This is a genomic window from Orlajensenia flava, from assembly GCF_004801905.1.
GTDB lineage: Bacteria > Actinomycetota > Actinomycetes > Actinomycetales > Microbacteriaceae > Orlajensenia > Orlajensenia flava.
The window spans coordinates 393398-451068 of record NZ_SSSN01000005.1; the positions used below are offsets into that span (position 1 = coordinate 393398).

Here is a 57671-nt window from a genome sequence, read left to right on the forward strand (position 1 = left end):
GAACTCGCTGGGCGGTGACTGGTTTTGTCGCTGCAGTGCTGGCTTTCTCCGCGGCCGGTGGGGCCGTTGCGACCGGGATGCTCAACAGTGGCGCTGTCATCAGCGAGTCGACAACACTCGCGGTGCCGGTGCCGGCGTTCACGCCTACAGACCTCATCGTCACCTTCACTTGTCTCACGCCCGGTAGCTTCACGATGATCGTCTCGGACCATCCCAACGACCCGACACACGTGGCGTGCGACCACCCGGGCCACCCGTCGACCCTGACTTCTGAATTCCACGTCACCGGCCCTGCCCGCGCTCGAACAGTCTCGATAGCGGCCTCACCTGGTGGAACGTACTCGATAGACGCAGAATATGTCGTACGCGCCCGGTTCGACTACCCGACCAACGCAGCCGGGGAAACCTTCGGCATGCCCGAGTCGAACGCCACCAACCTCCCCGACCTTCGCTTCGTCGTTGGAGAAGACGATCACGGCAAACCGGTTCAGGGTTACATCCGATCTGCAGAGATACTCGCGCCAGCGCCGTCGGGTCTCGGCAGCAACTTGAACTGGCTAGCCCACCAACACGAGATCTACCCGCACGGTCAGCCGTTGCCCATGTACGCCAGTGACGGAACCAGCTACGTGGGCACGTACTGGCTCTACCGATGAAAAGGGACCCACTTCGCCAGATGCGTAAGATCAGCTTGCTCACCGTCACCGCAGTACTCGCCGTAGCACTTTCCGCCTGTGCCGGGCCGCACCTGAGCCAAGACAAGCCGGATTCAAACGGCACGGCCTCGTCGATTCCACACCCGAAAGTCCCGCCGCTCACAGACGAGCAAGCGGCGAAGCAGGCGGCATCAGATCAGCAGAATCGAGATGATCTGTTCCACACCCAATTTCCCGCCCAGCCGCTTCCGGCATACCAGTTCGAGAAGTTCGTCTCGCCCGATCAGTGGGCAGCCGCCGTTGCGTCTTGCCTCACCCGCGCGGGCTACCAAGCTGTCGTCTCAGCGGACCAGGGGATTGAAACTTCCGGCGTGGCATCCGATGACCTGGCGCGGGAAACCGCTCAATACGTCTGCCAATCGGCCACACCGCTCGGACCTCGCTACAACACCCCGTTGAACAGATCTCAACTCGAATACCTCTACCGGTACGACACCGAAGTCCTCACTCTCTGCCTCGAGCAGGCGGGATACAAGGTAACCACCCCTCCGCCCCTCAAGAAATTCGTAGCCGACTACCGGACCAACGGCGGCGGATGGTCACCCTACGACAACGTCCACGCCGGCGCGCTGACCACGAGCATCAACGTGCAATGCCCCCAGAGGCCAGACCACCTCTACGGCTGAGCGCTCAAGAAGTAAAGCCCCGTCGGCGAGGACAGCCCCGTCGCACCGCCCGTGACTGCTCGCGGATGCACAACATCACCATTCGCGTCAAGCAACACGACCAGGAGATCATCGCAGCCGTGGGAGCGGCCGGCACAGGCAACTGCCTCCTCGCCGTCCGCACACCACCCCGGGAGATCATCCGGCCGTATTACGACCCCATCGCAGCACGGCCAGGCGAAACCGGCTGCGACCCAGATCTTTACCTCAATCCGCCGACCTGAGTCCGCCGGGCCCCGTCCCTTGAATCGTCATCAACACCCCTCGTGGCTCGACACGTAGTCCACTAATGGACAACCCAGCGCGCGACGTTAGTGCCCGATAGCGGACCCCTTAGCGGTACGCCATCAGGTAGCCGGTCGTAGTCCCTGGATGGGGAGTTCGCGCGTGTTGCCGTCGGATGTGGTGATCGTGATTGACCCGGTGAGGAGTGCTGTCTCGTCGTCGCTGGGCCACCATGCCGACCACCAACCGTTGTTCACGGTCGCGATGACATCTCGTCCGTCTTCGTGCATCGCAACGCCGGTGACGTTCCCCGACAGTGCTCATTACCTCACGGTATAAGAGCCGAGTCTCACGCCCCGAAGCCCGACCTCATCGCGCCCGCTGGAGGATCGGCTTACGGGCGTCGGGAGTTCCTGTAAGTGGAACTGGGTCATACGCTCAGGGCATGGATGGGGTCACCGGTGGAGCCGCGACGGTCGCTGCGATGTTGCTTGGGCTCGCCCTGGCAGTGGGCGCGCCGGTGCTGCTGTGGGCGCGCCTGAGTAACCCCGAGCGTGCTCGAGAGCACTGGCTGATCGCTAATGCTCACCCGGGTTGGACTGTAGCCGGGTACTCGTTCTCCGCTCTGGTTGCGATAGGCACAGGCGTGACGGCGACGCTGATCGCTGTGTACAAGTTCCCCTTCATGTGGACCGTGACGGCACTGGCGATAAGCGCCCTCGCCAGCCTCGCGATCTCGATACATGGGTCGATCGGTCCGATTCCGCCGGGAGAAGACGTAAACGAGTGATGACCATCGAGGCACGGGTCTCTACCCGATCCCGTAGCGTTCCAGATTTCGCTCAGTCCTCTTCGGGTCGAGCCTTCGCGTGAAATGCCGGGTGGTCAGAATGCACCCACATTCTTCTGAACGTGTAGATATTCGCGCCGAAAACAATCAAAAGCGCGACGAGCATCAGCCACTTCAGCTGCCAATCGAAGATCAGGTTGGCGATCATGACAACAATCGACGCGATCAGGGCTGCGAGCAGGATCCAGAACAAGGGAGGGTGCCTCAGCAGCTTCATTGCCACAGTCTGCTCTGCGTCATGCCCGTGGCGCGAGGGGTATATAGACACGCTGTTCAGCCGACGGGAGGCCTACTCCGGTATTTCCGAATCAGGAGCGCCGTCACGCCGATCAGCGCGCCGGTCGTGCCGCCCACGGCGCCCGGCCAGTTTCTGGAGATGACTCCGAGTATTACTGCGAATAAGACGCCGCTTGGAATCACGATCGCCAAATCACGCGGCCGGTTCATATTGTCATATTGCCACTCAGACGGCCTCGCTCTCTCAGTCGAGCCCCGCGACCGAGTGGGCAAATTCGACTGCTTCGCGGCGGTGTTCTGTCATCGCGCGATGGCCGCCTCAGCTATACGTAGAGGGATCCCTTATCGCTTCCTAGTTGGCAAGGGGGAACGGCCCATCGATCATCTGAAGGCCGACGAACGGATAGCGCGGAAGCTCCCCGCATGCGACCATCACGCTGTGCGTCTCGGAAAGGATTAGCGTGCTCAATCCCTCGATCTATGCGCTCATCGTCTGCGGCGTCATCGCCGGAGGACTCATTGTGGCCGCCGCGCGAAACAAGGACCCCAAGGGCCAGCGCGTGATGCGTCTCGTTGGCACCGGGCTGGCTCTGCTCGTGGCGTTCGCTGCCCTGGCACTCGCTCTGACAGGCAGCTTCACGAAATGAGTCCAACGGGCGCTGAGACAGTAGGACGCGTCATCCGGCCCATCGCTCCCTCGGGTTTCATTCGGATGGCGCCCGCGAGCCAATCCCTTCACGGGCCGCCTTATGGCTCTGGCCGGATGGCATCTGTGAGACTCGGAGCATGGCGGAAAAGTGCGATCAGTGTTTGCGTGAGATCCGTCGCTCAAGCCACCCCACTGCAACGCGCACGCTCTGTGACAGCTGCTACTCGTCCTTCATGGGGCTTGCGGCCGGATACATGGCCGGGGGAACGATGGAGAATGCCATAAGCACCCAAGGTTGGTTCACGCGCCTCCGGAGCCGCCCTCGACCAAACAAATAGCGAAGCCCGGTGAAGCACGCTCTCACGATGAGCGGTCGCTTGGGTGCTTCGGTTTCCGGATGCGGTAGCCGTCTCACATGCAACGAGGACATCAGGGGCATGTCGGACGAGAAGACTTTAGCGATAGAGCAACGCGGGAGGTTCACTGTGCACGGCGCCCGTCAGCGAAGATGGCGCCTCCGAACGAGCTGAACGTTAGCCTCTGAGCGGGATCACTGACAGGGAGCGACACTATGAAGGCCATCAGAAGCATCCGCATCGTGCGGTGGTACTTCAAGACTCTGTTCGTCGTCGTCGCGTGGGCGCTCGGAGTCGTATTCACGGCAGGTTTGACAGCAGTCGGTACACCGGTCGCTGTCCGCAGTTGTCTGAGCGAAGTGTTCCTAATCGCAAGCGTCTTGGTCGGGGCGCGAGTATTCAGAGGATCGCGAGAAGTGCCCGTCGATCCCCCTCGCCCGTGGTGGAGGATGACGTCTCGACCTCGCCTGAGTCGCGCTCTCGGAATCTGTCTCGTTGTGCTCACGCTGACTTACCCAATTATCGGTATAGGCGCGACCGTTGGCCACGCAACATCGGTTCGCTTTGTTGAACACGAGACCATCGTCGGGATGATCGCTCGCTGCGCCAGCGCGGCGATCCTGGCGTTTCTGTACCTGAACTCCGCAGCGCGCCTGCGCAACGAGCCCAATTCCCCGGAGCAGGAAGTCAGACCCCTAAGCCACGTGAATTAGCTGCAGGGACGTGTATCAGCTGTTGGCCTCAAGCCGGTCCCTGCGACAGGCCGTGTGAGCGCGCGACCGGTAAGGGGTCGGCTTGCGGGCGGTTCTCATTTTCATTCCGGCAGTTACGGTTGCTCTTTGAGCTGTCTAGGTAGCACAATTTTGTGCTACCTTCGCAGGACAAACCGCGGAGTGGACCGCGGGCCCCGCAGGCTATTTTCAGGAGGCCAGAGCTGATGCTCCTACCCCGCGCATTCTATTCCTTGATGTCGCCGCTGCTGGCACCGGCGGTGTTCGGCCTATTCTTCTTCGTGTTGTCCTGGATGTATCCGAGAAGGATTGTTTCGCTTCCGGACTCGGGCCCGCGGGTCTCCTTTCTCGTCCGGGTGGGCATAGCTGGCTCGTTGGTCGTCGCCTTCATCGGGTGCGCGGTCAACGCGACCACGCCTGCCGATATGACCGGGTTCGAGGGGTGGTGGCGGCGCCCCGCGGCTCTCTTCACTGCTGCCCTCGTCGTGGCCGTGTCCGCGATCATTCTTCGCTTCGAGCTCCGCCCCACGGCGGCCCCTGCGGTCATCGCCCCCCGACGGCCCTGGAACACGTTTACCTCCCGTCCGTTGGTCTGGGTAAGCGGGATCATCGCATCCCTGCTAGCGCTGACCGCGGTCTGGCAGACGGTTATTGCTACGACGGCTCCCGAGGACGGGCAGTTCCTCGGCAATGTGCCGGCGTATTCGCCGCTGCCGATCTACATGATGTTCAACGGCCAGTTCGGGTACATCGCCGGGGTCGGCTGGCCCAACAACCTCGCCACCCTCGCCGCCCTCGGCTTCGCGGTCCTCGTGCTGGTCATGACACTCCGGGCAGATGCGAACCGGCCGCTGCCGGATCGCGGGTTTTCCACAGCGGCAAGGTCAGCCCGCGAAATGACTGCCCGCCTCTTCGCGCTGCTGATCCTGGGCGGCCTGATCGTCACGTTGGGCGCTGTTTGGATGCACGCCGGAGAGATCGGCCAGATGAAGATCGCGATCAATGACGACTACGTCTCCAAAGACCACCTCGTCACCTTCGGCGGCAGCTACGACATGATCGCCTTCCCGCTGAACTATGGAGGCCGCCTGGTCCAGGGCCTCGGCGTCGCACTTCTACTCCGCATCGCAGTAGACACCGGGCGCGCCGCCGCCCGGCGCCGCCAGCAGCCCACAACACCGCCGACCGCCACCGACGACCTCTTCGCCGGACTGGAACGATGACAACCCCCGTCATCCGCTCCGCTGAGGAGATCACCCAGCTTTTCCGCGGCGCCATCCGAGCCGGCCAGCTCGGCGACGGCGAACGGCTACCCACCGTGCGCCAAACCGCACGCGACTTCCACATCGCCCAAGCCACCGCCGCGAAAGCCTACAAAACCCTCGAGCAAGAAGGCCTCGTCGTCACCCGAACCGCAGCAGGCACCCGAGTCGCACCAGGAGCATCCCGCGCACCACAAGCAGTCGTGCAACTCGCCCGTGCCCTAGCCGAGTCCGCCGACGCCGCCCAGATCACCGTCGACGACACCATCGCCATCATCAGAGCGGTCTGGGGCGCCGACGAGACCGCAAACCTACCCGGTTAAGTGTGCGGTAATGGCTCCTTTCGTGCGCGTAGCAGATCGGGCGGGTGGGTGATGCGTCATGAGTACTACGGTCGGCAGCGTGGACAGAGTTGGCATTCAAGCGCGTTTTTCGCCTGGTCCCTGGTGGGGCTTTAACGGAGTGGATCGCCTAGAACTGACGGCCGATCGGCTGACTGTGCACCACGTCCGGTTTACGCACCGAGTGCCCACCGTGTACGAGGTGAGTTCCATCGCGTTGGTCTCGGGCAGGATTCGAGCCGATAGACGAACCGGGCGCGACAAGTGGGTACACATGACGCTGAGACTCAACGCGTCAACCCGAACGTTCACTGGCCACGCCGTAGACGGTGAGCCCTTCCTCGCCGCGCTGATGCGCGAGATCGGCGAGCCGGCCGACGGCTAAACAACGGCGCCGAACGCACCTTGACGAATGACCTGCGGCTGAACGGGCACTGCTGGGTAGGGCGCGCCTATGCAGGATGGACGTGCTTGGCCGTGGTGGGCCATCTCACGACTTCATGGCGCGGTGACCCTCATGTCGTTCGGACCCATGGGCCTGCTGGTTTCGTTCGGCGTGCGGCATCACGGGCCGTCGTTGGTGAGCACCGTGATGCTCGCGATAATCGGAATCGGTATTGCCGCGGTGATTGTCGTGATCGTCTTGTCGGGTAGATGGGCGAGGCGCTACGGCGTGAAGGGTCTAATTCACCGCTAACGTACGCACCGGACGATACCGCGACGAGCATTCACGAGCGTTCAGGGATCCCCGACCGTACCAAGACGTCGCATGCGCCTCGCCGATAGGCTCAACGCCATGAGAGCGGTTTCGTCGAGGTGGGTTAGTGCCGTGCTGTTTGCCGCAGCGGTCGTGCTTGCGGGTGTCGGCGTCGTTCTCTTGGTGTGGCCTTCGCCGAGCTCTTTCGGCTGGTTCGCTGTCGAGCCCGACACCTCTTTTGGCTTCGTAGGCGGAGTGCAACTGGTAGGTCCCATGACGGTGTGGGGGTGGGCGCTCATCGGTGTATCGGCAATTGTCATTGCGGGCGTCAGCGGCTGGTTGCTCGGTCGGCGCTACCAGAGGCGGCAGTCGATCAACTTCGGCTTCGTCGGCGGCGCCCGGCCCTGAGCTCATACCCACCGAAACCACCCGGCGAAGTAGTTGCTGCGCAACTTGGCGTCCAAGGCGCACGGTTTCCAGCGCTGAGGTGGATCCTCACCGGTGGAAGTTGGTCGTCGGCTACTCTCTGAGTTGGCAGCAGGCGGCGGATTGGTTTGCTTTGAAAAATGCGGCGTGGGGACTGTACGGGCTTGGGGTGGTGGCGGTTCTATTGGCCATCACAAGTGGCGAGATCGGCTTCATACCGAAGCTGCTGCTCTCGGCTGTGACTTTTCTTGTCGGTGCTCTCGTCGCAGCGATACAAAGCCGGCCGCATGGTTCGGGCCGAGTGGAAGATACCGCGCAGAGCCGACAGTGATCATTCCGCGGCGACCACTCGCGGTTGAGGGTGCTGCGTGTCGGTAAGCGGTGCGAGGGATCGACGGCGGGCGATATGGGTCGTCGCGGTAGTTGCTGGTTTGTTGCTGTTGTACGGAGCTGCGGGTGTCTTGTTCTCCGTCGGATCAGCGGTCAAGGGCTCGTGTTACAACGAGGGGCCGCCGGTGCCATCGATTGCTTTTCTCCCGGACGAGCACCCGCTCGTCTCCGACACGCTCAGCTGGTGGCCGCTTGGACGCCGCTGCGAGTACGACCGTCGCGACGGCCGTGGAACGGTCACGACTCAGAGTGGGGATTGGTGGTCAACGGCAGCGATTTACGGGAGCATCGCGCTGGGGGCAGCCGGCCTCATTCTCGTTGCGCGCAAGCGCTCGCGCGCCTCATCTGCTGACGTCGCCCGGTGAGGGATCCCTTATCGAATCCGACTGATCTAGAGCGCCTGGCCTTGGGCCGCGCGGACGTGTGTAAGCCGAGCACTTGACGTAAGGGAAGGTAATCACTGCGACCAATACGGTCGAGTCAGCCGGCGCAGGGTGATTGTGAGGGCGAGGCAAGCACCCGTCAGCAGCGGCGAAACCATAGCCATCAACCAAGTCAGATCATCGAATGGGGGGAAAACTGTCGAGTCGAATCCGCCCGAAGCTTCGGACCGAGTTCCGAAGTAGTCGCTTTGGACTTCGGAAAGGATGGCGAGCACGACCGAACCCGCAAAGAGCAGCGCTGCAACTACCACGGCGAACCCCGACACGTGGCGCAGGGCGCCGCGATGCCGGCTGGGCAGCATTACCATCCCATCGACTCGCGTCATGACCGCCCCGTCGCTCGCGTTCTCAACCACGATGGGAGCATAGCGATCTAAGTCAGGCACCAAAGCGACGCGCCGCATCTCCCTAAGCAGACCGACACTTGTATGGGTCGGTTGTTAGCGCTTGGAAGTCGCGTTACGAAGTCTCTGTCACTTCATCATCGATGGACTGGAGTTGACGAAAGAGTTCGTCCTTCTCAGCGACAACCTTCTCCAGTTTCGCGTCCAGCTTGTTCAATATCAGGCTCGACAACCCACTCGACATCGGGCCAGGCGACCTCATTGCACTGAGGAGCAGATCATCCCTACGCGCGGAAAGCGAATTCCATTCCGCCGCATTCTCCCGGATCGCTCGCACCACATCCTCACGCGAGAGACGAAAGTCCGGGCCAACCGACATGGACCCACCATAAGACCGGGAGCCGCGCTCCGCACAGTGTCGCTGACGCCCCTTCAGCACTGCCCGAAACGTTGTCGACGCACTGGGACCCTGTGCGTGCGTCGCCGTGCAATATCTCGACTTACGCCCCGTCTGCTCGGTGTTGTCTCAACACCCGGAAAAGGGCTCGACCGGTCACAAAAGCCGAGACGCACGCATAGAGGAGAAATCAGACGAGGATCGTGAGAGCAACGTGATGCCCCCGGTTGTGATCTCCGGCGATGGGGAGTGCGGGGTCTACCCAACCATTTTGGCCGCCTGTCAGGCCGTGGAGGCGACGGACGTCAACGATGACCTGTACGAGGCATTTGACTCAGAAGCGCATCGACTTCAGCTCGTGACTTCGGGTGACCGCGTTTCTATCGAGCAGCCGCCAAAGTCATCTCCACAACCAGCCATGCTAGAGCTCCGACTAAGGGACCGTATTCGCGAGCTTGGCGCTGACCGCGTCGGAATGGCGTCGGAATGGCCGATCTGGAAGGCGCCTCCCTCCCCGCAATGCTTGAGGCGTTAGGCACGTTTCAGCGAGGTCCCGCGCGGAATCAGGGTGGGCGCCAGACCTGCTCTTCGTGGCGCCCGTTCTGGCAGGGTGGAATCGACGTACGAGGAAGAAGATGATCGGAGAGATGGCAACTTAGGAAGGGGCAGCGAAACTCATGTCTTCGAACGAGGTAATTGTCCTCTTCTCACAGGATGAAGCACTCGTGCTCCTCGAGTGGCTGGCGCAGCTCAACGAAACGCGGGATTAATTCACGGCGGAAAACAGGGTCTTGTGGGATTTGGAGCAACGCTTGAATCGCACGTGGATGTTCTCATGTCGTGCTCGTATGCGGCCGAACTCGAGACAGCGCGCAAAAGGATCATGGCTCACCACACCGAGGGCCCTTCAGCTGACAGTTAGACGATGCCTTCGCTTTTGCCGCGGCAAAGCTAGTGGAGATTCCGTTGAACATCCCACCACCATGGTCCGCAAATTCTGCACACTTCGCTGAACGTGGCAACGGCGGTGATTTGCGGGAGCATAGCGATACGACCGCCGGCCTCATTCCCATCGGGCGCAATCGACCGCACGTCTCATCTGCGCAAGAAGCCCGTTGACCGATCCCTGAGCGGACGCTGTCTGCGGTTGCCGTGGCCGTGCTCTCGGTCACTCTGCTGACCGCTGTGCAGCTGGCGGGTAGTACGCCGGTCGGAGTACGAGACCCGCAGCCCGGTTTCCAGGGTGTCCCATTCCCGCGCTCAGGTGCCGAAGCACTGGCCGTCGGTCTTGGGCTCCCCGTTTGGGGTCTCCTGCCAGCTGATCTGAGCCCAATACTCTCGTGCCAACAACCACACGAGGGGGCCACGTGAATCTGAAGAAATCTGCCATCATCGCCTTGGCGGTGCTGCTGTTGGGGTCAACCGCAACTCCAGCATTCGCTGACGACGACCCGTCGGCTCCACCGTCAACCACATCCGACGCACCGGATGTCTCCACAATGGCGGTACCGGCTGACTCGCAAGGACTCGCAACCGAATCGCAAGCGTCGGATGCGTCATCTCCGACCGTCATCACATCGACACCGTCGCTGGGTGCGCCGTGCGGGTCGGCGCCACTGAGCGCAGGTGTCAACATCTGTATCCCCGCCCAGGACTCCGCCAGCGCGCAAGCTTCGGCTCGAGCAGCAATCAACGCCGGCGCATCGGCGGCGCCGGAGGGCACTGAAGGAGCCCTCCGGCGGGTCTCCCAGGCCAAGGTGGCGGCCCAGCCGACCGCATTGAAAACTGCGGCGGCTCCCGCCGATTTCGTCGAAAGCCCGCTCAAACCGGCGAAGTTCAAGTCGGCGCCGTACTTCTGCTTCCAGAACTGGGGAGAAGTCCAGAAACGCCGCTTCGAACAGTGCGAAGGCTGGGAAGCCAACGTCAGCCTCGTCCGATACGTCGACGACGTACCGGAGATCACCGGAACCGCGCGACTTGAAATCATCAACTACGCGTACACGTTCAAGAGTCTCGGCCAGTACAACGAGCAGATCGAGGTTGACTTCATCAGCGGGACCGGCGACGCCGCGAACGGCCTACATGTTACCGGGATCGTCTTCGGCGGCCGGGTGTACAACGAAGATGAAGTCGTTAGCGAGGACATGACCGTGAGCCATCCGATCAAAGCCCAGAAAGCGCTGCAGCCTGACGACGTGCTCGCCCCCGGGGTGATCAGCACCGGATTCGGACTCTGGTCGTTGCATCTGCAATCGCCCGGGTACAACGAGGGCTACCTGAACAGCCCGCAGTTTACCTTCCGATGCGACAACACGTTGAAGAAGCAGAGCGCAGGCTGCGTCACCCCGGACTACGTCCCGGGCATGTTCGTACCGGACGTGAACACCTGGACCCACCACCTGGCGTTGGCGTCAGCGTCGGGCCTCCGCGGGTTCAGCGAAGCGTTACCGATCCACTTCCTCCAAGACCAGGCAGCGCAGAGTCGCAACAGGAAACAGGCATGCAAGGGCAACAACCTGCCCGCACCGGCCGGCTACACCTGCGACGAGTATCCGTTCGCGTCGGTCTATGAGGGGGCTAACTCCACCGCAGCCAAGGCGGCAGGTCCACGTTCATTCGCCGGTTGCTACTTCGCGGACTCCGAAAGCTTCGGACTGGACGGGTTCAGCCACTGCATGATCAACGGCGTGGAGAACACCGCCGGTGGTCACTCCACTGCGACCTTCTACCTCAAGCAGCGGATTATCGACGGAGACGGCTTCTACGTCATCCTCGGCGAGTAATGCGGTTCAGGCGCTCCCCGCTGACCGAAAATTCGGGTCGGCTGGGGGCGCCTCCCATGTCTGGATCAGGTAGCTGCTGGGCTTCCGGTTGCGTTCGTCTGCCGGCCAGTAAGACACCCGCACCCGGTAGGAACCAGCCCCACCGGCGGCCAGGTTGATGTCGTCCAACTCTTCGGGGTATGGGTCCTCGCATGTTTCGTCGCTGTCATGGTCGATGCCATGCACGTAGAGGTTTCCGCCCTTGGCTTGGACGCTCGCTTCTGCGACCCATGAAGCGTTTGAGACCAGCTGCGGGGCTTCTCCGTTCGATTCGACGGTGACATCCGCGAGCATCTCCACGTCCCCTGCACCGAAGACTGCGCCGGTTGCCGTCCTGGCGACATTCCCAAACCACGGGTCTGTCTGGCCTACCCCGCCAGGTTCTCTCCCGGGGGCTATGCCGTCCACTGAGAAGGATTTGTAAGGGATGTAAACCCGTCTTCTGACACTGATCGTTCCGCTCATGTTCCCCTGCCTTCTTGACGATCGAAGAGTATCGGCACTTCCGAAACGGTGACCAGGCTGCCACACGGAACGTCGCTAGGGGTGATTTGTGCGTCCGGCTCGAATCGGCACCTGGTACGGCATCCGCCGGGCGTGTTCTGCGCATGAAGCTGTCGTGAATGAGACAACAACACTGATTTCGTGACTCACGCGGCGATGGCCGGTACTCCGCCCCTCAGGTCTCTGACTGCCGTGGGGGATCCTGGCGCGTGCGGTGAGGGATCGGTCCGCGGATGGGCGGATTTGGCGGAGGGGGCGGCATCCGTTAGCCTGTACGGAGCCAAAGACCGTCGGTCATCGGTGTGCGCAGTAATGCGGATGTCGATCGAAGGCTTGCGAGAGCAAGCGCCTACGCAGGTGTACTGAACTTCTCGGGTCTCCCGAATCCAAGCTCCGTGCCTCTGCGCCGGAGCTTTTCTCATGAGCCGGCCGGTGTTCTGCGGCGCTCTCATCGCTCCCGCGCTGAGAGACGTAGACAAGAGGAGTACGCCATGGCGAACAAGGAAGCATCGGTCGCCGAGCTCACGGAGGCATTCCAGAGCTCGACCGCCGTCCTGCTGACCGAGTACCGCGGCCTCACCGTTGCCAAGCTCAAGCAGCTGCGCACCGAACTCCGTGAGGACGCCACCTACGCCGTGGTGAAGAACACGCTCACCAAGATCGCGGCGAACAACGCCGGCATCTCGTCGTTCGACGACGAGCTCGCCGGACCCTCCGCGATCGCCTTCGTGCACGGGGACCCCGTCGCCGTCGCGAAGACCCTGCGTGACTTCACCAAGGCAAACCCTCTCCTCGTGATCAAGGGCGGCTATTTCGATGGCAAGCCCCTGACCGCGGAAGAGGTGGGCAAGCTCGCCGACCTCGAGTCCCGTGAGGTGCTGCTGGCCAAGCTGGCCGGCGCCTTCAAGGCCTCGCTGTTCGGAGCCGCATATCTGTTCAACGCACCGCTGTCGAAGGCCGTTCGCACGGTCGACGCGTTGCGTGAGAAGCAGGAGTCCGCTGCGTAATCGCCCCGGCGATTCCCAAGCGGTGAGTACATCTAGAAATCAAGGAGAAAATCATGGCAAAGCTGTCAACTGAAGAGCTGCTCGAGCAGTTCAAGGGCCTGACCCTCATCGAGCTCTCCGAGTTCGTTAAGGCATTCGAGGAGACCTTCGAGGTCACCGCTGCTGCTCCGGTCGCCGTCGCGGCTGCCGGTGGCGCTGCTGCCGCCCCCGCCGAAGAGGTCGAGGAGAAGGATTCCTTCGACGTCGTCCTCGAGACGGTCGGCGACAAGAAGATCCAGGTCATCAAGGTCGTCCGCGAGCTCACCTCGCTCGGCCTCGGTGAGGCCAAGGCTGTCGTCGATGGAGCCCCCAAGGCCGTCATCGAAGGCGCCAACAAGGAGACCGCCGACAAGGCGAAGGCCGCGCTCGAAGAGGCCGGCGCCACCGTCACCCTCAAGTAGTCGATGCCCCGAAAGGGGTTCGATCACGCAGAGTGATTCAGCGCTGAAAGGGCGTCACCCCTCGGGGTGGCGCCCTTTCGTCATCTCGGGATCTAGCCCCCTCCGGCCAATCCCCGATTCAGGTATATAGCCAAGCTATGTAATAATGGATCAATGCCCGAACAGATCACCGAACTCAGCGTGCGCGACGCTTTGATCGCGCAGTCCCTCGTCGAGGTCGTCAGCGCCTCGAACCGCCTCACGCGCTATGCCGCCCGTGCCACGGGTGAGACCGAATCTCCGGCCGTCTGGCGGACCCTCGCCGTGCTCCGCACCTCCGGACCTCTCCGCATCGGAGAGCTCGCGGCCGAGTCGCGAGTGGCTCAGCCCACCATGACCAAGATCGTTCGCGGCCTCGCGGAGAGCGAGTGGGTGCTCCGCATCGCGGACCAAGAAGATGCCCGCGCGTGGCAGATCGCCATCACCGCGAAGGGCGAGAGGGCCTTTCAGACCTGGCGAGCCCGGCTCGGCGAGGCCATGCTCCCGCTGTTCTCCGACCTGACGGATGAGGAGATCGAGGTTCTCGCATCCGCTTCCGCCCTCGTTCACGCGCGGATCGCCGGGCAGCTCCTCACGGCCGGCGACTGATCGCCGACCCCGCGTCCCGCATCCGAATCCCCAGGAAAGCAGCACCATGAGTCACGGAAACACCAGCGGAGCATCGCTCCTCAAGCAGCCCAAGGCGGTGTGGGCGGTCGCCTTCGCGTGCGTCGTCGCCTTCATGGGCATCGGCCTGGTCGACCCCATCCTCCCCGCCATCGCCGCGGAGCTGAAGGCCAGCCCCACCGAGACCGAGTTCCTGTTCACCAGCTACCTGGTCATCACGGGCCTGGCCATGTTCTTCACCAGCTGGGTCTCGAGCCGGATCGGCGCCAAGAAGACCCTGCTCATCGGTCTCGCGGTCATCGTGGTGTTCGCCGCCGCCGCTGGCCTGTCGGGCGACGTCGGCACCATCATCGGCTTCCGCGCCGGCTGGGGCCTCGGCAACGCGCTGTTCATCTCCACGGCACTCGCGACCATCGTGGGCGCCGCGTCGGGCGGAACGAGCTCGGCAATCATCCTCTACGAGGCGGCCCTCGGCCTCGGCCTGGCCATCGGCCCGCTCGCGGGAGGCCTGCTGGGCAGCGTGAGCTGGCGCGGTCCGTTCTTCGGCACCGCGGTGCTCATGGCCATCGGCTTCGTCGCGATCGTCACGTTGCTGAAGACGTCGCCGGATGACGAGAAGCCCGCCCGCACCCCGCTGTCGGCGCCGTTCCGTGCTTTGGCGCGGCCGGCGCTGGCCATCCTCGCCGCCACCGCGGTGTTCTACAACTTCGGCTTCTTCGTGCTGCTCGCGTACACCCCCTTCGCCCTGGTGCCGCTCGGCATCTCGAGCGCCATCTCGCTCGGTCTGGTGTTCTTCGGCTGGGGAGTCGCAGTGGCGGTCTCGTCGGTGTGGCTCGCACCGCTTCTCACGGCACGGATGCGGCGCACGCGCGTCATCTGGACGATCCTCCCGATCCTCGCGGTCGACATGGTGGTGATCGCCCTCCTCATCCACTCCGCCGTCGGCATCATCATCGGCGTCGTCGTGGGCGGCCTCCTCCTCGGCATCATGAACACCGTCCTCACCGAGAGCGTCATGGAGGCCACCGACCTGCCGCGTTCGGTCGCCTCGAGTGCGTACTCGGGCGTCCGGTTCCTCGGCGGAGCGGTCGCGCCCCCCGTCGCCTCGCTGCTGGCCGCGAACATCGCCGAGCCCGCGCCGTTCATCGCCGGTGCCATCGCGTTCGTCGTCGCCGTCGTGATCGTCGTGCTCGGGCAGCGCAAGCTCGGGGCGATCGACGTCGAGGAGGCTCCCGTTGCTCAAGCGCAGGCCATCGGCCTCGGGGACGCGGCGTAGGGCGGTCCGGCCGCAGCGACCGAGGGCCGTCGGAGCCGCCGGCTGTTGGCGTCGCTGCCCGCTCTTCGGCTCGCTGCCCGTGATGCAGCACGGGCAGCGATCGCGAAGGTGGGCGGCGAGCGAGTATGCGCCTGCGATCGGCGGCCCCGTGCAGCAGCGGCGGACAGCCGGAAGCAGGCCGGCGGATGCGTCGGCGGGCGCGCCTAGGCTGATGGCATGAGCATGGGCGGTGGTCGCGGAGCGCAACTGAGGGCGTCGTCCGGCGCGCCGCAACGGGGCGGGGGCGGCCTCAACCGCGGCCCCATCGACATCGGAGCGCAGAAGGCGGCCAACGCCGAGGCACCGAAGATCGCCCACCTCGGGCGCCGCATCGCCGAGCTGTTCGCTCCGCACCGGGTGGCTCTCACCATCACGGTCGTGCTCGTGATCGCCTCGGCGGCGCTCGCCGTCATCCCGCCGCTGCTCACCCAGCGCGCGTTCGACGACGGCCTGTTCCCGCCCGCCGGACATCCCAACCTCCCCGTGCTCGGCTGGATCGTCACGGCGATGATCGTGGTCTTCGTCGTGAGCTCACTGTTGGGGGTGTGGCAGGCCTACCTCACCGCGACGGTCGGCAACAAGGTCATGGGGGCGCTGCGCGTGCGCCTGTTCAGCCACCTGCAGGCGATGGAGCTCGGCTTCTTCACGCGCACCAAGACCGGCATCATCCAGTCCCGCCTGCAGAACGACGTCGGCGGCGTGGCCGGCGTGCTGACCAACACCGTCTCGAGCGTGCTCGGCAACACCGTCACCGTCATCTCGGCCTTCGTCGCCATGATCATCCTCGACTGGCGCCTCACGATCGTCGCGATCGTCCTCATGCCGTTCATGGTCATCGCGCAACGGCGGGTGGGACAGGTGCGCGCCCGCATCGCCGGTCAGACGCAGGAGTCGCTCTCCGAGATGACCGCCATCACACAGGAGACGCTGAGCGTCAGCGGCATCCTGCTCTCCAAGTCCTTCGCCAGGCAGCAGACCGAGATCGGCCGCTACACCGACGAGAACCGCAACCAGATCACCCTGCAGGTACGCCAGGCGATGAGCGGCCAGTGGTTCTTCGCGCTCGTCAGCATCTTCCTCTCGAGCGTCCCCGCCATCGTCTACCTGCTCGCCGGCTACCTCGCCGTCGGGGGAGCGGAGACCATCACAGCGGGAACGATCGTCGCGTTCACCACCGTGCAGTCGCGCCTGCTGTTCCCGCTCATCGGCCTCATGCGCGTCGCGCTCGACCTGCAGACCTCGAGCGCCCTGTTCGCGCGCATCTTCGAGTACCTCGATCTCAAGCCCGCCATCACCGACCGGGCGGATGCCGTTCCCGTGCCGACCGATGCCGCTCTCGGTCGCGTCGAGTTCGACCACGTCTCGTTCTCCTACCCCGACGCCGACGGCGAGAAGCACCCCACCCTCGACGACGTGAGCTTCGCCATCGAGCCCGGCCAGTTCGCGGCCTTCGTCGGCCCGAGCGGCGCGGGCAAGACGACCGTGTCCTATCTCGTGCCGCGGCTCTACGACGCCACCTCCGGATCCGTGCGGTTCGCCGGCGTCGACGTGCGCGACATCGCCGCGCACGACCTCGTCGACCACATCGGCATCGTCAGCCAGGAGACCTACCTCTTCCACGCGACCATCGCCGAGAACCTGCGCTACGCCCGACCCGACGCGACGGATGCCGAGCTCGAGGCTGCGGCACGCGCGGCGAACATCCACGCGACCATCGCGAGCTTTCCCGAGGGGTACGACACCGTCGTGGGCGAGCGCGGCTATCGCCTCTCCGGCGGCGAGAAGCAGCGCATCGCGATCGCGCGCGTGCTGCTCAAGGACCCCGAGGTGCTCGTGCTCGACGAGGCGACGAGCGCCCTCGACACCATCTCCGAGCGCGTCGTGCAGACCGCCATCGACGACGCCGCACGAGGGCGAACGACGATCGCGATCGCGCACCGCCTCTCGACCATCATCGCGGCCGACGTCATCTTCGTCGTCGAGGCCGGTCGCATCGTCGAACAGGGCACGCACGCCGAGCTGCTCGTCTCGGGCGGCGTCTACGCCCAGCTCTACTCCGAGCAGGTCGGGCCGCACGCGGGCGCCCACGCCGAGAGTGCCTGACCTTTCGGCGAAGCCTGCCGAACCACCGGGTCTTCGGTCGGTGCCAGAATGATCTCTCGAGACTGCAAGGGGGGTCGAAGGTGCCAATACCCGATGAACGCAATCACATCGGCGCCTCGCCCGGCACGACTTTGGGCGAGGAAGTTTTCCGGCGCTTGTACGGAGCAATCCTCGACGGCACGCTGATCGGCGGTGAACGCGTGAGGGATGCCGACATCGCAGCCTGGCTGGGAGTCTCGCGCACGCCGGTGAGGGATGCGTTCGCCTCGCTCGAGCGCCTCGGTCTCATTGAGGTGGTGGCCAGCCGGTACACCGTTGTCACAGAGGTGACGGAGGACCTCATTGCGGCCACCCTGGAGTACACGGGCTACAGCGCTGGAATCGGCATGCACATGGCCGTCACGCGCATGACGGAGGCCGAGGCCAGGACCGCCGTACACATCCTCAGACGGATGCTCTCAGCCAGCGACGCGGATGATCGGCTCACGCTCTACGACGAGGCGCGTGCTCTGTATGGACACATCGCCGTCTTCGCACGCAACGATGTCTATCGGCGGGTTCTGAGCGAAGCGGGACTGGCCATGGAGCGCAACCTGCGCGAGCGCCGTCCGCTCATCGGCGGCGTCGAGTCGAGGGGACACGAGTATCGAGAGCTGATCGCTGCCATCGAGCGACGGGACGCCGCGGCAGCGGAAAGGTCCGTGAGACACCAGCACGAGATCCGCGATTGACGTGATCCTATGCTCGCATGCGCACAGATGTGACACGATGTACCGGTATATCGATGGCTGGGGATCGGCGTGGTTGATGTGAAACAACGCAGCGAGACGGGTGAGCAGGCGCGTCTCAGGGTGAGTCGACGCCGCTTCGGGGTGAGTATCCAATCGAAGCTGCTCATCATGTTGCTCGCGGTGAGCCTGGTGTCGGCGATCGTCGTCGGGGTCATCGGCTTCATCAACGGGCGCGACTCACTCCGAGCCTCGGCGTTCCACCAGCTCACCACGATCCGTGAGCTGCGTGGTGAGGAGATTCAGCGCGAGTTCTCCTCCCTTCAACTCGGTGTGCAGCTCGACTCACGCAATGCGAGCGCGGTAGATGCGACCACCGCGCTCGTCGATGGCTTCGCACAACTTCAATCGAGCACGCTGTCTGCAGATGATGAGTCGAAACTGAACGACTTCTACGCCGAGCAGTTCGTGCCTGCACTGGAGAAGCGGTCGGGCAACAGCTACTCGCCCGACGCATTCGTTCCCGCGACGCCGGCCGGCCGCTACCTTCAGGCGCACTACACCGATGGTCGGGCCTACGACGACTACGACGCCGGTCTCGCGCTGGACGACGCCGGCGACGGCAGCGCTTGGTCGGCGGCGAGCGCTCAGTACAATCCTTACTTCAAGGGCCTGGTGGACGATCTGGGCTACGAGGACGTGCTCGTGATGAACCGCGAAGGAGATGTCGTTTACAGCGCGTACAAGAGCGTCGACCTCGGAGTCTCCATGAAGGAGGAGCCGTACACGAACTCGGCGCTGACGCAGGCCTTCGATCAGGTGATGCGCAACGGCTCACTCGACGAGGTCGTCACCACCGATTTCGAACGCTACCTGCCCTCGCTGAACGTGCCGACGGCCTGGGTGGTCTCGCCGGTGGGATCGGCGACCAACATCGTCGGAGCCATGGCAGTGCAGATCCCCATCACCCAGATCAATTCGGTCATGACGGGTAACGAGAAGTGGTCGGCTCAGGGCCTCGGCACGACCGGCGAGGTCTACCTCGCGGGTCCTGACAAGACGATGCGGAGTGTATCGCGCCTGCTGACGGAGCACCCGAAGCGATATGCCGCTACGGTCGTCGACAACGGCACCTCCCCCGCAGTCGCCAAGCGCATCGTCGCCGTCAAGGGAACGGTCGAGCTGCAGCCGGTCGATTTCGAAGGCACTCGGCGTGCGCTGCAGGGGAAGTCCGGCACGGCGATCACCGCCGACTACACCAGTAGCGACAGTTTGGTCGCGTACGCGCCACTCCAGATCGATGGATTGAATTGGGTGATCGTGGCTCACATGGACGCTGCCGAGGCGTTCGCCCCCGTCGACGAGTTCACCCGCAACCTCGTCATCTCGACGCTCGCGCTGCTCCTGATCGTCAGTATGCTCTCCCTCCTGCTCGCGCAGGTGTTCACGAGACCGGTCCGCCGCTTGGTGGACGCCGTGCGCGCGGTGGCGGCTGGCGATCTCACCGTGCGTGTTCCGGCCGTTGCCCACGATGAGTTCGGGGATCTCGGCCGGGCATTCAACGACATGAGCGCCAGCCTGCGAACCAAGCAGGACCTGATCGACGAGCAGCGCACCGAGAATGAGAAACTTCTGCTCACGCTCATGCCGGAGTCGATGGCGAAACGCTATCGAGAAGGTGAGGAGGTCATTTCCGAGCAGCACGACGACGTCGCCGTGGTGTTCGCCGAACTCGTCGGGTTCGACGAGTATGTGGCGGCGCTTTCCAGCACGGAGGAGATGGCGGCGTTGAACACGCTCGTCCGCGGCTTCGACGAAGCGGCGGACCGCACTGGGGTCGAGAAGGTCCGCACCCTCCGCGGCGGTTACCTCGCCAGCTCGGGTCTGATCGTTCCCCGGGTTGACAACGCCCGCCGGGCGGTCGAGTTCGCTTTGGAGATGCGCCGGGTCGTCGAGCGCTTCAATGCCGCTCACGACACTCGACTGGATCTCCGCGCCGGCGTGGACATGGGTCCCGTGACGAGCGGGCTGGTGGGTCGAACAAGTCTGGCCTACGACCTGTGGGGTGATGCCGTGAGTCTGGCCTACGCCGTGCGCGGCGCCACGACCGAGCCCGGCGTCTACGTGAGCCAGGCCGTCCGTGATCGGTTGGCCGACTCGATTGAGATCGTCGCTGCCGGCGCAATCGACACCACCGCGGGTCAGCAGCAGGTGTGGCGGGTCACGGGGACGTCGCGATGATCGACGTCCTGAAGAGCGGGTGGATCGGTTGGGCGATCGGGATCGGTATCGGAGTCCCCCTGCTGCTGGTCGTGCTGACGGAGGTCCTCGGCGCTCTGACGCGAAGGGGCAGCGCGGCAGCCAAGCCGGTTCGTCTGCTTCGCAACTGGGTCGTCCCCACCGCCGGCCTGTTCGCCCTGCTCGCCTTCGCGCTCCAATCTCCCTCCGACCAGGTGTGGGTCAAGATCGTCGCGACGCTGCTCGGATTCCTCCTCATCCTGCTGGTCCTCGGCGCTTTCAACGTGGCTCTGTTCGCCAACGCCGAGGAGGGCAGCTGGCGGGAGCGGATCCCGTCGATCTTCGTGGACATCGCGCGGCTCGCCCTTATCGTCGTCGGCCTCGCCATCCTGTTCTCCTGGGTCTGGAGCGCAGACGTCGGGGGACTGATCGCCGCGCTGGGCGTGACCTCCATCGTGATCGGCTTGGCGTTGCAGAACGCCGTGGGCAGCGTCATCTCAGGTCTGCTTCTGTTGTTCGAGCAGCCGTTCAAACTGGGCGACTGGCTCAACACCGGTAGCGTTCAAGGCCAAGTCATCGAGGTCAATTGGCGTGCAGTCCACATCGACACCGGGGCCGGCATCCAGATCGTGCCGAACGCGTCGCTCGCCGGGGCTTCTTTCACCAACCTCAGCCTGCCGACCGGGGCCTTTCATGCGGGGTTGACCGTGAGCTTCACTACCGACGACCCCCCGCATATCGTCATCGAGACGTTGCTGGACGTCGCCAGAAGCCTGCCGATGCTCGCGGACGGCGCGACGCCACACGCTGCATACCTCGGATCGGCGAAGTACAGCGTCGACCTCCCTGTGCGCGGCCCCTCCGCTGTTGACTCGGCCAGCAGTCTCTATTTGGCTTGGCTGTGGTACGCAGCCCGAAGGCGCGGGCTCGCATTGGATGGCGACTCCACCGATCCGATCGCCGAGCCCGGACGGCTCGAGGCTGCCGTCGGCCACCTCTCGTCCAGCTATGGACTCTCGGAGGACGACGTTGCGATGATCACCGCGGCCAGCCGGCTCGAGCGGTTCGGCACGGGAGAGATCGTGCAAACCCCCGGAACCATTCCCGACGCGATGCGATTCATCGTCGACGGACACCTGCACTTGTGGGCTCCGGTTCACGGCGGCCGGGTGGATGTGCTGACGATCGACGCGGACGACTACGTCGGCCAGAGCGTGCTGACGAGGGAGGGGTCTCTTGTCGGTGCGAGCGCCGCAACGGTGACCACTCTGCTCGTGATTCCGCTCGAAGCCATCGATGCATTGGTGCGACGGCACCCACGACTCGCCCGGCGAATCGGGCAGAGCATGGAGAACCGCCAGAGGGCGACCCACGAGGCGCTCGCGGCTGCCGGCATCGCTCGCACGAATCTGCCAGAAGGATAGGCTGGCCGGATGGTCACTCTCCGCTGTTGTCGTCGCTAGACCCCCGCGACCATTCATCAGCCCGCCGTGCGACGAAGCCGGCGAAACACACGTAAGGACACCATCCGTGCACTACGCCGAGTCCATCACCGATCTCATCGGCAACACCCCGCTCGTCAAGCTCACTCACGTCACCGACGGCATCGCCGCGACAGTGCTCGTGAAGCTCGAGTACTTCAACCCGGGCGGCTCGGCGAAGGACCGCATCGCCGAGCGCATCATCGACGCGGCCGAGCGCGAGGGCAAGCTGAAGCCCGGCGGCACCATCGTGGAGCCGACCTCGGGCAACACCGGTGTGGGCCTTGCGCTCGTCGCCCAGCAGCGCGGCTACCGCTGCGTGTTCGTCTGCCCCGACAAGGTCGGCGAGGACAAGCGCAACGTGCTGACGGCGTACGGCGCCGAGGTCGTCGTGACGCCCACATCCGTCGCCCCCGACAGCCCCGAGTCGTACTACAGCGTCTCCGACCGGCTCGCGCGCGAGATTCCGGGTGCGTTCAAGCCCGACCAGTACTCCAACCCGAACGGCCCGCTGAGCCACTACGAGACGACGGGACCCGAGATCTGGCGCGACACGGATGGCCGCATCACCCACTTCGTCGCTGGCGTGGGCACGGGAGGAACCATCACGGGAACGGGCCGCTTCCTGCGCGAGCAGTCCGACACCGTGCGCATCATCGGCGCCGACCCCGAGGGCTCGGTCTACTCGGGCGGCACCGGTCGTCCCTACCTCGTCGAGGGCGTGGGCGAGGACTTCTGGCCGAGCGCGTACGACCCATCCGTCCCGCACGAGATCATCGCGGTGACGGATGCCGACTCGTTCGCCATGACGCGGCGCCTCGCCCAGGAGGAGGGCATCCTCGTCGGCGGCTCGAGCGGCATGGCCGTGGTCGCCGCGCTCGAGGCGGCCCGCGACCTGCCCGCGGATGCCGTCGTCGTCGTGCTGCTGCCCGACGGGGGCCGCGGCTACCTCGCCAAGATCTTCAACGACAAGTGGCTGCGCAGCTACGGCTTCAGCAACGCGCCGAGCGGGCACACCGTGGCGAACCTCCTCGGCGCCAAGGCCGACCGCACGCCCGCCCTCGTCTACGCCCACCCCGATGACACGGTGCGCGACGCCATCGACCGCATGACGGATACGGGCGTGTCCCAGCTGCTGGTGCTCTCCGCCGAGCCGCCCGTCGTGCTCGGCGAGGTGAGCGGCGCGATCCACGACGAGGAACTCATGGAGCTGGTGTTCTCCGGGCAGGTGAACCTCGCCGACAAGGTGGGCGCCCTGGCCGGGCGGCCCCTTCCGCTCATCGGCGTCAACGAGCCGGTCGCGACCGCTCGCGCGGCCTTCGCGACGGATGCGGCGATGCTCGTGACCGACGGCGGCAAGGTGCTGGGCGTCATCACGCGCTCCGACCTGCTCAGCTACCTCGGCGCCTGACCGCCACCCCTCCGTTCCACCCGTTCCGATCCTCTTGGAGTCGACGTCATGACCACCTCCGACCGTTTCGCCACCCGCGCCATCCACGCCGGGCAGAGCTTCGACCCGACCACTGGCGCGGTCATCCCGCCCATCTACCAGTCGTCCACCTTCGTACAGGACGGCATCGGAGGCCTGCGCGGCGGCTACGAGTACGCGCGCGCCGGCAACCCGACTCGCACGGCGCTCGAGACCCAGCTCGCCGCCCTCGAGGGAGGAGCCCACGGGCTCTCGTTCTCGTCCGGACTCGCTGCCGAGGACTCGCTCCTGCGGGCGGTTCTGAAACCGGGCGATCACGTCGTCATGGGCAACGACGTCTACGGGGGCACCTACCGGCTGATCAACCGCATCCATGGAGCGTGGGGCATCCGCAACACCCCCGTCGACACTACGGACCTCGCGGCGGTGCGGGACGCGGTGAAGGCCGAGGCCACCCGCATCCTATGGATCGAGACGCCGTCCAACCCCCTCATGACCGTGAGCGACATCACCGCGCTCGCGGAGATCGGCCACGATGCGCGCCTCATCGTCGTGGTCGACAACACCTTCGCCTCCCCGGCTCTGCAGCAGCCGCTGAGCCTCGGGGCGGATGTCGTGGTCCACTCGACCACCAAGTACATCGGGGGTCATTCCGACGTCATCGGCGGCGCGCTCGTCATCAACGACGACGAGCTGCACGAGAAGGCCAAGTTCATCCAGTTCGCCGCCGGTCCCGTCTCGGCGCCGATGGACGCCTTCCTCACCACGCGAGGCATCAAGACGTTGGCCGTGCGGATGGAGCGTCATTCGCAGAATGCCCTCGCGATCGCCGAGCACCTCGTCGGCCACGCCGCACTCGACACCGTGCTCTACCCCGGCCTGCCGGATCACCCGGGCCACGAGCTCGCTGCGCGCCAGATGGTCGGAGGCTTCGGCGGAATGATCTCGCTCTCGCTCTCGGGCGGGGGAGCGGCAGCGCGACGGTTCGCCGAGTCGCTCGAGGTGTTCTCGCTCGCGGAGTCGCTCGGCGGAGTGGAATCGCTCGTCAACTACCCGTCGGAGATGACGCACGCCTCCGTGCGCGGCACCGAGCTCGAGGTGTCGGAGAGCATCGTGCGTCTCTCGGTGGGTATCGAGGACGTCGCGGACCTCATCGACGACGTCGATCGGGCGCTGGCTCGCGCCTGACCATGCGGGCCGCTGCGGTCGACCCGGCGGCGGCGCAACTCTGACGGCGCGGCGGCCGATCAGGCGCGGACGAGCCTGACGACGGGGATCTCGCGCTCGATCTTGGCCTGGTGTTCGGCGAAGAATCCTGCGCGGTCGACCACGGATGACCACACCTGGTCGTGTTCCTCCCCATCGATGATCTCGGCGGTCGCCTCGTAGGTCTCCTCCGGCGCCTCGACACGAACATGCGGCTCGGCTTCGATGTTCAGGTACCAGTCGGGGTCGTCGGGCGCGGCGTTCGCCGACGCCACCACCAGGATGCCGCCGCTCTCCTCGTCGGGGAGGAAGAAGACGGGTGTGGTGCGCGGTTCCCCCGTGACCCGCCCGGTCGTCGTCAGCAGGACGAGTCGGTCGCGGTGCATGCCGGTGACCTCTCCGCCCGCGCGGTACTGCTCGATGACCCGCTGGTTGATCTCTGCCATGTCCATGGCTCCATCGTGGCCCGGGCACGCCGCGTGCGACAGGGGGTGGCGTGCGCGTTGTCCCGTGTGGGCGGGTGGCTGTACAACTGGAGACATGAGCGACATCAACGACTGGATGGAGCGCTACCTGCGCGCATGGGATTCCAACGATCCCGCCGACATCCGTGCCCTGTTCACCGAAGACGCCGAGTACTACACGTTGCCGGGGCGCCGGCCCAAGCGCGGGGCGGATGCGATCGCGGAGTGGTGGGAGGAGGCGCGCGATGAGCCGGGCGACTACACCTTCCGGTGGGAGACCATCGCCTCGACGCCCGCGCGTGCCGTCATCCAGGGCTACACGGGCTATCACGAGCGCAGCAGCTTCCACAACCTGTGGGTGATCGACCTCGAACCCGACGGTCGCGCCAGCCGGTTCACCGAGTGGTGGGTCGAGGTGCCGGAGGGTGCGGATGCGACGCCGGAGCCGGGCGAGGATCAGTAGCGCCCAGCGATGGCAGGAAAGCGATGAACAATGTCGTTCCTGCCAGTCGGCGGCGGCGATCGCCTCGGCCATAGTGGACGAGTGACCAACCCCGCCCGCACGTCCGCCTCGGCCCCGACGCCTTCATCGACATCGGCCTCGACGCCTCCATCGACACCGACGTCGATGCCAGCGGTCGGCCTGCCCGCGTCGGCGGAATCGACGCCCGCGGCGCCGCCCGCGCCGCTTCGGTCGGGATCGTTGGGGCTGGCGCGCGGCACGGCGCTCTATATCGCCGCCGTGCTGGGCACGGGCATCCTCGTGCTTCCCGGACTCGCCGCCTCCGTGGCCGGACCGGCCTCGATCATCGCCGTGGTCGCCGTCTTCCTGCTGTCGATCCCGCTTGCGGGCACGTTCGCGGCGCTGGCGTCCCGTTACCCCGACCCCGGCGGTGTCGCCAGCTACGTCCGTAAGGCCCTCGGGGGCACCGCCGCCCGCATGACGGGGTACTGGTTTTACTTCGGCGTCTGCGTCGGCGCCCCCGTCGTCGGGGTTCTCGGCGCGGAGTACGTCGTGGCGGTGCTCGGTGTCGACCACGCCGCCGTGGCGTGGGTGGGGCTGGCCATCCTCATCCCTCCCTTCATCACCAACATGTTCGGAGTGCGCATCTCGGGTGCCGCCCAGCTCGTCCTGACCGGGCTGCTGCTGGTGGTCGTCGTCATCGTGGTCGCCTTGAGCGTGCCCCAGGCGCAGTCGTCCAACTTCCAGCCCTTCCTCCCTCACGGGTGGGCGGGGGTCGGTACGGCCATCAGCCTGTTCCTCTGGGCGTTCGCGGGCTGGGAGGTCGGAACCCACATCGCGGGGGAGTTCCGCAACCCGCGTCGCGTCATTCCGCTCGCCACGGCCATCGCCGTGGTGGTCGTCGGTGCCGCCTACCTGGCCCTCCAGCTCGTGACGGTCGCGGTGCTCGGCGACCGCGCCTCCTCGAGCGCCGTCCCCCTGCTCGACCTCGTCGCCGGAACCGCGCCGGTGTACGGACGCATCATCATCGCGGTCATCGCGGCCATCGTCGTGCTCGGCGTGGTGAACGCCTACCTCGGCGCATTCGCGAAGCTCGGCGCATCCCTCGGGCGCGACGGCGACCTGCCGCACTGGTTCGCACGCGGCGTCGATGATGGCGCGATCGCCCGCCGCAGCCTCGCCCTCACCGCAGCGCTCTTCGCCGTGTACTACGCGCTGATGGTGGCGGCCCGCTTCGACCTCGAGGCGTTCATCCTCGTGCACACGTCGTGCATGGCGGCCATCTACGCCTTCGGCATGTTCGCGGCCGTGCGCATCCTCCGCACCTTCAGCCCGGGCTGGTGGATGGCGGTGGTGTCGAGCGTTCTCACGGTGGGCCTGCTCGTCCTCGCGGGCTGGCATCTCGTCATTCCGGCCGGCCTCGCGCTGGCAGCACTCGTCGTCACCCTCGTCAAGCGACTCCGAAAGGCGCCCACCCCGTGAGCACTCCCGTCCGCCGCATCGTCGACCTCAGCCACACCATCCGCGCCGGGCTCGTCACCTACCCCGGCCTTCCGGCCCCCACGATCACGCCGCACCTCACCCGAGAAGCCTCGCGGGCGGTCTATGCGTCGGGCACGGAGTTCGCCATGGACATCATCACGATGATCGGAAACACCGGTACCTATCTCGACAGCCCCTTTCACCGCTACGACGGCGGCGGCGACCTCGCGAGCCTCTCGCTCGACACGCTCGTCGACCTGCCGGCGCACGTCTTCCACCTCGACGAGGCGGCCGGGCGCGGCATCCCGGCATCCGTGTTCGACGGCCTCGACCTTGCCGACGCGGCCGCACTCCTGCACACCGGCTGGAGCAGGCATTTCGGTTCGGAGGACTACGCACACGGCGCTCCCTATCTCACCGAGGAGGGAGCGCAGCGTCTCGCCGAGGCGGGTGTCGCGCTGGTGGGCATCGATTCGCTCAACATCGACGACGTCGAGAGCGGCGGTCGCCGGCCGGCGCACTCGCTGCTGCTCGCAGCCGGCATCCACGTGGTCGAACACCTCACCGGCCTTGACGCCCTCCCGGTCACCGGTGCGCGCTTCACCGCCGTACCGCCCAAGGTGGAGGACTTCGGAACCTTCCCCGTGCGCGCCTTCGCTGTCATCTCCTAGACGGGTCAAGGGGGTGCCGCTGCATCGCTCGCCGCGTCAGGATGGAGGGCATGACCGACATCCCCACCTACACCCTCAATGACGGCGAGAACCTCCCGGCCATCGGCCTCGGAACCTACGGATTGCGCGGCGACGCGGGCATCGCCTCGGTCGAGGCGGCCATCGCGTCGGGGTACCGCCTTCTCGACACCGCGCTCAACTACGAGAACGAGCGCGAGGTGGGGGAGGGGATGCGCCGGGCCGAGGTCGATCGCGGCGAGCTGCTGGTCACCACCAAGATCCCCGGCCGGCACCACGGCTACGACGAGACCATGGCCAGTTTCGCGGAGTCCCGCCAGAACCTCGGCGTCGATGTGGTGAACCTCTACCTCATCCATTGGCCGCTGCCCCGTGTGGACAAGTACGTCGACACGTGGAGGGCGATGATCGACCTGCGCGAGCAGGGACTCGTCCGGTCGATCGGCGTCAGCAACTTCACCATCGAGCACCTTCGGCGCCTCGACGACGAGACCGGCGTGCTCCCCTCCGTCAACCAGGTCGAGCTGCACCCGTACTTCCCGCAGACGCAACTCCGCGAGTTCCACGCTTCCAGCGGCATCCGCACCGAGAGCTGGAGTCCGCTCGGCAAGAGCAGCGAGCTACTCAGCGAGCCGGTCATCGTCGACCTGGCGGGCGCGTACGGGGTGACTCCCGTTCAGCTCGTGCTGCGCTGGCACACCCAGCTCGGCAGCATCCCCATCCCGAAGTCCGCGGATGCCGAGCGGCAGCGCGAGAATCTCGACATCTTCGGATTCACGATGACGGATGACGAGCTCGACGTCCTCTCCGATCTCGAGCGCGGCCGTCTCTGGGGCGGCGACCCCGAGACGAACGAGGAGTTCTAGGCTCCGAGCGTCCTAGGCTCGATCGGGTGAGCGCATCGACGGCGGACATCCGACCCGGGCTGCTGAGGCCGCCCCACCTGTGGGTGACCCTGGGCATGTGCGCGCTCATCGTGCTCGGTGCGTTCGAGGCGCTCGCCATCACGACGGCGATGCCCTTGATCGTCGTGGACCTCCACGGCAAGGACGCCTACGCGCTCGCGTTCGCGGCGCCTCTGGCCGCACAGGTCGTGGGGATGGTCATCGCGGGCGACTGGACCGATCGTCGCGGTCCGCGTGCTCCCCTCATCGCCGCCGCCGTCTCACTCGCGGCCGGCTTGGCCATAGCGGGGGCGTCATCGAACATGCCCGTCTTCATCGTGGGGCGCCTCGTGCAGGGACTCGGCAGTGGCGCCGTCACCATCCCCATCTACGTGCTGGTCGCGCGGCTCTACCCGCCGGAGCTCCGTCCGCGCATCTTCGCCGTGTTCGCCGCGTGCTGGGTGGTTCCGTCCCTCGTCGGACCATTCATCGCGGGAGCCGTAGCGCAGTCCGTCGGCTGGCGGTGGGTGTTCCTCGGCGTCATCGTGTTCGTCGCCGGCGCCCTCTGGGCGATCCTGGCCGCCCTCCGCGGTCGGGACACCGGTGAGACCGGTACGTCTACGCCATGGCATCCACTGCGTCTGGTCGTCTCGCTCGTCGCCGCGGCAGCTGTTCTCGGTCTCACCCTCTCGGCCGGCCTCGCGGATCCGTGGCGCGTGGTCGGGGCAGTCGCATCCGTCGTGGTGGCGTTGGCCGCGTTCCGCATGCTCGTGCCGCCGGGGACGATCAGGGCGGCACGCGGGCTGCCGACGGTCATCCTGGAGCGCGGGCTGTTCGCCGCAGCCTTCTTCGGCGCCGAGACCTACATCCCCTACCTCCTCGTCGATCGGCACGGCTTCTCCGTCGCCCTGGCCGGCCTCGCGCTGACCGTGTCGGGAGTCGCGTGGGCGAGCGGCTCCTACCTGCAGGGTCGGGTCGGAATGTCGAGCGTAGCGATCATCGGGTGGGGCAGCGCGGCGCTCACCTCGGGCATCGCCGTGGTGCTGGTCGCCGTCATCACGGCTGCACCGTGGCCGATCCTCTTCGTCGGCTGGGTCGTCGCGGCGACCGGAATGGGGTTCGGCTACCCCCGGCTGTCCGTCCTCACCCTCGAGTACTCCCCGGTGGCGGAGCAGGGCGCCAACACCTCGGCACTCTCGGTGGCGGATGCCTTGGGCGCGGCCGTGGCCCTCGCCCTCACGGCGATCTCGTCCGCCGCGGCGGGCGGCCTCGGCGCGGTGGGCAACGGATTCGCCGGAGCATTCATCGTGCCGACACTGTTCGGGGTGGCAGCGGTCGCCGTCGCCGGACGCGTCGGCCGACCGGTACGAACCGCTTGAGCTGGCGAGGCGTCGCCACATCGAGGCACGCCGGACGCCGGGCGGCGGATGTCGGCCGCGCCCGGAAATCACCGCGATCAATCCGAGGAAAACTCTTGTACCCCCGTGCGGGGTACAGCTAGCATCGGACCGCTTGCTGCAAAAGGCAAGTGGCTAGTCGCAATAAATCGCAGTATTCACTCAAGAAGCTGGGCCGCTGTGGCGTCGGGGGACGTCTGGCCGCGATCGTGCCCTCGATCCCGTCGACGACGACGGGGAAGGACGAACCATGCCAACATCACGTAGGCGGCGATCCCTCGCCGTGCTCACGTCGGTGGCGACTCTCGGCATCATCGGGGCACTGCTCCCGGTTACTGCTGCGTTCGCCGACTCCAACCTCTCCCAGGGCAAGAGCGCCTCCGAGAGCTCTCACAACGACGTCTACCCGGCGTCCAACCTGTTCGACGGCAACCAGGCCACCTATTGGGAGAGCGCCAACAACGCCTTCCCGCAGTGGGCGCAGGTCGATCTCGGCTCCTCGGCATCCGTCGAGCGCCTGGTCCTCGAGATTCCGAACGGATGGGGAGCCCGCAACGAGACGATCGCCGTGTCGACGAGCAGCGACGGATCGTCGTTCTCGACGATCAAGGCGGCGACGTCGTACGCCTTCCCCGGCGGCGCGAACACCCTCAATGTCGACGTTCCCGACACCACGGCGCGGTACGTGCGCCTCACCTTCACGGCGAACTCCGGATGGCCGGCCGGTCAGCTCTCCGAGCTCCAGGTGTTCGGCACGCCCGGCGGCGGGTCGAACCCCGGAGACCCGGGCAACCCCGGCAATCCCAACCCGCCCGGAGGCACCAAGCTCTCGCAGGGTCGCCCCATCACCGCATCCTCGACGGTGTTCACCTACGCAGCGGCCAACGCCAACGACGGTGACACCGGCACGTACTGGGAGAGCGGCGGAGGTGCGTATCCGGCGAACCTGACGGTGTCGCTGGCAACGTCGGCTTCTCTCAGCGGCGTGGTCGTGAAGCTGAATCCGTCCGCAGCCTGGGGCGCCCGTACCGAGAACGTCGCGGTGCAGGGCCGGGCATCCGGTGCCAGCGGATTCACCACGCTGGTCGCAGCGGCGAACTACACCTTCGACCCGGCGACCGGCAACACGGTCAACATCCCGGTCTCCGGCAGCGCGCAGGACGTGCGGCTGGTCGTCACCTCGAACACGCAGGCGCCCGGTGCGCAGGCAGCCGAATTCGAGGTGTGGGGCACCCCTGCCGCAACGCCCGACCTCACCGTCACGGGCGTCACGGCGAGCCCGAGCGCTCCCAACGAGTCCCAAGCGATCGACCTGGCCGTCGCGGTGAAGAACGTCGGAACGGCGGCTTCTCCGGCCACATCGGTGCAGGCGAGCCTCGGTGGAAACGCGGTGGGCACGGCATCCGTCGGTGCTCTCGCGGTCGGTGCCAGCACCACGGTCCACGTCTCGGCCCCCGCTCAGGCGCAGGGCTCGTACGCGATCATTGCCAAGGTCGACCCTGCTGGCTCGATCACGGAGCTGGACGAGACGAACAACACCTTCACCTCCTCGTCCAACCTCGTGGTCTCGGCCGTTCCGTCGGCCGACCTCGTCACAACGGTCACCTGGAACCCCAGCGCCCCGCAGGCCGGTCAGGCGACCGCGTTCTCGGTGGTCGTCAAGAACCAGGGCACCCTGCCGTCGAGCGCCTCGGCGCACGCGATCACGGTGACCGTCAAGGACGGAACCGGTGCGCCGGTCAAGACGCTCACCGGTTCGGTGAGCGGCGTGATCGCGGCGGGAGCGAGCAGCTCCGCGGTGAACGTCGGCTCGTGGACGGCGGCCAACGGCGGATACACCGTCACGGCATCCGTTGCGGCCGACTCCGCCGAGGTGGCGGCCAAGCAGTCCAACAACTCGACGACGGCCTCGCTGTTCGTCGGTCGCGGGGCGAACATGCCGTACACCTCGATCGAGGCCGAGACGGGCACGACAGGTGGCGGCGCAAGCGTTGTCGGCCCCAACCGCACCATCGGCGATCTCGCGGGTGAGGCATCCGGTCGTAAGGCCGTCGTGCTCGACAACACCGGGGAGTACGTGCAGTTCACCACTCCGGTGGCGACCAACACGCTGGTGACGAGGTTCGCGATGCCGGATGCCGCAGGCGGGGGCGGGCAGACCAACACTCTCGCCCTCTACGTCGACGGCGTCTTCAAGCAGAACCTGTCGCTGACGAGTGCGTACGCGTGGCTCTACGGCAACGAGACCAACCCCGGCAACGACCCGGGTCAGGGCTCGCCGCGGCACATCTACGACGAGGCGAGCTTCCTGCTCACGTCGACGATTCCCGCCGGATCGACGATCAAGCTGCAGAAGGACTCGGGCAACACCGCCGCGTACTACTCCATCGACTTCGTCGACCTGGAGGTGGCCACGCCCATCGCCAACCCCGATCCGTCCCGCTACATCGTGCCAGCCGGCTTCAACCAGCAGGCGGTGCAGAACGCCATCAACGCCGTCATCGCCGACCCGAGCAAGCTCGGCGTCTACCTGCCGGCCGGCACCTACACCAACGACTACAAGTTCCAGGTGTACGGGCGTGCGATGAACATCATCGGCGCGGGGCCGTGGTTCACGAAGTTCACCGCACCCGGTGGAGCGACCAACACAGACATCGGCTTCAACGGGCAGAGTTCGTCGAGCGGTTCGACCTTCAGCGGGTTCAGCTACTTCGGCAACTACACGTCGCGCATCGACGGGCCGGGCAAGGTGTTCGACTTCACCAACGTGTCGAACATGACGGTAGACAACATCTGGGCCGAGCACATGATCTGCTTGTTCTGGGCGTCGAACATGGACAATTCCACGGTGCAGAACTCGCGCATCCGCGACACCTTCGCCGACGGAATCAACATGACGAACGGATCCTCCGGCAACCACGTCGTCAACAATTCGGCGCGCTCGACCGGTGACGACTCGTTCGCGCTGTTCGCGGCGACGGATGGCGGGGGAACCGGCCAGCAGGGCAACGTGTTCGAGAACCTGACCTCGCTGCTCACGTGGCGCGCGGCCGGGCTCGCGGTGTACGGCGGACAGGACAACACCTTCCGCAACATCTACATCGCCGACACGCTGGTCTACTCCGGGGTGACGATCTCGTCGCTCGACTTCGGCATCCCGATGGAGGGCTTTGGACCGAAGACCACCACCTTCGACGGGATCACCGTCGTCAGGGGCGGCGGTCACTTCTGGGGCTCCCAGACGTTCCCGGCGGTATGGATGTTCTCCGCGTCGAAGACCTTCACCGCCATCTCGGTGAAGAACCTCGACATCATCGATCCGACTTACTCGGGCATCATGTTCCAGACGAACTACTCCGGCAGCCAGCCGCAGAATCCGTTCCAGAACACGACGTTCCAGAACGTCAGCATCACGGGCGCCAAGAAGAGCGGCGACGCCTTCGACGCGAAGTCGGGATTCGGCATCTGGGTGAACGAGCTGCCCGAGCCCGGTCAGGGTCCGGCGGTCGGATCGGCCACCTTCACGGGAAGCCTGGTCTTCTCGGGCAACGCGCAGAACGTCAAGAACACCACGTCGACGTTCACGCTCAACCTCCCGCAGTAGCACTCATCACCATCGGCGGCCGTCGGGAGCGATCCCGGCGGCCGTCGTCGTGTCAGGGACCGTGGAACGCAGGACCACAGCGCCGATGACCGCTATATGCGTCTATCGGCGACCAGATCCTGCATCTCTCTGCTGGCACTCACCGGCTGGCGGCGGCCTCCACGAGCTGAAGGGTTAGCGGCATCGCGAGTGCGGAGCCCGCCGCGACTCCACCCAGGATGAAGAGTCGTCGTCGCGGAAAGCGCCGCCGGTCCGCCAAACCCAGCGCCACGGCGGTCAGCCCGAACGTTGCGATTCCGCAGAGAGCGGCGAGCCCGAAGAAGAGGCTCGAATAGTGCTTGATGGGTTCTCCGTGAGCGAGCTCTCCGGCGAACAGCGGCGAGGCCACCAGGATGAACACGATCTCCGCCGCGAAAAGCACGCACACAACTTTCCAGACGCTGCGCGTCCGACCAAGCTGCCATTCGTCGCCGTCATTCCACTCGGCCTCATCCTCGGAGTCCACAGTCCAACGCTATCTGTTCGAGGTTGCATGTCGTTGGCGGAATATGACGCTGGCGCTCTGCGGGCGGCTCCGCCGTACGCTGCCCGCATCGATCGCAACGGCATGTGACAGTCACATCGTGATTTTCGACTCGACGCGACGTGTGCATAATTGAACCGAGTTTGTCCATGTGAACGTGAACATCGATCGGTCAGCCAATGTCGCCAGAGCCGCAGAAGGGTCGTGCGCCCAGCATTCGGGACGTCGCACGCCTCGCCGGTGTCTCGCACCAGACCGTGTCGCGCGTGCTCAACGGGCACGAGAGCATCCGCGATGAGACTCGCCAGCGTGTGCGCGAGGCGATGGAGGCGCTCAAGTATCGCCCCAATCGTGCAGCGCGAGCACTGGTCACGAGTCGATCGCGAACGATCGGCGTGCTCTCGGCCACGCATGGAGAGTACGGCCCATCCTCAAGCATCGCGGCCATCGAGGACGCGGCACGCGATCAGGGCTATTACGTCAACACCGCCAACCTCGCCTCATCCTCTCCCGGTGCGATCATCGAGGCGCTCAAGCATCTGCTGCTTCAGGACATCGAGGGCCTCATCGTGATGGCGCCGCAGGTGCGGGTGTTCGACGTGCTGGCCGGCATGGCGATCGACGTGCCCTATGTGAGCCTGCAGTCCACCGGCCACGGCGACCATCGTGCACTCGCGATCGACCAGATCGCCGGGGCGCGAGCAGCTACGCAGCACCTCATCGACCTCGGCCACGAGGAGATCGTGCATGTCGCCGGTCCCCAGGACTGGATCGAGGCCGAAGCGCGGATGCGCGGCTTCCTCGACGCGGTGATCGACGCCGACTTGCGCACGCACCCGCCGATCCTGGGGGATTGGAGTGCGGACTTCGGTTACTTCGCCGGCAAGGAGTTGCTGCGCTACCGGGACTTCACCGCCGTGTTCGCCGGCAACGACCTCATGGCTGTCGGGCTGATGCACGCCTTCCGCGATGCAGGAGTCGACGTTCCCGGAGAGATCAGCGTCGTCGGCTTCGACGACATCCCGCTCGCGCAGCATGTCTGGCCGCCGCTGACCACCGTGCACCAGGAGTTCGGCGAGGTCGGCCGTCGCGCCGTCGCACTGCTCCTGGGTGAGGTGCGCGGAACGCCCGTCGACGGCGACGAGGAGATCGTCCCGAGCCTCGTCACCCGGGCGTCCAGCGGGCCCGCGCACGCCGTCGTCGGCCGTTACTGAAGCGTGACGCGAGTCAACTTGACATCGACATCACCGAGAGCCACGATTAGACCCGATGTGAACGGTCACACGAACGTCACATCCGCAATCCGACCCATCCTTGACATCGGAGTCAGACCGTGAGCGACCTGTCGCAGATTCGGAGCAGCACTGCTGCTCGTCTGCGCTCCGCTGTGACGGGCACCGATGAGGGTGCGCCGGAATCCACGATCAGCCACGGTTCGGAAGGAAGATAGCGATGCCGTCTGGGCAGCATCCGATTCTCGAGATGAGGTCGATCACCAAGGAGTTCCCCGGCGTCAAGGCGCTGTCGGATGTCTCTCTCACGGTCAACACCGCCGAGGTCCACGCCATCTGCGGCGAGAACGGAGCGGGCAAGTCCACGCTCATGAAGGTCCTCTCCGGCGTGTACCCCTATGGCACCTACGACGGCCAGATCATCTTCCGCGGCGAGCCGGTGCAGTTCCGCGACATTCGTGCGAGCGAGGCCGCCGGGATCGCCATCATCCACCAAGAACTCGCGCTTATCCCCGAGCTCTCGATCACCGAGAACATCTTCCTCGGCAACGAGATGACCGGGCGCTTCGGTCGCATCGACTGGGTGCACGCTAAGTTCCGCGCATCTGAGCTGCTCGCCCGCGTCGGGCTCACCACCGACCCCGACGAGCTCATCAAGAACATCGGCGTCGGCAAGCAGCAGCTGGTCGAGATCGCCAAGGCGCTCAACAAGGACGTCAAGCTCCTCATCCTCGACGAGCCGACCGCGGCACTCAACGAGAACGACTCTCAGCACCTGCTCGACCTCATTCGGGGCCTCAAGGGCAAGGGCATCGCGTCCATCATGATCAGCCACAAGCTCAACGAGATCGAGCAGGTCGCCGATGCGATCACGATCATCCGCGACGGCAAAACGGTCGAGACCCTCGACATCTCGCGCGGTGAGATCAACGAGGACCGCATCATCCGCGGCATGGTCGGCCGCAGCCTCGAGAGCCGCTTCCCCGACCGCACGCCCAAGATCGGCGACGTCTTCTTCGAGGTCAAGGACTGGACCGTCCAGCACCCTCAGGTGCCGGAGCGACTGGTGGCCAAGGGGTCGAACCTCTATGTGCGTCGCGGCGAGATCGTCGGCATCGCCGGCCTCATGGGCGCCGGCCGCACCGAGCTCGCCATGAGCCTGTTCGGCCGCTCGTACGGCAACTACCTCTCGGGCACGATCGTCAAGGATGGCGAGGAGATCGAGCTGCGCGACGTCTCCGACGCCATCGACGCTGGCCTCGCCTACGTGAGCGAGGACCGCAAGGTGCTTGGACTCAACCTGCTCGATGACATCAAGGCGTCGATCGTCTCGGCGAAGCTCAAGAAGATCTCCCGCGGCCTCGTCGTCGACGACCGCAAGGAGTTCGCGGTCGCCGAGGAGTACCGCAAGTCGCTGCGCATCAAGGCGCCCTCGGTAGACATGGGTGTCGGCAAGCTCTCCGGCGGCAACCAGCAGAAGGTCGTCCTGGCGAAGTGGATGTTCACCGACCCCGACCTGCTCATCCTCGACGAGCCGACCCGAGGCATCGACGTCGGCGCGAAGTACGAGATCTACACCATCATCCAGGCGCTCGCCGCCCAGGGCAAGGGCGTCATCCTCATCTCGAGCGAGCTGCCCGAACTCCTCGGCATCGCCGACCGCATCTACACGGTCTTCGAGGGCCAGATAACGGATGACCTGCCGGTCACGGATGCCAACCCCGAGACACTGATGAGAAGCATGACCTCCGCGAGGAAGAGAGTTCAGAACTGATGAGCACCAACACGAGTTCGACCAGCTCGACGACCAGCGCTCCTGAGAAGGACGGCAGTCGTCGCAAGCTGTTCGGCGGAGCCAACCTCCGTCAGTTCGGCATCCTGGGCAGCCTGGTGGTCATCATCCTGCTGTTCCAGTTGCTCACGTTCCTGAAGACGGGGCGAGGCCTGACGCTCGACCCCAACAACCTCATCAACGTCATCAACCAGTACTCCTACATCCTGATCCTCGCGATCGGCATGGTGATGGTCATCATCGCCGGCCACATCGACCTGTCGGTCGGCTCGGTCGCCGCGTTCACCGGCATCGTGGTGGCGAAGTCGATGGCCGACTGGAACCTCCCTTGGCCGCTCGCGATCGTGCTCGGCCTCGTCGTCGGTGCCCTGATCGGAGCGTGGCAGGGCTTCTGGGTCGCCTATATAGGTGTACCGGCGTTCATCGTGACGTTGGCGGGCATGCTCATCTTCCGAGGTGGCAACCAGTTCATCGGGCAGTCGACCTCCGTGCCGGTCCCCGAGGGCTTCACCTTCATCGGTGCCGGTTACATCCCCGACTTCGGACCGTTCCCATTCAGCGCCGGCACGATGATCCTCGGCATCCTGGGGGCGGGCTGGATCGTCTACCACGAGTGGAACGCCCGTCGCGTCCAGAAGAAGATGGGCTCGGAGATGGCGCCGCTGTGGACCAGCGTCGTCAAGGCCGCGTTCCTCGCCATCGTGATCCTCACGGCAGCCTGGCTGTTCGCCAACGGTCGCGCCGGCACGAGCTTCCCGATCTCGGGCATCATCCTCGTCATCCTCGTCATCCTGTACTCCTTCATCACGCGCAACACCATCGGCGGCCGCCACATCTACGCCGTCGGCGGCAACCGACTCGCCGCGACGCTCTCGGGCGTCAAGGACCGCCGTGTCGACTTCTTCGTGATGATGAACATGTCGATCCTGGCCGCCGTCGCAGGCATGATCTACGTGGCCCGCGCCACGGCGTCCGGCCCTCAGGACGGCAACGGCTGGGAGCTCGACGCGATCGCCGCCGTGTTCATCGGTGGAGCGGCTGTCTCCGGTGGCATCGGAACGGTCATCGGCTCCATCGTCGGTGGTCTCGTCATGGCCTTCCTGAACAACGGCCTGCAGCTCATGGGCGCCAGCGCCGACATCGTCCAGATCATCAAGGGCCTCGTGCTGCTGATCGCTGTCGGCGTCGATGTCTGGAGCAAGTCGCAGGGTCGGCCGTCGATCATCGGCCTCTGGGGCGGCAAGCGCAAGGGCCGGTTCGAATCGGCCCAGGCGCAGGAGGCTCCGACCGTCGTTCCCGACACCGACAACGCGACGTCGCAGCCCGCTGACCTCACCCGCAACTGACTTTTCCCTCTCGTTTCATCCCTGCACCACCCCCACCACAACAGAAAGTGAAATCAATGAAGAAGATCGCTTTGGTCTCAGTCGCGGTCGCGGCTGCGGCTGCGCTCGCCCTCGCGGGTTGCTCGTCAGACCGCGGCGGCAGCGGAGGATCGACCTCCGCCGCAGGCTTCGCGGCTGACTCGACCATCGGCATCGCCCTTCCGGACAAGACCTCGGAGAACTGGGTTCTCGCCGGTGGCCTGTTCACCGACGGTCTCAAGAAGGCCGGCTTCAAGGGCGACGTGCAATACGCCCCGGCCAGCAACACGGTCGCCGAGCAGCAGAACCAGATCTCCTCGATGGTCACCAACGGTGCCAAGGTCATCGTCATCGGCGCGAAGGACGGCAAGCAGCTGGGCACCCAGCTCCAGCAGGCCGCCGACGCCGGCGTCAAGGTCATCGCCTACGACCGTCTGATCGAGAACACGAAGAACGTCGACTACTACGTCGCGTTCGACAACTTCAAGGTCGGCCAGCTGCAGGGCCAGGCTCTGCTCGACGGACTCAAGAAGCGCTCGGGCCACGACGCTCCGTGGAACATCGAGCTGTTCTCGGGCTCGCCCGACGACGCCAACGCCGCCGTGTTCTTCAACGGTGCGATGGACGTGCTCAAGCCGAAGATCGACGACGGCACCCTGAAGGTGCTTTCGGGCCAGACCGCGGTTGCCCAGACGGCGACCCAGGGCTGGGAGGCCGAGAACGCTCAGAGCCGCATGGACACGCTGCTCACGGGTAACTACACCAGCGCGACCCTCGACGGCGTCCTGTCGCCGAACGACACGCTCGCCCGTGCGATCATCACCTCGATCACGCAGGCCGGTAAGGACATCTCGAAGATCACCGTCACCGGTCAGGACTCCGAGGTCGAGTCGGTCAAGTCGATCATGGCTGGCCAGCAGTACTCCACCATCAACAAGGACACCACCCTCCTGGTTGCTCAGACGATCAAGATGATCGGCCAGCTCCAGAAGGGCGAGAAGGTCGACGTCAACGACACCAAGCAGTACGACAACGGTGTCAAGGTCGTTCCCGCTTACCTGCTTGCTCCGGTCATCGTGACCAAAGAGAACGCAGCGGAGGCGTACAAGAACAACCCGAACCTCCTCGCGATCGTGAAGGCTGCTTCCTGAGCCGTCGCATCAACCCGGTCGACCCTCGCTCTCTCGGGAGCGGGGGTCGACCTCGTTAACCCGAACGGTCGACCGTGAATGGGATCCGGCCCGTTCGGCCCGAACTCAGTCGCGCTTCGGAAGCTCCTGCAAGGTCCAGCGATTGCCGTCGGGGTCGGCGAAGGTGACGAATCGTCCCCAGGACTGCTCATCGACCGGGGTGGCGTCCACGCCGTTGTCGACGAGATGGCGGTAGGCCTCGTCGGCATCCGGAATGACCACCTGGATGCCGCTCTGCTCGCCCGGCTTCATGGTGATGCCGAGGTTGGTGCCGAACGCGATGGAGCACGCCGAACCGGGAGGCGTGAGCTGCACGAACCGTAGCCCGTCGAAAGGCACCTGGTCGAAGTCGGCGTGGAAGCCGACCTGGTCGACGTAGAACGCCTTCGCTCGGTCCACGTCGGTGACCGGTATGAAGATGAGTTCGATCTTCCAGTCCATGCGTATCCTCCTCGATCCGGGCGGATGAGTCGCCGCCTCAACACCGTCACGCTACGCCCGACCACCGACATCCGCCGTGGCTCGCAGCCCACCCTCGGGCTCGCTGCCCAGGTTCTAACACGGGCGGCGAGCGCTTCGCCTGGCGGCGAGGTGGAGGGAAGCCGCAGATGGGCGAGCCGCCGTGCATAACGGTTCGGCAACGGCTTGCGCAATCCGGGATCGTTAGCGCTAACATCAACGCGTACCGTTAGCGCTAACACCAGCAGCGCGACACCGGCAGACAAAGGAGTTCACCAGGTGAGCAGCGCGCCCCGCGAGACGTACACGATCGGTGTCGACTACGGCACACTGTCGGGTCGAGCGGTCGTCGTGCGCGTCTCGGACGGGGCAGAGCTCGGCGCCGGCGTCTTCGAGTACCCGCACGCCGTCATGGACACCACCCTGACCGCGGGACCCGCAGCGGATGCCGGCCACCCCATCCGCCTCGCGCCCGATTGGGCTCTGCAGGTGCCCCAGGACTACGTCGACGTGCTCAAGAACGCCGTACCGGAGGCGCTCGCCCAGGCGGGCATCGACCCGGCCGACGTCATCGGCATCGCCACCGACTTCACCGCCTGCACGATGGTTCCCACCCTCGCGGATGGCACCCCCCTCAACGAACTCCCCGAGTACGCCGACAGCCCGCACGCCTACGTCAAGCTCTGGAAGCACCACAGCGCGCAGCCGCACGCCGACCGCATCAACGAGCTCGCGCACGAGCGGCGGGAGTCGTGGATCACCCGCTACGGCGGCCTCATCTCGAGCGAGTGGGAGTTCGCCAAGGGGCTGCAGCTGCTCGAGGAGGACGCCGAGCTCTACCAGCGCATGGATCACTGGGTCGAGGCGGCCGACTGGATCGTCTGGCAGCTCGCCGGACGCTACGTGCGCAACGCCTGCACCGCCGGCTACAAGGGCATCCGCCAGGACGGCGCCTACCCGAGCGGCGAGTTCCTGGCCGGTCTGAATCCCGACTTCGCGGCCTTCGCCGACACCAAGCTCGCGGCCGAGATCGGCGAGCTGGGTGACGCGGCCGGCACCCTCACCCCTGAGGCGGCCACGTGGACGGGTCTACCGGTCGGCATCGCCGTCGCGGTCGGCAACGTCGACGCGCACGTCACCGCCCCGGCGTCGCAGGCGGTCGAACCCGGCCAGATGGTCGCCATCATGGGCACCAGCACCTGCCACGTCATGAACCACGATCACCTCGCCGAGGTTCCGGGCATGTGCGGCGTCGTCGACGGCGGCATCGTCTCGGGGCTGTTCGGCTACGAGGCGGGCCAGTCGGGCGTCGGCGACATCTTCGCCTGGTACGTCGCGAACCAGGTTCCCGCCTCGGTGACGGATGCCGCGCGGGAGGCAGGCGCATCCGTTCACCAGTACCTGACCGACCTCGCCTATCAGCAGCCCGTCGGCGCGCACGGGCTCGTCGCCCTCGACTGGCACTCCGGCAACCGCTCCGTCCTCGTCGACCACGAACTCTCGGGCGTCGTGCTCGGAACCACGCTCACCACGCGGCCGGAGGAGGTCTACCGCGCGCTGCTCGAGTCGACGGCGTTCGGCACCCGCGTGATCGTCGAGACCTTCGCGGCGGCGGGCGTGCCCGTCACCGAGTTCATCGTCGCCGGCGGCCTGCTCAAGAACGCGCACCTCATGCAGACCTACTCCGACGTGCTGCGCCTGCCCATCTCGACTATTGCGAGCGAGCAGGGCCCGGCACTGGGGTCTGCCATCCACGCCGCCGTCGCAGCGGGCGCCTACCCCGACATCCACGCGGCCGCCACCGCGATGGGCAAGTTAGACCGTTCCGTCTACACCCCGAACGAGACGGATGCCGCCGCCTACGACCGCCTGTACGCCGAGTACGTGCTGCTGCACGACCACTTCGGCCGCGGCGGCAACGACGTCATGCGCCGGCTGCGCGCCCTCAAGCGCGAGGCCCTCGGCGAGGCGACGGATGCCGCATCCGACACAGAGCACGACGCGCTCGAGGCGGTGAGCGCATGAGCGAGCTGACCCCCGAACTCGACATCGCCATCGATCGCGTGCGCTCTGAGGTCGCCGAGCTGCACGCCGAGCTGGTGCGCTACGGCCTCGTCGTGTGGACGGGCGGGAACATCAGCGGCCGCGTGCCGGGATCCGACCTGTTCGTCATCAAGCCGAGCGGTGTGCTGTACGACGAGCTCGACGCCACGAGCATGATCCTCTGCACCCTCGACGGCACGGTCGTGGAAGGCACGCCCGGCAGCCACCGCTCTCCGTCGAGCGACACGGCCGCCCACGCGTTCGTCTACCGCAACATGCCCGAGGTCGGGGGTGTCGTGCACACGCACTCGACCTACGCGACGGCCTGGGCGGCACGGGGCGAGGAGATCCCCTGCGTCATCACGGCGATGGCGGATGAGTTCGGCGGGCCCATCCCGGTCGGCCCCTTCGCCATCATCGGCGACGACTCCATCGGCCGCGGCATCGTCGAGACGCTCACCGGCCACCGCAGTCGCGCGGTGCTGATGGCGAACCACGGCCCTTTCACCATCGGGCGCGACGCTCGCGATGCGGTCAAGGCCGCCGTCATGCTCGAGGATGTCGCCCGCACCGTCGACATCGCACGTGTGGGCGGCGACCTCGTGCCGATGCCGCAGGAGGCGATCGACGCCCTGTTCGCCCGGTACCAGAACGTCTACGGCCAGTCCGCCGGGGCGGCGCCCGCCCAGCCCACGTCGAGTCAGCAGCCCACTGCGGCTCAGGACGCCGCTGAGCAGCCCACGCACCAGACCCCATCGCAGCCCGCCCAGCAAGGAGCCACCGCGTAATGCCCGCACTCTCGACGACTCTCGACCAGTACGAGGTCTGGTTCCTCACCGGCAGCCAGGGCCTCTACGGCGAGGAGACGCTGCGCCAGGTCGCCGACCAGTCGCGCGCCATCGCCGACGAGCTCGGGGCATCCGTTCCCGTCACCGTCGTGTGGAAGCCGGTGCTGACCGATTCGGATGCCATCCGCCGCCTCGCCCTCGAGGTCAACGCGTCCGACAACGTCATCGGTGTCATCGCGTGGATGCACACCTTCAGTCCCGCCAAGATGTGGATCGCCGGCCTCGACGCGCTGACGAAGCCGCTGTTGCACCTGCACACGCAGGCCAACGTCGAGCTGCCGTGGGGCGAGATCGACTTCGACTTCATGAACCTCAACCAGGCCGCCCACGGCGACCGGGAGTTCGGTTACATCCAGACCCGCCTCGGCGTCGCCCGTAAGACCGTCGTCGGGCACGTGTCGAACCCGGCGGTGCAGCAGCAGGTGGAGACCTGGCAGCGGGCAGCTGCCGGATGGGCTGCAGCTCGCACCCTCAAGCTCGCCCGCTTCGGCGACAACATGCGCTACGTCGCCGTGACCGAAGGCGACAAGACCGAGGCCGAGCTGCGCTTCGGCGTGCAGGTCAACACGTGGGGCGTGAACGAGCTCGCGGATGCCGTCGCGCTCGTCTCCGAGGCGGACATCGACACGCTCGTGGCCGAGTACGAGGAGTCCTACGACGTCGTGCCCGAGCTGCAGAACGGAGGAGAGCGTCACCAGAGCCTTCGCGACGGCGCCGCGATCGAGCTGGGCCTGCGCGCTTTCCTCGAGCAGGGCGACTTCGGCGCATTCACGACGAGTTTCGAAGACCTCGGGGCGCTCACGCAGCTGCCCGGCCTCGCGGTGCAGCGGCTGATGGCCGACGGCTACGGTTTCGGCGCCGAGGGCGACTGGAAGACGGCCATCCTCGTGCGCGTCGCCAACGTCATGGGCGCCGGCCTTCCCGGCGGGGCGAGCCTCATGGAGGACTACACCTACGACCTCGTGCCCGGTGATGAGAAGATCCTGGGCGCGCACATGCTCGAGGTCAGCCCGTCCCTGACCACTGCGAAGCCCACGTTGGAGATCCATCCGCTCGGCATCGGCGGCAAGGACGACCCGGTGCGCCTCGTCTTCACGGCCGACCCGGGCCCCGCCGTCGTCGTGGCGATGAGCGATATGCGCGACCGCTTCCGCCTCGTCGCGAACGTCGTCGAGAACGTCGAGGCGCCCGACCTTCCGAACCTCCCCGTCGGTCGTGCCGTCTGGAAGCCCGAGCCCGACTTCGCCACGAGCGCCGCCTGCTGGCTCACCGCCGGCGCCGCGCACCACACCGTCATGTCGACCGCTGTCGGCGTCGACGTGTTCAGAGACTTCGCCGAGATCGCTCGCACCGAGCTTCTCGTGATCGATGAGACCACCACCCAGCGCGACTTCGCGCGAGAGGTGCGCTGGAACCAGGCCTACTACCGATTGGCGGCCGGCCTGTAGCCCCCCACGTACCGTCCGTTCCCTCGGACGGCACCGGGCCGACGTTCATGGACGCCGTCGGCTCGTCACCAGGAATGACAACGAAGTCCAGACCACGAAAGGGAAACACAGTGAAGATCAAGAAGATCCTCATCGCGACGGTCGCGCTCGGCGCGATGGTCGCCTTGTCGGCCTGTTCCGGCGCAGGAGCCGGCGGCGGTTCCACCGATGGTGGAAAGGGCGGCCTCATCGGCGTCGCCATGCCGACGAAGAGCTCGGAGCGTTGGATCAACGACGGCAACTCCGTCAAGGCGGGCCTCGAGAAGGCCGGCTACAAGGTCGACCTGCAGTACGCGGAGGACGACATCCCCACGCAGGTCTCGCAGCTCGAGAACATGATCACCAAGGGCGCCGAGGCGCTCATCATCGCCTCGATCGACGGCACCACGCTCACCCAGGTGCTGCAGGATGCCAAGGACGCCGACATCCCCGTCATCGCCTACGACCGCCTCATCCGCGACAGCAAGAACGTGGACTACTACGCGTCGTTCGACAACTACAAGGTCGGCGTGCAGCAGGCCAACTCGGTGCTCAACGGACTGGGACTCGTCGACCTCGACGGCAAGAAGAAGAGCGACGCGCCCAAGGGTCCGTTCAACATCGAGATGTTCGCCGGTTCGCCCGATGACAACAACGCCACGTTCTTCTGGAACGGCGCTCAGGACACCCTGAAGCCCTACATCGACGACAAGACGCTCGTCGTGAAGAGCGGCCAGACCGACTTCCAGCAGGCGGCGACGCTGCGCTGGGACGGCGAGGTGGCGCAGAGCCGCATGGAGGACATCCTCACCAAGAGCTACTCCGACGGCTCGAAGGTCAACGCGGTGCTCTCGCCCTACGACGGCCTGTCGCGTGGAATCATCTCCGCGCTGACGGATGCCGGCTACTCGACGGGTGAGGGATGGCCGGTCATCTCCGGCCAGGACGCCGAGCTCGACTCGGTCAAGGCCATCAACAACGGCGAGCAGTACGCGACCATCTTCAAGGACACCCGCAAGCTCGCGGATGTCGCGATCAGCATGGCCGAGGCGCTGCTCAAGGGTGACAAGCCCGAGGTGAACAACACCAAGGACTACGACAACGGCAAGAAGGTCGTGCCCTCGTACCTGCTGGAGTCGCAGATCGTCGTCAAGGACAACATCAACGACGTCCTGGTGAAGAGCGGCTACTGGACCGAAGCCGAGATCAACGGCTAGCACACGCACGGGATGACACCGGCCGGGGCCCGCAGAACAGTAGTCTGCGAGCGGGCCCCGGCCTGTGACATCCGTCGATCCGGCAAGGAAGCAGGGTGAGATGACGACGAACATTCTCGAGATGCGCGGCATCACGAAGACATTCCCCGGCGTGAAGGCGCTCTCCGACGTGACCCTCGAGGTCGCGCGCGGCGAGGTGCACGCCATCTGCGGGGAGAACGGGGCAGGCAAGTCCACGCTCATGAAGGTGCTGAGCGGGGTCTATCCCTCGGGCAGCTACGAGGGCGACATCGTCTTCGAGGACGAGGTGGTGCAGTTCTCCAGCATCACCGACAGCGAGGCCAAGGGCATCGTGATCATCCACCAGGAGCTGGCCCTCAGCCCCTACCTCTCGATCGCGGAGAACATCTTCCTCAACAACGAGGTCAAGGCCCGCGGCCTCATCGACTGGAACAAGACCAACCACGAGGCGGCCAAGCTGCTCGCCCGGGTCGGTCTCAGCGACAACCCCACCACCAAGATCATGAACATCGGCGTCGGCAAGCAGCAGCTCGTCGAGATCGCCAAGGCGCTGTCCAAGCAGGTCAAGCTGCTCATCCTCGACGAGCCGACCGCCGCGTTGAACGACGAGGACTCCGACCACCTGCTGGACCTCATCCTGCACCTCAAGGAGCAGGGCATCACGTCGATCATCATCAGCCACAAGCTCAACGAGATCAAGAAGGTCGCCGACTCCGTCACGGTCATTCGCGACGGCAAGACCATCGAGACCATCGCCAAGGCGGATGTCACCGAAGACCGCATCATCAAGGACATGGTCGGCCGCGACCTCGAGCACCGCTACCCCGAGCACACGCCCGACATCGGCGAGGAGCTGCTCCGCGTCGAGGACTGGACGGCCCACCACCCCCAGGACCCGACCCGCGTGATGGTCGACAACGTCAACATCACGGTGAACGCGGGCGAGATCGTCGGCATCGCCGGGCTCATGGGCGCCGGCCGCACCGAGTTCGCGATGAGCCTGTTCGGCCAGTCGTACGGCTCGCGCATCTCAGGCCGTGTCTTCAAGCGCGGCAAGGAGATCCGGATGCGCTCCGTCTCCGAGGCCATCGACAATGGCGTGGCCTACGCGACCGAGGATCGCAAGACCTACGGGCTCAACCTCATCGAGGACATCAAGCGCAACATCTCGATGGCGTCGCTGAAGAAGCTCGAGAAGTTCGGACTCGTGCACGACAACGAGGAGTACAAAGTCGCCAACGAGTACCGGAAGTCGATGAACATCAAGGCTCCCAACGTGCTCGTGAAGACCGGCAAGCTCTCGGGCGGCAACCAGCAGAAGGTCGTGCTCTCGAAGTGGATCTACTCCGACCCCGACGTGCTCATCCTCGATGAGCCCACCCGAGGCATCGACGTCGGCGCGAAGTACGAGATCTACACGATCATCAACCGGCTCGCCGCAGCGGGGAAGGGTGTCATCGTCATCTCGTCCGAGCTGCCGGAGCTGCTCGGCATCTGCGACCGCATCTACGCCCTCTCCGAGGGTCGCATCACCGGTGAACTCCCCATCGACGAGGCGACACCGGAATCCGTACTCAAGCTCATGACCATGGAGAAGCCCCGCTAGCGGCGTCGCTCGCAGAGGCTTTCGAAGGAGACATCGTGTCAGACCCCATCACCCCGGCACCGACGGAGACTCAGGCCGTCGGCGGCAACATCAACCCCATCGAGAACAAGTTCACCGACAGGCTGAGCCACATCCTCAGCGACCTCGGCCGCAACGGCATCTTCATCGCCCTCATCGTCGTGGTGGTGCTGTTCGCCTTCCTCACCGACGGCATCCTGTTGCGTCCGCAGAACATCTCCAACCTGATCGTGCAGAACGGTTACATCCTCGTTCTCGCGATCGGCATGGTGATGGTCATCATCGCGGGCCACATCGACCTGTCCGTCGGATCGGTCGCGGCGTTCGTCGGCGCCTGCTCGGGCGTCTTCGCCGTCAACTGGGGCATGCCCTGGTGGCTCGCCGTCATCCTCTCGCTCGCCATCGGAGCCGCTGTCGGCGTCTGGCAGGGCTTCTGGATCGCGTTCGTCGGCATACCCGCGTTCATCGTGACCCTCGCGGGCATGCTCATCTTCCGCGGCCTCGCCCTCGTGGTGCTCGGCAACGCCAACATCGGCTCGTTCCCCGACGAGTACCGCGCCCTCGGCAACGGATTCCTCAGCGACCTGTTCGGCGAGTTCGAGCTCGACCCGCTCACCCTCGGCGTCGGCGCGCTCGCCATCATCGCGCTCGTCATCCAGCAGGTGCGCACCCGCCGCGGACGCCAGAAGTACGACCAGGAGGTCGAGCCGATCATCTGGTTCGTCACCAAGCTCGTGCTCATCTCGGCGGCCATCGGCCTCTTCGCCTACGCTCTCGCGCAGTACAAGGGCATCCCGGTGACGCTCATCATCCTGGCCGTGCTCGTCTTCATCTACGGCATCGTGATGAACCGCACGGTGTTCGGCAGGCACATCTACGCCATCGGCGGCAACCGCCACGCGGCGGAACTCTCGGGCATCAAGACGCGTCGCGTCGACTTCTGGCTGTTCGTCAACATGGGCACCCTCGCCGCGCTCGCGGGCCTCATCTTCACGGCCCGCCTCAACCTCGCGGGCCCGAAGGCCGGTGACGGCTTCGAGCTCGAGGCCATCTCGGCGGCGTTCATCGGCGGCGCAGCGGTGCAGGGCGGCGTCGGAACCATCGGCGGCGCCATCATCGGTGGCCTCATCATCGGCGTGCTCAACAACGGCATGTCGATCATGGGCATCGGCATCGAGTGGCAGCAGGCCGTCAAGGGCCTCGTGCTGTTGCTCGCCGTGGCGTTCGACGTCTACAACAAGCGGCGTTCCGGCGGCAACTAGACCCCTGTGGTGGTGGGAGCGGCGGCGATCGGGTTCCGGCCCGATCGCCGCCGGCACAGCCGGGCATGATTCAGAATGATGACGAGAGGGGGAGCGGATGACGGATGCGCCTGAGCGCCCCAAGGTCGCCACCATGTTCGACGTCGCCCGTGTCGCCGGCGTCTCGCACCAGACCGTCTCCCGCGTGCTCAACGACCTGCCCGGCGTGCGTCCTTCGACCCGAGTTCGCGTCGAAGCGGCCATGAGCGAGCTGCGGTACACGCCGTCGCCTGCGGCACGGACGCTGGCATCCCGTCGCTCGCAGACCATCGGCCTCATCACAGCCGGTCGGCCCGACTACGGCCCGTCCAACGCCGCCTTGGGGTTCAACGAGGCGGCCCGCGCGGCCGGTTACACCGTCACGCAGGTGAGCATGCGCGAGGTCGACACCGAGTCGCTGCGCAGCGCCGTCGCCATGATGGTGCGCCACAACGTGTCGGCGATCGTGCTGATCTCGGGGGAGCGCGAGGTGATCGGGGCGATCGGCAGCATCGACCTCGAGGTCCCCCTCGTGAGCCTCGCGTCCGAGCGTGTCGACGGCATGCACCGGGTGGCCATCAACCAGTTCGAGGGCGGCCGCATCGCCGTCGAGCACCTCATCGGGCTGGGGCATCGGCGCATCCGTCACGTGACCGGCCTGCAGGACGCGATGGATGCCGGCGAGCGTGAACGCGCGTGGCGCGAGACGCTCACCGCGCACGGGTTTCCGGTGTCGGGACCGGAGATCGGCGACTGGAGCTCGGAGTCCGGGTATGTGGCAGGCGTGGCGCTCGCCGAGGAGTGGCGTCGTGAGACGGAACGGTTCACCGCCGTGTTCGCGAGCAACGACCAGATGGCGCTCGGCCTGCTGCACGCTTTTCGAGATGCCGGCATCCGGGTGCCTGACGACGTCAGCGTCGTGAGTGTCGACGACATCCCCGAGGCCGCGCACTTCGCGCCACCGCTCACGACGCTGTGGCAGGACTTCGATGGCCTGGGGCGCGACATCATGGCGACCGTGCTCGACGTCCTCGGCGACGAGGAGCACGCGCCCGACCGCACGACCCGCGTGCCCGAGCTCGTGGTGCGCGCATCGACCGCACCCCCGCCCGCCTGACGCGCTGCCGTGCGCGTGCACAGCGCCTCGCCCGCCTGACGAGTTGCCGTGCGCCTGCAGCGCTGCTGCTGCTTCGAGCGTCGCCGCGTCTCACGCGCACTCGCTCGACGATCTGGCGCACCTTGCGTGCACCTTCTCGTGATCCGGCGCATGTTGCGTGCACCGGCGCAGGGTGCACGGTGCGCCCGTGCACACAAAGTGCGCCGGGTAGAGGGGACTGCCCACCGGGGACGAGGTTGGCCCGCGCACAATTCGGGAGCGGAGAGTGTGTCGGACGGATGCGCCGCGCCTCGCGACGGGGCGACACGATCGCGCTCCTGCATTGTGCGGAGGTGGTGAGTCGGGTGCGCAGGAGGGGCGCGCAGGGGGTGAGTCGGGTGCGCAGGAGGGTGCGCGGAGGAGTGAGTCGGGTGTGCGGGAGGGGTGCGCAGGGGGTGAGTCCGGGTGCGGCGGACAGTGTCGGTGGGTGGTGGCAGGCTCGGAGGTACAACACAAGATCTAGTGGTCGGGCGCACGTGCAGGCGCCAGGCGACGAAGGCGCGACACGCCGCGGCGCATCCGTTCACACCTGTGGTTTCCCGAACGGGGGGATGTGGACAACTCGGGTGCGAAGGCCGGAAACACGCGGAAGACGAACGCCGGGACGGTGGAGAGGCTGTGAATAACAGGTGGATAACTACACGAATGTGATTACTACACCTAGTGGGCGTTCCTTTCGACGAACACTAGATGTAGTATTGGACGTGCGGTAAACAACCGGGAAATCATCCGGCGGCGGCAGGTCTCGCACGCAACATCAGACGACATACCAAGGGGTAACAATGACGGTCACCGTCTACACCAAGCCTTCGTGCGTACAGTGCACGGCCACCTACCGCGCCCTCGACGCCAAGGGCGTCGAGTACGAGGTTCTCGACCTCTCGGCCGATGAGAACGCGCTTGCCGCGGTCAAGGAGCTCGGCTACCTGCAGGCGCCCGTCGTCATCACCGATGAGGACCACTGGTCGGGTTTCCGTCCCGACAAGATCAGCGAGCTGGCCTCCCGCCTCGCCTGACCCGCGGCATCCGTTCGGTTCCGCCCAGCGACACGACACAGGCACAGACACCAGGGCCTGAAGGCGGAAGACGAAGGGATGCGCGGATGACCGACCTGATCTACTTCTCGAGCGTCTCCGGCAACACCCGCCGCTTCGTCGAGAAGCTCTCCCGCCCAGCGGCGCGCATCCCGCTCCTCGCGAAGGACGCCCCCCTCCAGGCCACAGAACCCTACGTGCTCATCCTCCCCACCTACGGCGGGGGCGACGGCAACGGCGCTGTACCCAAGCAGGTCATCCGATTCCTCAATGACGAGCGCAACCGCTCGTTGATTCGCGGGGTCATCGGAGCAGGAAACACCAACTTCGGCACGGCCTACGGTCTGGCCGGAGACATCATCGCGGCCAAATGCCATGTGCCGCACCTCTATCGATTCGAAGTATTCGGCACCCCAGACGACGTCCGCGTCGTCAACGAAGGATTGGACGCATTTTGGTCAACGCAACGGACAGCGGCGTAGCCGTGATCGATCTCCCGCGGGTCGGGATGGATTACCACTCGCTCAACGCGATGCTCAACCTCTACGGGGATGACGGGCAGATCCAGTTCGACAAGGACCGCGAGGCGGCGCGCGAGTACTTCCTGCAGCACGTCAACCAGAACACCGTGTTCTTCCACTCCCTCAAGGAGCGCCTCGACTACCTGGTCGAGAAGGAGTACTACGAGCAGGGCGTGCTCGATGCGTACTCGTTCGAGTTCATCACCAGCCTCAACGACCTGGCGTACTCGAAGAAGTTCCGCTTCGAGACCTTCCTCGGAGCGTTCAAGTACTACACGAGCTACACGCTCAAGACCTTCGACGGCAAGCGCTACCTCGAGCGCTTCGAGGACCGCGTCGTCATGACCGCCCTCGGCCTGGCGCAGGGCGACGAGAAGCTCGCCGTCAACCTCGTCGAGGAGATCATCGGCGGACGCTTCCAGCCGGCCACCCCTACCTTCCTCAACACGGGCAAGGCGCAGCGCGGCGAGCTCGTCTCCTGCTTCCTCCTCCGCATCGAGGACAACATGGAGTCGATCGCTCGCGGCATCAACTCCGCCCTGCAGCTGAGCAAGCGCGGCGGCGGCGTGGCGCTCTCGCTCAGCAACATCCGCGAATCCGGTGCTCCCATCAAGCAGATCGAGAACCAGTCATCCGGAATCATCCCCGTGATGAAGCTGCTGGAAGACTCCTTCAGCTACGCCAACCAGCTCGGTGCTCGTCAGGGTGCCGGCGCGGTCTACCTCAGCGCTCACCACCCCGACATCATGCGGTTCCTCGACACCAAGCGCGAGAACGCGGATGAGAAGATCCGCATCAAGACGCTGAGCCTGGGCGTCGTCGTGCCCGACATCACGTTCGAACTCGCCAAGAACGGCGAGGACATGTACTTGTTCAGCCCCTACGACGTCGAGCGCGTCTACCAGGTGCCGTTCGGCGACATCTCCATCAGCGAGAAGTACCGCGAGATGGTGGATGACCCGCGCATCAAGAAGACCAAGATCAACGCGCGCGAGTTCTTCCAGACCCTCGCCGAGATCCAGTTCGAGAGCGGCTACCCCTACATCGTGTTCGAAGACACGGTGAATAAGGCCAACCCCATCAAGGGCCGCATCAACATGTCCAACCTGTGCAGCGAGATCCTTCAGGTCAACACCCCGACGACCTACAACGAAGACCTCAGCTACAACCAGATCGGCAAGGACATCAGCTGCAACCTGGGCTCGCTCAACATCGCCCTCACGATGGACTCGCCCGACTTCGGTCGCACCGTCGAGACCGCCATCCGCGGCCTCACCGCCGTGTCGAACATGAGTCACATCAGCTCGGTGCGCTCCATCGAGGACGGCAACGACAAGAGCCACGCCATCGGCCTCGGCCAGATGAACCTGCACGGCTACCTCGCCCGCGAGCGCGTCTACTACGGCAGCGAGGAGGGCATCGACTTCACGAACATCTACTTCTACACGGTGCTCTTCCACGCTCTGCGCGCGTCGACCAACATCGCCAAGGAGCGCGGCGAGACCTTCGTCGGCTTCGAGGACTCGAAGTACGCGACCGGTGAGTTCTTCGACAAGTACACGGATGCCGAGTGGGTGCCGACCACCGCCCGCGGTGCGGAGCTGTTCGAGCAGGCCGGCGTTCACATCCCGACGCAGGATGACTGGCGCGAGCTCAAGGCATCCGTCGCGGAATTCGGCATCTACAACCAGAACCTGCAGGCCGTGCCTCCCACCGGATCCATCTCGTACATCAACAACTCGACCGCGTCGATCCACCCGATCGCGGCGAAGATCGAGATTCGCAAGGAGGGCAAGCTGGGTCGCGTGTACTTCCCGGCGCCGTTCATGACGAACGACAACCTGGACTACTACCAGGATGCCTACGAGATCGGTGCCGAGAAGGTCATCGACACCTACGCGGCGGCCACGCAGCACGTGGACCAGGGCCTCTCGCTCACGCTGTTCTTCAAGGACACCGCGACCACGCGCGACATCAATAAGGCGCAGATCTACGCATGGAAGAAGGGGATCAAGACGATCTACTACATCCGTCTGCGTCAGATGGCCCTCGAGGGGACCGAGCTCGATCTTTGTGTTTCTTGTGCGCTGTGATCTGACCTGAGCATGTCAGAGACTGAGGTGTCCAGCCCGACAGGGCGTTCCGACTACATCGGTGCGATCTACGCATTCCGCGCCGAGGGCTCGGCCGAGTTTCGATACGTCGGGCTCACGACGTCAACGTTATGCAAGCGCATGCAAGGGCACTTCAAGAAGGCACAGCTGCGGGCGAAGTTCCCTTTCTACGACTGGCTTCGGAAGCAGGACAAGGAAACCGTATTGATGCAGCCTCTCGAGGTGGTACGGACATCTCTCGAAGATCTGGGAGAGGCCGAGAGGAAGTGGATCGCCAAACTTCGCGGTGAAGGACATCGTCTGCTTAATCTCGCGGAGGGCGGCCTCGGGCCGCGCGGCTACGTCTGGACGGAAGAACAGCGGAAGGCAGCTGGTGATCGCGCGCGGGGGCGGCCGACCGGAGTACATCTCTATGGTCCTGACAATCCTCGGTGGGGCCAGCGCCACACCGACGAGCAGAAGGCGAAGTGGTCCATCGAACGCACCGGGTCAATCACGGGCGAGAAGAACCCGAACTTCGGTAAGTTCGGCCCCGCTCATCCCAGCTTCGGGCGGGTACTTTCCGGTGAGACGAAAAAGCGGCTTTCCGAGCAGAAGCGTGGGGAATTGAACCCCAACTTCGGCAAGACCGCGAGTCCGGAAACGCGCGCGAAGCTGTCGGCTGCTCGCAAGGGTCAGCCGATGCCATCCAGCATTCGAAGTGCCCACACCCGATATCACACCAATAAGGGCGTCTTCAAGGAGACGTGCATCCACTGCGTCGCGGACGCCGCGCAAGAAAGAGAATCCGAATGACCCCCGACAAGCTCAAGCTGGTCTCGCACGTCGAAGCGATCAACTGGAACAAGATCCAGGACGATAAGGACGTAGACGTCTGGAACCGCCTGGTGAACAACTTCTGGCTGCCCGAGAAGGTGCCGCTGTCGAACGACATCCAGTCGTGGAACACGCTCACCCCCGACGAGCAGCAGCTCACTATGCGGGTGTTCACGGGGCTCACCCTGCTCGACACCATCCAGGGCACGGTGGGTGCGGTCTCGCTTATTCCGGATGCGATCACGCCGCACGAGGAGGCCGTCTACACGAACATCGCGTTCATGGAGTCGGTTCACGCGAAGAGCTACTCGTCCATCTTCTCGACGCTGTGCTCGACGAAGGAGATCGACGAGGCGTTCCGTTGGAGCGTCGAGAACGTGAACCTTCAGAAGAAGGCCGCGATCGTCATGGAGTACTACCAGGGCGACTCGCCGCTGAAGCGCAAGGTCGCCTCGACGCTGCTCGAGTCGTTCCTGTTCTACTCGGGCTTCTACCTGCCGATGTACTGGTCTTCGCGCGCGAAGCTCACCAACACGGCGGACCTCATCCGTCTCATCATCCGGGACGAGGCCGTGCACGGGTACTACATCGGGTACAAGTTCCAGAAGGGCCTCGAGCTGGTCAGCCAGGCCGAGCGCGATGATCTGAAGGACTACACCTTCTCGCTCATCTACGAGCTCTACGACAACGAGGTGCAGTACACGCAGGACCTCTACGACGGCGTCGGTCTCACCGAGGACGTCAAGAAGTTCCTGCACTACAACGCCAACAAGGCCCTCATGAACCTGGGCTACGAGGCGATGTTCCCGAAGACGGTGACGGATGTGAACCCCGCCATCCTCTCGGCGCTCTCCCCGAACGCCGACGAGAACCACGACTTCTTCTCGGGTTCCGGCTCGTCGTACGTGATCGGCAAGGCCGTGTCGACCGAGGACGAGGACTGGGACTTCTAGTGGCAATCCCCTTCATTGTTCCAAGCCAGATTTTTTCGAGCCGATCGGCCGCCAAGAACTACATTCGTGACGAGATTCTCCACGCTTACCCGCTGAGAACTCGTATCGACCGCGCAGACCACCACCTTTTCCTCAGTGAAGTCCTGGAGCTCCACTCGGACGCGGTAGAGAAGATCGGCCCGGGCATCGATCACTTTTACGTAGAGGAAACGTATCGGCTGTTGGGCAAAGAGACAGTCGGAAGGGACAAGCGTGCGATCATCGTCGTTCGAGTAGACGGTGACACAAGGGACTAGAGCTACACGCACGTAGTGGATTCTCCTACGGATATGGCCAACGTCAAGAGCGCTCTCGCGTTCGCGCTGGAGCATGTACGCGTACACCGCCGTGATGACGCGTTCGCAAGTGGTGAGCCAGTCTTTTGTTTCTTGACGGGTGAGTTGATCGCAGAAAAGCATCAGGCAGACACCCGACACCTGGAACCTACCTGGCACGCGTTGACATCCGAATTCGCATCGGCGCAGGGCGGATGGGACCAGATTGAGACGCACAGTGGACACGGGCGGACTTTTGTGGGGCGAGACGTCGAGGACGCAGTCTTGAAAGAATCTTGGTTGGAGTTCTATCGGGAGAACGCGTTTCCAGTCTTCATAAAGAACGAGCTGCCACCGAAGTAGATCTGTCATGAGCGCGCGCCGAGTGGCCGATCCGAACTTCGATCCGATAAGAATGCGTATGTGATCTCTATAGGCATCGCGGGCCCAACGGTAGTCGAATAGGGATGGTTCGCTCGGTTCTCGAAGTCCGGATCCAGGACGCCGCCCTGAATCCAGCGCTCACAGTCTTGTGCGCTGGCTACGAGATGGAGGTATGGCGGGCTCCGGAGCTGGTGGACGACTTATTCTCTCGTCACCTCACGTCTTTTGCCCTCAGTTTCACGGAGTTCAACTCCATCGACGGAGAGACTGCCGCGCGTGCGTTACGCCGATCTGCGGAGATGGTCTATGGCACGGACAAATACCGCCGGCGTGGCGAGTTTGGAGAACTCATCCTGCACGCCGCTTTGATCGACTTCTTTGGCGCCACGCCAGCAGTGAGCAAGATCTATTACAAGGACAGCGACAACGACACGGTCAAAGGATTCGACTCGGTCCATGTCGTCGGTAGACATGACGGCGAACTCGAAGTCTGGCTCGGGGAAGCGAAGTTCTATAAGGACCTTTCCGGCGCGATCACCGAAGCCGTCAAATCGATTGAGGATCACTTAGAGCGGAACTTCCTTCGACGGGAGTTCATTGCGATCACCAACAAGGTCGATGCCACCTGGCCTCATGCGGACGCTTTCCGGGGTTTGCTCGATGGTGCTGCGAGTCTCGACGAGATAGCCAAGTCGCTTGTAATTCCAGTGCTCATCACATACGAGAGTGTGTCGGTGGCTAGTCATAAGGTCGTCGACGACGCCTACAAGTCGGCACTTGAAGCCGAGGTCAGGACTGCCTGGAAAGCGTTTTCGGAGAAGGAGCTCAAGACCAAGCTCACAATCACTCTTCAGTTGATCCTCCTGCCGCTCGAGAGCAAAGACCGGCTGATTGGGCTCATGCACGAGAAGCTAAAGGTTTGGCAACATATTTAGGTGGAAGCAGAGATGGTCGACACATTTCTTGAGCTGAAAGAGATAGCCCGGCTCGCGAGCCACTCGAACCTCCGCGACGCAGGGCGCGATCGATTGATTCGATTTCTCGACTCACACGGCCAAGACATTCCAGAACGTCAGATCGTCGACACCCTTTGTGCTGCACTCGGACTCTTTCCGTATATGTCCGAAGGAACCTCGGAGAGCGACGCTGAAGCCCTGGCACTTGAGTTCCACACCCCCGACGAACTCGCCGAGGAAGGCTTCACTTTCCACTCTGAGCAGCAGGCTGTCTACTCTCGGCTCATGGACGGCGAGAGTATCATCCTTTCGGCGCCGACCTCATTCGGAAAGTCCGCAATCTTGGATGCGTTGGTGGCCAGTAATCGCTGGTCACGCATCGTGCTCATCGTCCCAACCGTCGCCCTGATCGACGAAACGAGGCGTCGACTGGCACGGTTCAAGAATGACTATTCGATTGTGACTGGTGCGAGCCAACCGACCGGAGAACGCGCCGTCTACGTGCTCACTCAAGAACGTTTTCTCGAGTTCGATCGCATCGATGGCTTGGGCCTGTTTGTAATCGACGAGTTTTACAAGCTGGGTACGAACGAAGCGATGGATCAGCGCCGGTCTCTGCTCAACCTCGCGTGGAAACGTCTGCGTGCGACTGGTGCGCAGTATTACTTGATTGGGCCGAATGTCGATTCGATTAGTGCTGCGGTAGGTACGGACTTGCAGGCCAAGCTGATCAA

The 57671-nt window shown here is 65.0% G+C and carries 50 protein-coding genes (2 of these 50 running past the window's edge); 44 read left to right on the forward strand and 6 right to left on the reverse strand.

The features are described from left to right. The 4 genes from E6C70_RS09645 to E6C70_RS09660 all read left to right on the forward strand — a co-directional run. A protein-coding gene (locus E6C70_RS09645; protein WP_136424309.1) for a hypothetical protein crosses the window boundary here: on the forward strand, positions 1–656 show its 3' portion. 112 nt of this gene lie to the left of the window's left edge; 656 of the gene's 768 nt are visible here — the last part of the coding sequence; its start codon lies off the left edge, out of view; the stop codon is at positions 654–656. Positions 657–676: 20 nt separating this feature from the next. Next, complete coding sequence (locus tag E6C70_RS09650) at positions 677–1342, forward strand: hypothetical protein (protein ID WP_136424310.1); 666 nt, start codon at positions 677–679, stop codon at positions 1340–1342. Positions 1343–1407: 65 nt separating this feature from the next. Further along, positions 1408–1605: a hypothetical protein gene (locus E6C70_RS09655; protein WP_136424311.1), complete on the forward strand. Its 198-nt coding sequence runs from the start codon at positions 1408–1410 to the stop codon at positions 1603–1605. Between the two features lie 446 nt (positions 1606–2051). Next, positions 2052–2396 carry a hypothetical protein gene (locus tag E6C70_RS09660; protein WP_136424312.1) on the forward strand — a complete coding sequence of 115 codons (345 nt, stop codon included), beginning with the start codon at positions 2052–2054 and terminating at the stop codon, positions 2394–2396. 52 nt (positions 2397–2448) lie between these two features. Here the strand turns inward: E6C70_RS09660 and E6C70_RS09665 are convergent, their stop codons facing one another. Beyond that, complete coding sequence (locus tag E6C70_RS09665; protein ID WP_136424313.1) at positions 2449–2673, reverse strand: hypothetical protein; 225 nt, start codon at positions 2671–2673, stop codon at positions 2449–2451. A 481-nt stretch (positions 2674–3154) separates the two neighbouring features. Between E6C70_RS09665 and E6C70_RS09670 the strand changes: the two genes are divergently transcribed. From E6C70_RS09670 to E6C70_RS09690, 4 genes are all read left to right on the forward strand, one after another. Beyond that, positions 3155–3340 carry a hypothetical protein gene (locus E6C70_RS09670; protein WP_136424314.1) on the forward strand — a complete coding sequence of 62 codons (186 nt, stop codon included), beginning with the start codon at positions 3155–3157 and terminating at the stop codon, positions 3338–3340. A gap of 1325 nt (positions 3341–4665) precedes the next feature. Next, the gene (locus E6C70_RS09680; RefSeq protein WP_136424316.1) at positions 4666–5652 is read left to right on the forward strand and encodes a hypothetical protein; all 987 of its coding nucleotides are present in this window, start codon (positions 4666–4668) and stop codon (positions 5650–5652) included. After that, positions 5649–6014, forward strand: a complete 366-nt coding sequence (locus E6C70_RS09685; RefSeq protein ID WP_136424317.1) for a GntR family transcriptional regulator — start codon at positions 5649–5651, stop codon at positions 6012–6014. Before E6C70_RS09680 ends, E6C70_RS09685 begins: the two co-directional genes overlap by 4 nt. A gap of 814 nt (positions 6015–6828) precedes the next feature. After that, positions 6829–7137, forward strand: coding sequence for a hypothetical protein (locus tag E6C70_RS09690; RefSeq protein ID WP_136424318.1), 309 nt, complete (start codon positions 6829–6831; stop codon positions 7135–7137). Between the two features lie 865 nt (positions 7138–8002). Here the strand turns inward: E6C70_RS09690 and E6C70_RS09695 are convergent. Further along, the gene (locus E6C70_RS09695; RefSeq protein WP_136424319.1) at positions 8003–8344 is read right to left on the reverse strand and encodes a hypothetical protein; all 342 of its coding nucleotides are present in this window, start codon (positions 8342–8344) and stop codon (positions 8003–8005) included. A gap of 1752 nt (positions 8345–10096) precedes the next feature. Between E6C70_RS09695 and E6C70_RS09705 the strand changes: the two genes are divergently transcribed. Next, positions 10097–11512 (forward strand): NucA/NucB deoxyribonuclease domain-containing protein, encoded by a 1416-nt coding sequence (locus tag E6C70_RS09705; protein ID WP_136424321.1) that lies wholly within the window; start codon positions 10097–10099, stop codon positions 11510–11512. Positions 11513–11518: 6 nt separating this feature from the next. On the opposite strand, the gene E6C70_RS09710 is transcribed toward E6C70_RS09705, so the two are convergent. Beyond that, entirely contained in the window at positions 11519–12016 is a 498-nt protein-coding gene (locus E6C70_RS09710) for a hypothetical protein (protein WP_136424322.1), read from the reverse strand. 530 nt (positions 12017–12546) lie between these two features. Here E6C70_RS09710 and rplJ point away from each other — a divergent pair. The 10 genes from rplJ to E6C70_RS09760 all read left to right on the forward strand — a co-directional run bounded on the left by rplJ (position 12547) and on the right by E6C70_RS09760 (position 24629). After that, on the forward strand, positions 12547–13062 hold the full coding sequence (gene rplJ, locus E6C70_RS09715; protein ID WP_136424323.1) for a 50S ribosomal protein L10: 516 nt from the start codon (positions 12547–12549) through the stop codon (positions 13060–13062). Positions 13063–13115: 53 nt separating this feature from the next. Further along, positions 13116–13502: a 50S ribosomal protein L7/L12 gene (gene rplL / locus E6C70_RS09720; RefSeq protein ID WP_136424324.1), complete on the forward strand. Its 387-nt coding sequence runs from the start codon at positions 13116–13118 to the stop codon at positions 13500–13502. Positions 13503–13655: 153 nt separating this feature from the next. Continuing rightward, the gene (locus E6C70_RS09725; RefSeq protein ID WP_136424325.1) at positions 13656–14129 is read left to right on the forward strand and encodes a MarR family winged helix-turn-helix transcriptional regulator; all 474 of its coding nucleotides are present in this window, start codon (positions 13656–13658) and stop codon (positions 14127–14129) included. A 46-nt stretch (positions 14130–14175) separates the two neighbouring features. Next, on the forward strand, positions 14176–15423 hold the full coding sequence (locus E6C70_RS09730) for an MFS transporter (protein WP_136424326.1): 1248 nt from the start codon (positions 14176–14178) through the stop codon (positions 15421–15423). Positions 15424–15645: 222 nt separating this feature from the next. Then, entirely contained in the window at positions 15646–17565 is a 1920-nt protein-coding gene (locus E6C70_RS09735) for an ABC transporter ATP-binding protein (protein ID WP_136424410.1), read from the forward strand. An 80-nt stretch (positions 17566–17645) separates the two neighbouring features. Then, on the forward strand, positions 17646–18296 hold the full coding sequence (locus E6C70_RS09740; RefSeq protein WP_268895952.1) for a GntR family transcriptional regulator: 651 nt from the start codon (positions 17646–17648) through the stop codon (positions 18294–18296). 69 nt (positions 18297–18365) lie between these two features. Beyond that, complete coding sequence (locus tag E6C70_RS09745) at positions 18366–20534, forward strand: adenylate/guanylate cyclase domain-containing protein (protein WP_168770908.1); 2169 nt, start codon at positions 18366–18368, stop codon at positions 20532–20534. After that, on the forward strand, positions 20531–21955 hold the full coding sequence (locus tag E6C70_RS09750; RefSeq protein ID WP_136424328.1) for a mechanosensitive ion channel family protein: 1425 nt from the start codon (positions 20531–20533) through the stop codon (positions 21953–21955). The genes E6C70_RS09745 and E6C70_RS09750 overlap by 4 nt, the downstream gene beginning before the upstream one ends. Positions 21956–22061: 106 nt before the next feature. Continuing rightward, positions 22062–23423, forward strand: a complete 1362-nt coding sequence (locus tag E6C70_RS09755) for a cystathionine beta-synthase (protein ID WP_136424329.1) — start codon at positions 22062–22064, stop codon at positions 23421–23423. A 48-nt stretch (positions 23424–23471) separates the two neighbouring features. Next, positions 23472–24629: a cystathionine gamma-synthase gene (locus tag E6C70_RS09760; protein WP_136424330.1), complete on the forward strand. Its 1158-nt coding sequence runs from the start codon at positions 23472–23474 to the stop codon at positions 24627–24629. A 59-nt stretch (positions 24630–24688) separates the two neighbouring features. Here the strand turns inward: E6C70_RS09760 and E6C70_RS09765 are convergent, their stop codons facing one another. Then, the gene (locus E6C70_RS09765; protein WP_136424331.1) at positions 24689–25099 is read right to left on the reverse strand and encodes a nitroreductase family deazaflavin-dependent oxidoreductase; all 411 of its coding nucleotides are present in this window, start codon (positions 25097–25099) and stop codon (positions 24689–24691) included. Between the two features lie 88 nt (positions 25100–25187). Here E6C70_RS09765 and E6C70_RS09770 point away from each other — a divergent pair, with 88 nt between their 5' ends. The 6 genes from E6C70_RS09770 to E6C70_RS09795 all read left to right on the forward strand — a co-directional run bounded on the left by E6C70_RS09770 (position 25188) and on the right by E6C70_RS09795 (position 33630). After that, complete coding sequence (locus E6C70_RS09770) at positions 25188–25574, forward strand: nuclear transport factor 2 family protein (protein WP_136424332.1); 387 nt, start codon at positions 25188–25190, stop codon at positions 25572–25574. Positions 25575–25739: 165 nt separating this feature from the next. After that, on the forward strand, positions 25740–27056 hold the full coding sequence (locus E6C70_RS09775) for an APC family permease (RefSeq protein WP_136424333.1): 1317 nt from the start codon (positions 25740–25742) through the stop codon (positions 27054–27056). Further along, on the forward strand, positions 27053–27727 hold the full coding sequence (locus tag E6C70_RS09780; protein WP_235833374.1) for a cyclase family protein: 675 nt from the start codon (positions 27053–27055) through the stop codon (positions 27725–27727). The genes E6C70_RS09775 and E6C70_RS09780 overlap by 4 nt, the downstream gene beginning before the upstream one ends. A 50-nt stretch (positions 27728–27777) precedes the next feature. After that, positions 27778–28611, forward strand: a complete 834-nt coding sequence (locus tag E6C70_RS09785; protein WP_136424334.1) for an aldo/keto reductase — start codon at positions 27778–27780, stop codon at positions 28609–28611. A gap of 26 nt (positions 28612–28637) precedes the next feature. Further along, positions 28638–30008: an MFS transporter gene (locus tag E6C70_RS09790; protein ID WP_235833375.1), complete on the forward strand. Its 1371-nt coding sequence runs from the start codon at positions 28638–28640 to the stop codon at positions 30006–30008. Between the two features lie 268 nt (positions 30009–30276). Further along, positions 30277–33630 carry a discoidin domain-containing protein gene (locus E6C70_RS09795; RefSeq protein ID WP_136424335.1) on the forward strand — a complete coding sequence of 1118 codons (3354 nt, stop codon included), beginning with the start codon at positions 30277–30279 and terminating at the stop codon, positions 33628–33630. 139 nt (positions 33631–33769) lie between these two features. Here E6C70_RS09795 and E6C70_RS09800 read toward each other — a convergent pair whose 3' ends face one another. Beyond that, entirely contained in the window at positions 33770–34135 is a 366-nt protein-coding gene (locus E6C70_RS09800) for a hypothetical protein (protein WP_136424336.1), read from the reverse strand. Between the two features lie 197 nt (positions 34136–34332). Between E6C70_RS09800 and E6C70_RS09805 the strand changes: the two genes are divergently transcribed. The 4 genes from E6C70_RS09805 (at position 34333) to E6C70_RS09820 (ending at position 39692) form a co-directional block, all read left to right on the forward strand. After that, positions 34333–35367: a LacI family DNA-binding transcriptional regulator gene (locus E6C70_RS09805; RefSeq protein WP_136424337.1), complete on the forward strand. Its 1035-nt coding sequence runs from the start codon at positions 34333–34335 to the stop codon at positions 35365–35367. Between the two features lie 268 nt (positions 35368–35635). Further along, positions 35636–37159: a multiple monosaccharide ABC transporter ATP-binding protein gene (gene mmsA, locus E6C70_RS09810; protein WP_328590833.1), complete on the forward strand. Its 1524-nt coding sequence runs from the start codon at positions 35636–35638 to the stop codon at positions 37157–37159. Then, complete coding sequence (mmsB, locus tag E6C70_RS09815) at positions 37159–38523, forward strand: multiple monosaccharide ABC transporter permease (protein WP_136424339.1); 1365 nt, start codon at positions 37159–37161, stop codon at positions 38521–38523. The genes mmsA (E6C70_RS09810) and mmsB (E6C70_RS09815) overlap by 1 nt, the downstream gene beginning before the upstream one ends. Positions 38524–38579: 56 nt before the next feature. Further along, positions 38580–39692 (forward strand): substrate-binding domain-containing protein, encoded by a 1113-nt coding sequence (locus tag E6C70_RS09820; protein ID WP_136424340.1) that lies wholly within the window; start codon positions 38580–38582, stop codon positions 39690–39692. Between the two features lie 105 nt (positions 39693–39797). On the opposite strand, the gene E6C70_RS09825 is transcribed toward E6C70_RS09820, so the two are convergent. After that, positions 39798–40172 carry a VOC family protein gene (locus E6C70_RS09825; protein ID WP_136424341.1) on the reverse strand — a complete coding sequence of 125 codons (375 nt, stop codon included), beginning with the start codon at positions 40170–40172 and terminating at the stop codon, positions 39798–39800. A 297-nt stretch (positions 40173–40469) separates the two neighbouring features. Here E6C70_RS09825 and araB point away from each other — a divergent pair, with 297 nt between their 5' ends. The 15 genes from araB to E6C70_RS09900 all read left to right on the forward strand — a co-directional run. Continuing rightward, complete coding sequence (araB, locus tag E6C70_RS09830) at positions 40470–42215, forward strand: ribulokinase (RefSeq protein ID WP_136424342.1); 1746 nt, start codon at positions 40470–40472, stop codon at positions 42213–42215. After that, a complete protein-coding gene (locus tag E6C70_RS09835; protein WP_136424343.1) occupies positions 42212–43021 on the forward strand; it encodes an L-ribulose-5-phosphate 4-epimerase in 810 nt (269 codons plus the stop codon). Before araB ends, E6C70_RS09835 begins: the two co-directional genes overlap by 4 nt. Continuing rightward, entirely contained in the window at positions 43021–44529 is a 1509-nt protein-coding gene (araA, locus tag E6C70_RS09840) for an L-arabinose isomerase (RefSeq protein WP_136424344.1), read from the forward strand. The genes E6C70_RS09835 and araA overlap by 1 nt, the downstream gene beginning before the upstream one ends. 110 nt (positions 44530–44639) lie before the next feature. Next, positions 44640–45764, forward strand: coding sequence for a multiple monosaccharide ABC transporter substrate-binding protein (gene chvE / locus E6C70_RS09845; protein ID WP_136424345.1), 1125 nt, complete (start codon positions 44640–44642; stop codon positions 45762–45764). Positions 45765–45864: 100 nt separating this feature from the next. Beyond that, complete coding sequence (mmsA, locus tag E6C70_RS09850) at positions 45865–47391, forward strand: multiple monosaccharide ABC transporter ATP-binding protein (RefSeq protein WP_136424346.1); 1527 nt, start codon at positions 45865–45867, stop codon at positions 47389–47391. An 89-nt stretch (positions 47392–47480) separates the two neighbouring features. Beyond that, positions 47481–48671 carry a multiple monosaccharide ABC transporter permease gene (gene mmsB, locus E6C70_RS09855; protein ID WP_207670095.1) on the forward strand — a complete coding sequence of 397 codons (1191 nt, stop codon included), beginning with the start codon at positions 47481–47483 and terminating at the stop codon, positions 48669–48671. A gap of 97 nt (positions 48672–48768) precedes the next feature. Beyond that, entirely contained in the window at positions 48769–49806 is a 1038-nt protein-coding gene (locus E6C70_RS09860) for a LacI family DNA-binding transcriptional regulator (protein WP_136424347.1), read from the forward strand. A gap of 821 nt (positions 49807–50627) precedes the next feature. Then, on the forward strand, positions 50628–50861 hold the full coding sequence (nrdH, locus tag E6C70_RS09865) for a glutaredoxin-like protein NrdH (RefSeq protein WP_136424348.1): 234 nt from the start codon (positions 50628–50630) through the stop codon (positions 50859–50861). 86 nt (positions 50862–50947) lie between these two features. Beyond that, entirely contained in the window at positions 50948–51361 is a 414-nt protein-coding gene (gene nrdI, locus E6C70_RS09870; RefSeq protein ID WP_136424349.1) for a class Ib ribonucleoside-diphosphate reductase assembly flavoprotein NrdI, read from the forward strand. Positions 51362–51387: 26 nt separating this feature from the next. Further along, positions 51388–53493, forward strand: coding sequence for a class 1b ribonucleoside-diphosphate reductase subunit alpha (nrdE, locus tag E6C70_RS09875; RefSeq protein ID WP_136424415.1), 2106 nt, complete (start codon positions 51388–51390; stop codon positions 53491–53493). A 12-nt stretch (positions 53494–53505) separates the two neighbouring features. Next, positions 53506–54309 (forward strand): NUMOD3 domain-containing DNA-binding protein, encoded by an 804-nt coding sequence (locus tag E6C70_RS09880; protein WP_136424350.1) that lies wholly within the window; start codon positions 53506–53508, stop codon positions 54307–54309. Beyond that, complete coding sequence (nrdF, locus tag E6C70_RS09885; protein WP_136424351.1) at positions 54306–55283, forward strand: class 1b ribonucleoside-diphosphate reductase subunit beta; 978 nt, start codon at positions 54306–54308, stop codon at positions 55281–55283. Before E6C70_RS09880 ends, nrdF begins: the two co-directional genes overlap by 4 nt. Further along, positions 55283–55579: a DCL family protein gene (locus tag E6C70_RS17315; protein WP_168770910.1), complete on the forward strand. Its 297-nt coding sequence runs from the start codon at positions 55283–55285 to the stop codon at positions 55577–55579. The genes nrdF and E6C70_RS17315 overlap by 1 nt, the downstream gene beginning before the upstream one ends. A 485-nt stretch (positions 55580–56064) precedes the next feature. Beyond that, positions 56065–56916, forward strand: coding sequence for a HamA C-terminal domain-containing protein (locus tag E6C70_RS09895; protein ID WP_136424352.1), 852 nt, complete (start codon positions 56065–56067; stop codon positions 56914–56916). Then, on the forward strand, positions 56917–57671 hold the 5' end (the start) of the coding sequence (locus E6C70_RS09900) for a DEAD/DEAH box helicase (RefSeq protein WP_136424353.1). Its footprint extends 1348 nt past the window's final position; the window shows 755 of its 2103 coding nt (coding positions 1–755); it begins with the start codon at positions 56917–56919; the stop codon falls past the right edge of the window.

What these genes read in the sequence shown, in the direction of transcription:
- E6C70_RS09650 (WP_136424310.1), top strand. Translation starts at nt 677, where the DNA reads ATGCGTAAGATCAGCTTGCTCACCGTCACCGCAGTACTCGCCGTAGCA.
- E6C70_RS09655 (WP_136424311.1), top strand. Translation starts at nt 1,408, where the DNA reads ATGCACAACATCACCATTCGCGTCAAGCAACACGACCAGGAGATCATC.
- E6C70_RS09660 (WP_136424312.1), top strand. Translation starts at nt 2,052, where the DNA reads ATGGATGGGGTCACCGGTGGAGCCGCGACGGTCGCTGCGATGTTGCTT.
- E6C70_RS09665 (WP_136424313.1), bottom strand. Translation starts at nt 2,673, where the DNA reads ATGAAGCTGCTGAGGCACCCTCCCTTGTTCTGGATCCTGCTCGCAGCC.
- E6C70_RS09680 (WP_136424316.1), top strand. Translation starts at nt 4,666, where the DNA reads ATGTCGCCGCTGCTGGCACCGGCGGTGTTCGGCCTATTCTTCTTCGTG.
- E6C70_RS09685 (WP_136424317.1), top strand. Translation starts at nt 5,649, where the DNA reads ATGACAACCCCCGTCATCCGCTCCGCTGAGGAGATCACCCAGCTTTTC.
- E6C70_RS09690 (WP_136424318.1), top strand. Translation starts at nt 6,829, where the DNA reads ATGAGAGCGGTTTCGTCGAGGTGGGTTAGTGCCGTGCTGTTTGCCGCA.
- E6C70_RS09710 (WP_136424322.1), bottom strand. Translation starts at nt 12,016, where the DNA reads ATGAGCGGAACGATCAGTGTCAGAAGACGGGTTTACATCCCTTACAAA.
- rplJ (WP_136424323.1), top strand. Translation starts at nt 12,547, where the DNA reads ATGGCGAACAAGGAAGCATCGGTCGCCGAGCTCACGGAGGCATTCCAG.
- rplL (WP_136424324.1), top strand. Translation starts at nt 13,116, where the DNA reads ATGGCAAAGCTGTCAACTGAAGAGCTGCTCGAGCAGTTCAAGGGCCTG.
- E6C70_RS09725 (WP_136424325.1), top strand. Translation starts at nt 13,656, where the DNA reads ATGCCCGAACAGATCACCGAACTCAGCGTGCGCGACGCTTTGATCGCG.
- E6C70_RS09730 (WP_136424326.1), top strand. Translation starts at nt 14,176, where the DNA reads ATGAGTCACGGAAACACCAGCGGAGCATCGCTCCTCAAGCAGCCCAAG.
- E6C70_RS09735 (WP_136424410.1), top strand. Translation starts at nt 15,646, where the DNA reads ATGGGCGGTGGTCGCGGAGCGCAACTGAGGGCGTCGTCCGGCGCGCCG.
- E6C70_RS09750 (WP_136424328.1), top strand. Translation starts at nt 20,531, where the DNA reads ATGATCGACGTCCTGAAGAGCGGGTGGATCGGTTGGGCGATCGGGATC.
- E6C70_RS09760 (WP_136424330.1), top strand. Translation starts at nt 23,472, where the DNA reads ATGACCACCTCCGACCGTTTCGCCACCCGCGCCATCCACGCCGGGCAG.
- E6C70_RS09765 (WP_136424331.1), bottom strand. Translation starts at nt 25,099, where the DNA reads ATGGACATGGCAGAGATCAACCAGCGGGTCATCGAGCAGTACCGCGCG.
- E6C70_RS09770 (WP_136424332.1), top strand. Translation starts at nt 25,188, where the DNA reads ATGAGCGACATCAACGACTGGATGGAGCGCTACCTGCGCGCATGGGAT.
- E6C70_RS09775 (WP_136424333.1), top strand. Translation starts at nt 25,740, where the DNA reads ATGCCAGCGGTCGGCCTGCCCGCGTCGGCGGAATCGACGCCCGCGGCG.
- E6C70_RS09785 (WP_136424334.1), top strand. Translation starts at nt 27,778, where the DNA reads ATGACCGACATCCCCACCTACACCCTCAATGACGGCGAGAACCTCCCG.
- E6C70_RS09795 (WP_136424335.1), top strand. Translation starts at nt 30,277, where the DNA reads ATGCCAACATCACGTAGGCGGCGATCCCTCGCCGTGCTCACGTCGGTG.
- E6C70_RS09805 (WP_136424337.1), top strand. Translation starts at nt 34,333, where the DNA reads ATGTCGCCAGAGCCGCAGAAGGGTCGTGCGCCCAGCATTCGGGACGTC.
- mmsA (WP_328590833.1), top strand. Translation starts at nt 35,636, where the DNA reads ATGAGGTCGATCACCAAGGAGTTCCCCGGCGTCAAGGCGCTGTCGGAT.
- mmsB (WP_136424339.1), top strand. Translation starts at nt 37,159, where the DNA reads ATGAGCACCAACACGAGTTCGACCAGCTCGACGACCAGCGCTCCTGAG.
- E6C70_RS09820 (WP_136424340.1), top strand. Translation starts at nt 38,580, where the DNA reads ATGAAGAAGATCGCTTTGGTCTCAGTCGCGGTCGCGGCTGCGGCTGCG.
- E6C70_RS09825 (WP_136424341.1), bottom strand. Translation starts at nt 40,172, where the DNA reads ATGGACTGGAAGATCGAACTCATCTTCATACCGGTCACCGACGTGGAC.
- E6C70_RS09835 (WP_136424343.1), top strand. Translation starts at nt 42,212, where the DNA reads ATGAGCGAGCTGACCCCCGAACTCGACATCGCCATCGATCGCGTGCGC.
- araA (WP_136424344.1), top strand. Translation starts at nt 43,021, where the DNA reads ATGCCCGCACTCTCGACGACTCTCGACCAGTACGAGGTCTGGTTCCTC.
- mmsA (WP_136424346.1), top strand. Translation starts at nt 45,865, where the DNA reads ATGACGACGAACATTCTCGAGATGCGCGGCATCACGAAGACATTCCCC.
- E6C70_RS09860 (WP_136424347.1), top strand. Translation starts at nt 48,769, where the DNA reads ATGACGGATGCGCCTGAGCGCCCCAAGGTCGCCACCATGTTCGACGTC.
- nrdH (WP_136424348.1), top strand. Translation starts at nt 50,628, where the DNA reads ATGACGGTCACCGTCTACACCAAGCCTTCGTGCGTACAGTGCACGGCC.
- nrdI (WP_136424349.1), top strand. Translation starts at nt 50,948, where the DNA reads ATGACCGACCTGATCTACTTCTCGAGCGTCTCCGGCAACACCCGCCGC.
- nrdE (WP_136424415.1), top strand. Translation starts at nt 51,388, where the DNA reads ATGGATTACCACTCGCTCAACGCGATGCTCAACCTCTACGGGGATGAC.
- E6C70_RS09880 (WP_136424350.1), top strand. Translation starts at nt 53,506, where the DNA reads ATGTCAGAGACTGAGGTGTCCAGCCCGACAGGGCGTTCCGACTACATC.
- nrdF (WP_136424351.1), top strand. Translation starts at nt 54,306, where the DNA reads ATGACCCCCGACAAGCTCAAGCTGGTCTCGCACGTCGAAGCGATCAAC.
- E6C70_RS09895 (WP_136424352.1), top strand. Translation starts at nt 56,065, where the DNA reads ATGGTTCGCTCGGTTCTCGAAGTCCGGATCCAGGACGCCGCCCTGAAT.